The following is a 55,976-nucleotide window of genomic DNA, read 5'->3' as shown; positions in this document are numbered from 1 at the left end:
AAGCGCGTGCTCAAGGAGCTTGAAGCGGAGGGTCATCTGGAAAAGCGCAAGCGTAGCTATCAGGACCCGGACCGCCTGCCGCCGGTGAGCGTCCTGCAGGTGACCGGCCCGGATACAGATGGGGATTTGTTCGCAAAACCAATGGAGTGGCTGGGCGAGGGTGTGGAGCCTGTGGTGCTTGTGGTGCCCCGCGCCTCTGATCCTGCACTGGGGGCAGGGGACCGCATTCTCGCGCGCCTGACAGCCGTCAAAGGCGACACGCATCACTATGAGGCGCGGCTCATCCGCCGGATCGGTACCAATCCGCGCCGCGTTCTGGGTGTCTTTAGCAAGACGGCAGAGGGCGGGCGCATCCTGCCGGTCGACAAAGGGTCAGATAAGGAATGGCTGGTGGCGGCGGAGGCCACCCACGGGGCCAAGGACGGGGAGTTGGTCGAGGGCGAGCTGGCCGGACCCAAGGGGCGCATGGGGTTGCCGCGCGCGCGTATTGTATCGCGTCTGGGTGATCCATCGGCGGCCAAGGCCGTTTCGCTGATTGCAATCCACCAGCATGGGATACCAGACGCCTTTCCGGACGAGGTGATTGCCGAAGCGGATCGTGCCAAGCCAGTTGGTCTGAATGGGCGTGAGGATTTGCGGGACTTGCCGCTGATCACCATCGACCCGTCGGATGCGCGGGATCACGATGACGCCTGCTATGCCCATCCAGATGAGGACCCGGCAAACGACGGGGGCCACATCATCTGGGTCGCCATTGCGGATGTCGCGGCCTATGTTACGCCCGGGTCCGCGCTGGATATCGAAGCGCGCAAGCGCGGTAATTCCACGTATTTCCCGGATCGCGTGGTGCCCATGCTGCCGGATCGTCTGTCTGGTGATCTCTGCTCCCTGCACGAAGGGGTGCCGCGCGCCTGCATCGCCGTGCGCATGCAGCTGGACGCGAAGGGCAACAAACTGTCTCATAGCTTCCACCGCGGATTGATGCGGTCCCCGGCGTCTTTGCATTACGAGGAGGTTCAACAGGCTATCGACGGGCAACCCAATGACCGCTGTGGCCCCTTATTAGAGCCTGTTTTACAGCCGCTTTACGCCGCATATGCTGCTCTGGTCGACGCGCGAAAGCGGCGCCAACCGCTTGATCTGGATCTGCCGGAACGCCGGATTGAGCTGGACGATGACGGACAGGTGACGTCGGTGAATTTCAAGGACCGGCTGGATGGGCACCGCTTGATCGAGGAATTCATGGTGCTGGCCAATGTGGCGGCAGCGGAGACGCTGATCGCCAAGAAAGTGCCCCTGCTTTTTCGCGTGCATGAAGAACCCAGCCCGGAAAAGCTGGACGCGCTGCGCGAGACGGCGCAGGCCAGTGGCTATACGCTGGCCAAGGGGCAGGTGTTGAAGACGGCGCACCTCAACCGGTTGCTGAATGACGCGGCGGGCTCGGACGAGGCGGAACTGATCAACATGTCCACCCTGCGCTCCATGACGCAGGCTTACTACGGGCCGCAAAACCTGGGCCATTTCGGCCTCGCGCTGGGGCGATACGCACATTTCACCTCGCCCATTCGGCGCTATGCGGATCTGATCGTGCACCGGGCTCTGATCACTGCTCATGGCTGGGGCAAGGATGGTTTGCGGCCCGAAGACTACGAAAATCTGGACGCGACCGGCGAGCATATCTCGGACACGGAGCGGCGGTCGATGGTCGCGGAACGCGATACCACCGACCGTTACATGGCGTCTTATCTCAGCGAGCGTGTGGGTAATGAGTTCACTGGGCGGATCAGCGGGATCGCGCGGTTCGGCGTCTTTGTGAAGCTGGATGAAACCGGTGCTGACGGCCTGATCCCGATGCGCTCTATCGGGCGGGAATATTTTCACTACGACGCCGAAGCGGGCACCCTGATGGGATCGGACACCGGCATGATGATCAGTCTGGGGCAGCGGGTGACCGTGCGTCTGGCCGAGGCGGCGCCTGTCACTGGTGGCATTGCGCTGGAACTGCTGTCTCTGGAGGGCGACGCCATCCCGCAGGGTCGCCGCTCCCCCGCCGGGCGTTCGCCACGACGCCGCAGCGTCAAGGCAAAACGCAAGACGGACAAAACCAAGCGCAAGGTCAAACGCAGCCGCCGTTAGTGCAGCATTTCCTCGACACGTTCGACATAGCCCATCAGCACCGCGTTTTCCCTTATGCGGCTGGACATTGGCGTCTCGCCCGGACTGGAGAGGGCCGCGCTGAGCATGGGACCCACCGAGGCATCCGCAGCGGTTGGTGTATCGCCAAAGAGAAAGCGGTTTTGCCACAGCCGTGCAACTATCGCATCAAGATCAGGCTCTAACCGGGCCAAACGCTGCTCCGGCGTGAAGCGTCCCAACCCCTGCACCCGCATGGCCGACAGCAGGTTTTTGCGAATCTTGTTCGCCACCATGCCGCGGATCAACCTGGGGACGGAGGAAAAATAGGTCTCCCGCACCTCCGGCCAGGCGTCTTCATTTGCCCAGCGGTCCAGCACGATGTGAAAGTAAATATGCTCTTCCGCCATGCGGATGAAGGCGCGGGACGTCGCGCGGTCGATGTCCGACAGACCGGCATCGAACCGCGCGCCTTGCGATTCCAGATAAGCGCGGATCATGTCACTGTCCGCGATAAGTTGGTCTTCGGCCCGGATGACCGGCAGTTTCTGATGCGGCATCATGCGCGGGTCCAGCGTGTTTTCGCGTTTCCAGCGCTGTCCGGACAGGTTCAGCAGATGTGCCGCCTTGATGCAGAACGGGCTGCCGGAGAATTGGCCAAAGGCGGGCGGGTAGGTCAGCAATGTGATCATGGTACGCTCCTTTCATGTTGGACAAAGGTTATACGGACCTACTGCCAATTTCTGTCACTACTTGTGCTAGAGTAATCTCATGAGCCGCACACACCGCCTGTTCCAGATGATGCAAACCCTGCGCCGTCTGCCACCGCCCGTCACAGCAACCCAGCTTGCCGATGAGATGGAGATGTCCCCGCGCACGATCTACCGCGACATCGATGCGCTGCGCAGCATGGGCGCTGTGATCGATGGCGAAGCGGGCTTTGGTTATACGCTGATCGAGGATGCGGCGCTGCCCCCTTTAGGGTTCGAGGATGATGAGTTGGAGGCGCTGGTCCTGGGGCTGCGCGATGTGGCGGTCATTGGTGATCCGGCGCTGGCCAAGGCAGCGCGGTCTGCCCTTGCCAAGATCAAGGCGCGGGTGCCACCTCGACAGGCGCATCGGTTGCAGCATGCCGTGCTGGATGCGCACCGTTTCGTCAGCCTGCCCAAGATCGAGATCGACGTGGCCGCCTTGCGCACCGCCACCTGGGACGAGGTCAGCGTGTCCTTTGACTACCGCGACCGTAAAGGAGCAGATACCGTGCGACAGGTTGATCCGCTCGGTCTGGTCTATCTGGACAAGACAAATGTCTTATTGGCATGGTGCCATCTGCGCAAAGATTTCCGGACGTTCCGGTTGGACCGGATGCGTAAGCTCAAGCGGACGGATCACAGTTTTCGACCACGCCGCGTGCCGATGCTACGAGAGCATTTGGAAATTATCCGCTGTCAGGTCGAAGAAATGGCGAAGGACCGCATAACCAGCGATTGAATCCTTTCGAAATTGCCCGACTCGCGCTACACTTTTGAAAACAATAATGAGCAGCAGTAGGGCATATCATGCGGTTAAGATCGTTTTGCGCAGTTGCTTTGGCAACTGGATTGATGAGCACAAGCGTTGGTGCACTGGGCACCACGCAATCCTTGCGGCCGGTGTTGCGTCCCGCAGAGCAGCCGACGCGCGCGGCAGATCAGGTGACGGTTATCGCCTCTGCGCTTCGTCCCAAGCTGCGCCCTGAGGCTGTAGCACCGACCCCGACCCCGGCGACGCAGGTGGCGTCCAATCCCGGATTTGAGCGTTGGATCAGAAGCTTCGAAGGCCGCGCACGGGCGCAGGGCATCCGTGCCTCGACCCTGCAGGCGGCGTTTCGGGGCGTGCAATACGATCCCGATGTGATCCGCCGCGACCGCAATCAATCGGAATTCACCAAGACGATCTGGGAGTATCTCGACAGTGCTGCGTCAGACACCCGGATCCGGAATGGCAAGGCGGCTTTGCGGAAACACCGGCGTAAACTGGACGCCATCGAGGCGCGCTTTGGCGTCGAAAAAGAGGTTGTGGTTGCCGTTTGGGGGTTGGAGAGCGCCTATGGCGAATATCGTGGCAAGAACGATATCATCCAGTCGCTGGCCACGCTGGCCTATGATGGGCGGCGCGGCGCGTTTTTCGAAGAACAGCTGATTGCCGCGCTGAAGATCCTGCAGAACGGCGACACCAGCCCGCGCAACATGACCGGCAGTTGGGCCGGCGCGATGGGGCATACGCAATTCATCCCCACCTCTTACCTCGCTTACGCGGTGGATTTCACCGGAGACGGGCGGCGCGATATCTGGTCGGACGACCCCTCGGATGCGCTGGCGTCAACGGCGGCCTATCTCAAGCGGTTCGGCTGGATCAAAGGTCAGCCCTGGGGTGTGGAAGTGCAACTGCCGCGCGGGTTCAACTATGCCCAGGCCAGCCGCAAGATCACCAAGACGCCTGGGCAGTGGGCGCGGCTGGGTGTGGTCGATATGAGTGGTCGCACGGTGCCGAATTATGGCAAGGCGTCGATCCTGCTGCCTGCGGGCGGGCAGGGGGCGGCCTTTATGATCTTCAAGAATTTCAGTGTCATCGAGCGGTACAATACCGCGGATGCCTATGTGATTGGCGTTGGGCATCTCAGTGACCGGATCAAGGGCGGGCCGTCGATCAAGGCGAATTGGCCCCGTGGGGATCGGGCGCTGACCTTTGCGGAGCGCAAGGAAATGCAGCAGCGCCTGACACGGGCGGGGTTCAGCACGCAGGGGATCGACGGGCGGATCGGGCCAAAAACCATCGAGGCGGTGCGGGCCTATCAGCGCAGCCAGGGGCTGGTGCAGGACGGGTACGCCTCGCTGAGCCTGCTGAAACGGCTGCGGTAGAGCATGATCGTGGCGCGGGGCAGAACCCTGCGCCTCCGGCGGGCATATTTTTGGAACAATGAAGGCTGCGTGTTTTTCGGTCAGGCGGGAGACATGCCGCGCAGGCGTTCGGAGCGGCGGCGGAGCATTTCAACCACGGTCAGCAGGGCGATGGAGATGATCACGAGGATCGTGGCCACGGCGAGGATGGTCGGGCTGATCTGTTCGCGCAGGCCGGTGAACATCTGCCAGGGCAGCGTTTTCTGACCGGCTGAGCCGACGAAGAGGACGACCACAACTTCATCGAAGCTGGTGATGAAGGCAAAGAGTCCACCGGAGATCACGCCCGGCAGGATCAGCGGCATTTGCACGCGGAAAAAGGTTGTGACCGGCCCGGCGCCCATGTTGGCGGCTGCTCGCGTCAGCGAGTTGTCAAAGCCAACAAGCGTTGCGGTCACTGTGATGATCACAAAGGGAATGCCCAGGGCGGCGTGGGCCAGCACCACCCCCATGTAGGTGCCTTGCAGGCCGATGCGGCTGTAGAAGAAGTACATGCCGGCGGCCGAGATGATCAGGGGCACGATCATCGGGGAGATCAGGATCGCCATGATGGCGCGGCGGAAAGGCACGTGGGGCTGACTGAGCCCGATGGCCGCGAGGGTACCGAAGCTGACGGAGAGCAGGGTTGCCATGGGGGCGATCCGGACCGAGTTGGCAAGCGCGCCCTGCCAATCGGAGTTGGTGAAGAAGTCTTCGTAGTGTTTCAGCGAATAGCCTGCGGGGTCAAAACGCAGCATCTCAGGGGTGAAGGTGAAGAAATCCTCGGCATTGAAGCTGAGTGGCATCACCACGAGGATGGGGGTGATCAAAAAGACCAGGATCGCGCCGCAGATCACCCGGAATGTGTAGTGCCAGAGCACCTGACCGGGCGTGAGATAGGGGGCGACATAGGCGCGGTATCGGCCCTCAAAGAGCCAGAAGGTGAACCAGCCAAAGAACCACCCGAAGAGCAGCCCGATGATACCTGCGGCCAACCCGCCCATCAAAAACCCGGCCACGGCGAATAAGGCGGTCAGTGCCCACCGCCCCGGTGCCTCGGCCTTGATGATCTGGGTCAGCAGAAAGGCAATGGCACCCAGGAGGATGGCGCCGCCGATGATGCCGATCAGGGAACTGCCCTGTGCGGTGCCGACAAGGAGACCGGCCACCGCGCCCGCTGCGGCGACAACGGGCACATAGAATGACACGGGCGTGCGGGAGATGGGGGTTAATGCAGCCATGGTCAGCCTCCGAGCTTCACGTTATCGATGCCGACGATCCTGTCGTAGGCCCAGTAGAGGCCCAGCACGACCGCCAGCAGGATTGCCCCCAGTGCTGCTGCCAATCCCCAGTTCAGCGAGCTGGAGATATGATAGGCGATGCGGTTGGAGATAAAGGTACCGGTTGTCCCGCCCACGAGTTCCGGCGTGATGTAGTAACCGATGGAGAGGATGAAGACGAGGATCGAACCCGCGCCAATCCCCGGCACGGACTGTGGAAAATAGACGCGCCAGAAAGCAGTCCAGTTGGTGGCGCCTAAGGATTTCGCCGCACGCAGGTAGCTGGGCGGGATGGTCTTCATCACCGAGTAGAGGGGCAGGATCATGAAGGGCAGCAGGATATGGGTCATCGCGATGATCGTGCCGGTCTGATTGTTGATCAGCGCAAGGCGACTGTCATCGGCCACCACGCCCAGCCAGACGAGCGTATCGTTGATCACGCCTTGCTGTTGCAGCATGACTTTCCAGGCGGAGGTGCGCACCAGCAGCGATGTCCAGAACGGCAGCAACACGAGGATCATCAGCAGGTTCGCGGTACGCGCAGGCAGGTTGGCGAGGATCCAGGCCACCGGGTAGCCGAGCAATATGCAACTCCCGGTGATGACCAGCGACATGAACAGCGTGCGGATAAAGAGCTTGATGTAGAGTTGTTCGTTGTCAGGGCGCATCTCAGGCCCGTCGGGTGATTTTTTCATGTCCACAGCGTTGAGGAAATAGCCCGAGGTGAAATCCGGGCTGTAGGTCTGGATCGTCTGCCAGACGTCAATGCTGTGCCAATCCTTGTCGATCTCCTCAAACGCCGCCGGGTAGTCCACGTTTTCGAATGTGCCGACAGCGCCCATCGCCTGCAGCAGTTCGGCAGAGCCAGGACCGCCATATCCCGAGACGTCCGGTTCTTGCATCAGGTCGGTGTAGAGCGCGGAATAGACCAGCGCCCAGGGGTCTTCCTTGGCGAGGTTGTCTTCATCTTCATTCTGGACGAAATCGGCAAAGATTTCGAAGGTTGCCGCAGTTTGCGGCAGCAGGCTTTCGATCTCTTCGCGCGGCTCGAAGGCCGGCTGGCGGGCGTCTGATTTGTCATCCCACGCGGTCTGGTCAGCAAGCCAGCTGTCGCTGCCCATCAGCGCATTCCAGTTTTCGCTGTCCTTCCAGAAGCCATCGAGGTCTTCGAACTGGTCCTGATAGACCTCGCCCATATCCTCGACCTTACGGCCCGATTTGCGAAACAGCGATGATACGCCGGTCAATTCGTAATTCAGACGCGAGCCGAGACGGGTATGCAGCTTGCGTTCCTGTGCGATGAAAATATCTGTGTACAGCGCTTCGAAGACCTCGGATGAAGGCAGTTCACCGGCATCACCGTCCCAATCCGCCAGCAGTGTGGTCGTGCGCGGCAGGGTGTCGGAGACAATCTGGTTCTCCACCGAGCGGAACAGCATATCTGCGATCGGCGCGATAAAGGTCACCAGCACAAAGATCAGCAGCGGCGCGATCAGCATCAGCGCCCGCAGCTTCTGACGCCGCAGCGCCCGGTTGAGGCTGGATTTCAGCGTTGTGCCATCGGCGGCCATCATTGGGCCGGAATTTTGCGTCGCATCTGTCATTCAGGCACCTTCAACCACGATGATCGTGCTTTCTGCCGTGCGATGCCGGATTTTCATCACTTCCTGATAGGCGGGGTCGTTGTAGGCCGCCTTGGCCGCCTCATACGACGGGAATTCGATGACCACATGCCGCTCGTGGCTTTCACCTTCCATCACTTCCGATGGTCCGCCGCGGACGATGAAACGTCCTCCGAGCCCTTCCAGAATGGGCGTGTCCTTGATCACGTATTCCTTGTAGGCCTCTGGGTCGGTGACGGTGATATGGCCGATGATGTAGCCTTTGGGCATTGGTCTGTCCTTTTGATGTAGCAGGGGCCACTACGCGGCCCCTGCCTTGGATATCAGTCCCTAAGAAGGGTTATTGTGCCAGCCACGCTTGGAACTTCGCGTCGATGTCGTCGCGATAGTCAGCCCAGAACTCGTAGTTGTAGAGGAACGTGTTCTGCGCGTTGTTGGGATCGGTTGGCATATGGGGTGCCATGTCGATACCCAGATCCGCGTGGGTGGAAACCAGCGGTGCCGAAGACGCACGCGCCGGGCCATAGCTGATATACTTGGCCTGATCCGCCAGACGCTGCGTGTCTGTGGCGAAATAGATGTAGTCCAGCGCACGGGCCAGACGTTCCTCGCTCAGACCGGTTGGGATGATCCAGCCGTCCAGATCGAACACCTGCGCGTCCCAGAGCATGGCGACGGGCTGATTTTGCTCTTCGATCACCGAGAACAGACGACCGTTGTAGGTCGAGCCCATCACGACTTCGCCGTCTGCCAGCAGCTGTGGCGTGTCGGCACCGGCAGACCACCAGATCACGTCATCCTTGATGGTGGCCAGTTTGTCGAGCGCCTGTTGCTGGCCCTCGTCCGTTTCCAGCACGTCATAAACGTCGTCCTTGGCAACACCATCGCAGAGCAGAGCCCATTCCATGTTGTTGATCGGACGCTTTTCAAGCGAGCGCTTGCCGGGATAGGCATCTGTGTCGAAGATGGCGCAGACAGAGGTGGGCGGCGTGTCGCCAACCATATCCGTGCGGTAGCCGAAGGTTGTGGAATAGACGATCTGCGGGATAAAGCAGTCGGATACCAGCAGGTCACCGAAGTCATCCTCAGCAGAGGTGCCGTCAGGCGCGGCCGCGAGATGCTCGTCCGGGTCGATCTCCATTGCCAGACCCTCGTCGCACAGGCGGATGGCGTCGGCGGCAACCACGTCAACCACGTCCCATGTGACGTTGCCCGCCTCGTTCATCGCGCGCAGCTTGGCCACGGCTTCGGCAGAGGATTCATCGTTGATGATGTTGATGCCCGTCTTTTCCATATATGGATTGTGATAGGCCTGTTGCTGCGAGTTGGAGTAGGCACCACCCCAGCTGACAATCGTCATTTCATTGGCCATGTGGCCGTCAGCTGTGGCCATGCCGGCTGCAACTGTCAGCGCGGTAGATGCCAAAAGCGTCTTGGTCAGTTTCATTATAGTCTCCCAATTATATGCCCGTTTGGGTCTTGAGGCAGGTGGCAACGGGCTTGGCCTCCGCCTCTGTCAGATCGTGCCCGTTGCCCGGACACGACAGGTCGCACACGTCCGCCGTCAGGCGTCCAATGCGCGGCAATCCTGTGGCAGCCAGCCGATTTCGATCTGCTGACCGGGGGTGAGCCGCTCGACGTCGGGCGCGTTGCGGGTCTTGATGATGAACTCGTCGGTGCCCGCGACGCGCAGCCGCGTGCGAAAGATGTCGCCCATGTAGATGAATTCCAGCACTTCGGCTTTCAGCGTATGCGCGTCCTCGCTCAGGCGGTCCTTGTTGTACTCCACCCGCTCAGGGCGGATCGACACGCGTGTGCGCTCCCCCGCCGCCGCGACATTCACGGGCTGTGCGTCAATCAATTCACCGCTGTCCAACTCGATGAGCGCCGTCCCGCCCTTGATTTCCTTGACCCTGCCCTCAAGCGTGTTGTTCTCGCCGATGAACTGCGCCACGAAGCTGTTTTCGGGCTCTTCATAGAGCTTGTCGGGCGGGGCCAGCTGCTGAATGCGGCCATCGTCAAAGACGGCAACGCGGTCGGACATGGTCAGCGCTTCGGTCTGGTCGTGTGTCACATAGACGACGGTGATCCCCAGATCATGCGCCAGCTTGGTAATCTCGAACTGCAGGGTTTCCCGCAGTTGCTTGTCCAGAGCGCCCAGCGGTTCGTCCATCAGCACCAGTTCAGGTTCAAAAACCAGCGCGCGCGCCAGAGCGATCCGCTGCTGCTGGCCACCCGAAAGTTGCGAGGGGCGGCGTCCGGCAAAATCGCCCATCTGCACCATACCGAGCGCGCGGGTTACCTTTGCCTCGCGGTCCGACTTGCTCATCTTGCGCACTTCAAGCGGGAAGGAGAGGTTTTCGGCCACGGTCATATGCGGAAACAGCGCGTAGTTCTGAAACACCATACCGATGCCCCGCTTGTGCGGTGGTATGTTGTTGATCGACACCCCATCCAGACGAATATCGCCGTGGGTGGCGGTCTCAAATCCTGCCAGCATCATCAGACAGGTCGTCTTTCCGGACCCCGAGGGGCCAAGCATCGTCAGGAATTCACCTTTGGGCATCGAGAGGTTGAGGTCTTTGACAACGAGATTTTCGCCATCATAACTTTTTTGCACGCGCTCGAATTCGACGAACGCGTCTGCATTGCTAGTGTCGGCCAAGAGTGGCTCCCCATTGTGTCCGGCGGTTTTCCGCACTGATTGACGCAAATCTAACACGAAGCAACCGATCAGGTGCAAGCGCTTAACTGACAGCTAGCGGTATCATTCCTGATTCAAGGCGATTTGACTGAATGTTGCGCTGGTATTGCGCCGACGTACTGCAAATTTCTGCCATAGTGACAGAATTTCCGGCCAAGCCGCAGTGCAGCGAATCAAGTCAATGGTTTCAGGACGCCGATTTGAGCATGTCCTGTTCTTTCAATTGCGCATAGGTTTCGTCCAGCGCAACGCGCGCGCGCGTCATGAAAAAATCGATATCCTCGGGCTCGATGATCAACGGAGGCGAGATAATCATCCGGTCGCCGACATGGCGCATGACCAGGTTGTTCGCAAAACACCGCTCGCGGCACATGTACCCTACGGTCCCCGCGTCTCCCGCGAATTTCGCGCGGCTTTCCTTATGTGGGGTCAGGGGCAGCGATGCCATCATTCCCTTGATCGACAGCCCACCGACCAACGGGTGCTCGGCCAGCTTTTCCAGACCTGCCCTGAGCGCAGGCGCGCCAACGGTTCGAACACGTTCGATGATGTCTTCTTCTTGCAGAATGCGCAGGTTCTCCATCGCCACGGCGGCGGCGACCGGGTGGCCGGAATAGGTATAGCCGTGATTGAATTCGGTGGCACCGATCACCTCGGCGACCTCGTCACAGACGATCGATCCGCCGATGGGTTGGTAGCCGGAACTCAACCCCTTGGCGATGGTCATGATGTGCGGGCGGATGCCCATGGTCTGGCTGCCGAACCATTTGCCGGTGCGACCGAACCCACAGATCACTTCGTCGGCGATCAGAAGGATGTCGTAGGCGTCACAGATACGCTGGATTTCCGGCCAGTAGCTCTCGGGCGGGACGATGACCCCCCCTGCACCCTGGATCGGTTCGGCGATGAAGGCGGCAACCTTGTCCTCGCCGAGTTCCAGAATTTTGGCTTCCAGTTCCTGCGCGCGGGCCAGGCCGAACGCTTCGGGCGTCATATCACCGCCTTCAGCCCACCAGTCGGGTTGGTTGATGTGGTGGATACCGGGGATTGGCATGCCGCCCTGCGCGTGCATATAGCTCATGCCACCGAGCGACCCGGACCCGACAGACGATCCGTGGTAGGCATTCTTGCGGCTGATGATATGGCTCTTGCCGGGTTTGCCTTTCTCCGCCCAATAGGTGCGGACCATGCGAATGTTTGTGTCGTTTGCCTCTGATCCCGACCCGGCAAAGAACACATGGTTCAACCCCTCTGGTGCCAGCTTGGCGATTTCCTGCGCCAGGGCGATGGCTGGAACATGGGTCGTCATGAAGAACGTGTTGTAGTAGGGCAGTTCCATCATCTGGCGGGCCGCCACCTCGGCCATTTCCTTGCGCCCGTAGCCGATGTTTACACACCACAGACCGGCCATACCATCGAGGATCTGATTGCCTTCGCTATCCGTCAGATAAACGCCCTTTGCCCGCGTGATGACCCGCGCCCCTTTGTCCGCCAGCTCGTCATTCGTGGTGAAAGGATGCATGTGGTGTGCTGCATCCAGCGCCTGAAGCTCCGCCGTGGGCATGTGGTTGGTGATTGCGGACATGGGGCACCTGTCAGTTGGAAAGTGAGGCACGAGGCCTGTGCGCGCAGAATATGATCAAATTATGCAGAGTCAATCGAATCGCTTGGCCGGTGAGGCCGTATCGAGGGACGCCCGGATCTGCAGCATTCCCTGATGCACGTCCTCTGCCATGGCTGTCGCCGCCGCCTCCGCATCGCGGGCGCGCAAAGCCACCAGCAGGTCCGCGTGTTTGTCTGGCAGGTTCAGCGTTCCGTAACGGCCGCAGACAACGCGCAGCGACGGTGCAAAACGCAGCCACAACCGATCTACAGTGGCGCTCAGGATTGGGGCTTGCGCGAGCTCATAGAGTGTCGCGTGAAACTGGTAGTTGTGGGTCAGGTATCCTGGAATATCACCCTGTGAAATGGCAGTGTTCAGCGCATCGTCCTGCGCCTTGAGGCTGCTCAGATCCTCGTCCGTGACGCGCGCGGTGGCCAGTCGCGCCAGCTGTGGTTCCAGAGATTGCCGCATGAAATCAAGCTGTTCGATGCAGCTCTCCGTCAGTTCCGGGACAATCACACGTCGATTTCCCAGCATGCTCAACGCCCCGCCGGAGATCAGTCTGCGAATGGCTTCGCGCACCGGTGTCATCCCGGCGTCAAGATCGTCGACCAGACCCTGAATGGTCACGGCCTGCCCCGGTGCCAGATCGCCAAAGAGAATACGCGCGCGCAACTGCTCATAGACATGCTGATGGGCGGGCAGTTTTGCCGCGGTTGGTGGCGCGTCGGATGCCGGATTTCTAAGCACTTTTATGATCCGTCCCTCCTCCTGGTTCGCCGATAAGGTCTGATGTCTTGCACAGCCTGTGATCGCGTGAAAGCATAAAGCATCTTGCCGAATGGGGCAAAACTTGATCAAATTCACCGAAACCGGGGCAAACCCGGACGGTATCAACGGGAGTATGAAATGAAAAAGCTCATGCTGAGCAGCGCAGCCCTTGCGCTCTGCACGACGGCGACCTTTGCGGATGAAGTGCGGGTCTATAACTGGTCGGACTACATTGACGAAGCACTGCTTGAGAAGTTCGAAGCCGAGACCGGCATCGAGCTCATCTACGACGTTTTCGACAGCAACGAGGTATTGGAAACCAAGCTGCTGGCGGGTGGTTCGGGCTACGACGTGGTGGTGCCGACAGGCACCTTTCTTGCCCGTCAGATTCAGGCCGGCGTGTTCCAGCCGCTCGACAAGTCAAAACTGCCCAACATTGGCAATATGTGGGACGTGATCGAAGATCGGACAAAGCAGTACGATCCCGACAACGGATATTCGATCAACTACATGTGGGGCACCACGGGCCTTGGCGTGAATGTCGGCAAGGTGCAGGAAATACTGGGCGCGGACGCCCCCATTGCGTCGCTTGGCCTGATCTTTGATCCGGGCAACATGGAAAAGCTGGCCGCCTGTGGCGTGCATTTTCTGGACGCCCCGACCGAGATGATCCCCGCTGCGCTGACCTATGTGGGTGAAGACCCGGACGCCAAGGATGCCGAAGCGCTGGAGAAGGCCGAGGCGGCACTGACAGCCGTCCGCCCGTATATTCAGAAATTCCACAGTTCCGAATACATCAACGCGCTGGCAAATGGGGATATCTGCGTGGCGTTCGGCTGGTCGGGCGATATCCTTCAGGCACGCGACCGTGCCGCCGAGGCCGAGAACGGGGTTGAGATCGCCTATAGCGCTCCGAACGAAGGCGCGCTCATGTGGTTTGACCAGATGGCCATCCCTGCCGATGCGCCGAACCCGGAAGCTGCGCACACGTTCCTGAACTTTATCATGGACGCGCAGAACATGGCGGATGCGTCGAACTACGTCTACTACGCCAACGGCAACGCGGCCTCCAAGGAATTTCTGGTCGAAGACGTGATCGGCGACACAGCGATCTATCCCGATGAGGCGGCGCTGCAGAACCTCTATACGGTGACCACATGGGGCCCGCGCGAACAGCGCACCCTGACCCGGACATGGACCCGGATCAAATCGGGCACATGAGCCAGACAACCGGGCGCGGCAATCCTGCGCCCGGCCTTTTTCGGGAATGCGCCTTTGGCTGAAACAGTTTTTGCCCCTTGGGATGATCCCAACGAGAAACCGCTGATCCGGTTTCAGAATGTCACAAAACGCTTTGGCGAATTTGTCGCCATCGACGATCTGACACTCGACATCTTCGAAAAGGAGTTCTTTGCGCTGCTGGGCCCGTCTGGTTGTGGCAAGACCACGATGATGCGCATGCTCGCCGGGTTCGAGACAGTGAGCGAGGGCAGCATCGAACTGGCCGGGCAGGACATCGCCGCCGTGCCGCCGAACAAGCGCGCGGTGAACATGATGTTCCAGTCCTACGCGCTGTTTCCGCATCTCAGCGTCTATGAAAACATCGCCTTTGGTCTGCGGCGCGGCAACATGCCGAAACATGATCTCGACGCGCGGGTGACCGAGATGCTCAAGCTGACCCGGCTCGAGAAATTTGCCCGTCGCAAACCGCACCAGATTTCCGGGGGGCAGCGGCAGCGTGTCGCCTTGGCCCGCAGCCTTGCCAAGGCGCCCAAGCTTTTGTTGCTGGACGAACCGTTGGGCGCGCTGGACGCAAAACTGCGGCAGGCCACGCAGTTCGAACTGATGGACATTCAGGAAAAGACCGGCACCACCTTCGTGATCGTGACCCATGATCAGGAGGAGGCAATGACCGTCGCCAGCCGCGTGGCGGTCATGGACGAAGGCCGGGTGATGCAGGTGGCGACACCCGAGCGGATTTATGAAGCGCCGGAAAGCGTCTATGTCGCTGATTTCATTGGCGATGTGAATATCGTGGCTGGCCAGTCAACGCCAATGGGCGAGGGCCGCTATCACATCTCTTGGGCCGAGGGGCAACAGCCCCTGGTTGCTGCATCCGACCGTCCATTCAGCGACGGACAGTCGTGCCACTTGGCAGTACGGCCTGAAAAAATCGCAATCAGTGCCGAGCGGCCTGCGGATGTGGATAACGCCGTTCAGGGCACGGTGTTGGATATCGCCTATCTGGGCAATCTCAGCACCTACTACGTCGAGCTACCCGGCGGGCAGATCATCAAATCGCAAACCGCCAATACCCGCCGCATATCGCGTCGGAGCTTTACTTGGGAAGATACGGTTTGGGTGTCCTGGACGGCGACTGCGGGCGTGTTGTTGGCGCAATGAGCAGGCAGATGGACAGCGCAAGGGAGGGACAATGCAGAGATTTGCGCTGATCGCTATTCCCTATGCCTGGTTGCTGGCTCTTTTCCTGATCCCCTTCGTGATCGTCTTCAAGATTTCACTGTCCGATATCGCGCTGGCAATCCCACCGTACACACCGACGCTCAGCGACGGTGTCGGCCCTTTCTTTTCGGCTCTGGATTTCGAGAACTTCGCCTTTCTGGCGTCTGATGATCTCTATTGGAAAGCCTACGTCAGTTCGCTCCGTATCGCGGCGATTTCCACCATTCTGACGCTGCTGGTGGGGTATCCCATCGCCTATGCGATGGCGCGCGCGCCGGAAGAATGGCGCCCGACGCTGATGATGCTGGTGATCCTGCCGTTCTGGACGTCGTTCCTGATCCGGGTTTATGCGTGGATGGGCATCCTCAGTCAGGAAGGTTTCCTGAACCAGTTCCTGCTGTGGACCGGGCTGATCGACGCACCGCTGACCATCCTGAACACCACGACTGCCGTCTACATCGGCATCGTCTATACCTATGTGCCGTTCATGATCCTGCCGATCTTTGCCGCTCTCGACCGGCTGGACGGGTCCCTGATCGAAGCGGCTGAAGACCTCGGATGTTCACGGCTGCAGGCCTTCTGGCTGGTCACCATTCCCCTGTCGAAAAACGGGATCATCGCAGGCAGCTTCCTTGTCTTCATCCCCGCCCTGGGGGAATTCGTCATCCCGTCTTTGCTGGGGGGATCGGGTACTTTGATGATCGGCAAAGTGCTCTGGGAGGAATTCTTCAACAATCGTGATTGGCCCGTGGCCAGCGCGGTCGCCGTTATTCTGTTGCTGATCCTGATCATCCCCATCGTTCTGTTCCAGCGCAACCAGCAACGGCAGGCGGAGGAGGAGGCATGAACAGGCTCAGCTGGTTCAATGTCACGTCGCTGACGTTGGGGTTTGCCTTTCTCTACCTGCCGATGGTCATTCTGGTGATCTATTCGTTTAACGAAAGCAAACTGGTGACCGTCTGGGCGGGGTTCTCGACCAAGTGGTACGGCGAATTGCTCCAGAATGAAGCGTTTCTGGATGCCGCCTGGGTCACGATCAAGGTTGCTGTCTTGTCCTCCACCTTTGCCACCGTACTGGGAACGATGGCGGCCTATGTACTTGTGCGCGGAGGGCGGTTTCTGGGGCGCACTCTCTTTTCCGGGATGATCTATGCGCCGTTGGTGATGCCCGAGGTGATCACCGGGCTGTCGCTCTTGCTGCTCTTTATCGGCATCGGGTTGGATCGCGGTGTGCTGACCATCGTTCTCGCCCATACCACGTTCTCGATGTGCTATGTTTCGGTTGTGGTATCCTCGCGCCTGATGACTTTTGACCGATCTCTGGAAGAGGCGGCGCTTGACTTGGGGTGTTCCAGTTTCGATGCGTTCCGTCTGGTGACCCTGCCGATCATCGCGCCTGCGGTCATTTCCGGCTGGTTGCTGGCCTTCACGCTCAGCCTAGACGATCTGGTGATCGCCTCCTTCACCGCCGGCCCATCGGCCACCACGCTGCCGATCAAGATTTTCTCGGCGGTCAGGCTGGGTGTTTCGCCGGAAATAAATGCGCTGTCGACCATCATGATTGGGATTGTCACCGTGGGCGTGATCAGCGCATCGCTGATTTCCAAACGCAACAGCCTGCGCCAGCAGAGAGATGAGCAGGCTGCGGCGCGCACCGCATGACCCGCATCTTTTCAGACTATGCCTATGGGCCCGGCCCGCGCATGGGATGCTGGTGGGATGAAACCTGCGAGATACCAGATCGCCCCGCAGTGCAAGGACCCCTGACGGCTGAGGTCGCGATCATCGGCGCGGGGTTCACCGGCCTCTCTGCGGCGCTTCATCTGGCCAAGGCTGGTGTTGACGTCGTTGTGCTCGAGGCAGAATTTCCCGGTTGGGGCGCCTCCGGTCGGAACGGGGGCTTTTGCTGCTTGGGCGGAAGCATGCTGGATGATGCGGCCCTTGATGCGAGGTTTGGCACATCCGGACGCCTTGAGTTTCGCGCGGCTGAAAAGGCTTCCGTCGAGCTTGTGGCAGATCTGATCGACGCATTGGATCTGGGAGTGGACCGGCACTCCACGGGTGAAACCGAACTGGCGCATCGCCCCAAAGACATGGAAGACCTGCGCCAAAAAGCTGCCAGGACAGAAGAAAACTACGGCGTCTCATCGCAGTTGATCGAGAAAGCAGATCTTGCAGCGGCGGGCATGGGTGGTCCGTTTTTCGGAGCGCTGACCATTCCAATTGGTTTTGGTTTGAATCCGTTAAAGTACCTGACAGGTCTTGCCGATGCTGCAGTTGCATCAGGGGTGCGGATTTACCACCATAGCCCTGTTCGCCAGCTGCAGTCATCTGCGCGGCACTACCAACTTGAAACCGATTCAGGGTGCGTGACCGCCCGGCATGTGATCGTCGCAACCAACGGGTACGCGTCAGAACATCTGCCAAAGGAAATTGCCGGGCGCTATATGCCGGGGCAATCCAATGTCCTGGTGACACGGCCACTCAGCGATGCAGAGATCGCAGAACAAGGCTGGCATAGCGATCAGATGAGCTACGACACGCGCCACCTGCTGCACTATTTTAGACTGATGCCGAACCGGCGGTTTCTGTTTGGTATGCGCGGTGGTTTGATGACTGGACCGGCGGCCGAAAACCGTGCGAGGCATCGGATCAGGCGGGACTTTACGAGATTGTTCCCGGCTTGGGCGCAGGTCGAAGCAACCCATATGTGGTCTGGCATGGTCTGCCTCGCACGTAATCGTCTACCGTTTGTTGGCGAGCTCCGGCCTGAATCGGGGCTGTGGGCAGGTATGTGTTACCATGGGAATGGCATTGCAATGGGGACATTGAGTGGCTCAATCCTTGCAGAGCGTATCCTTGGCGAGGAACCGGAAGTTTATCCAGTGGCGATGCGAACCCCGTTGGCAAGATTTCCATTTGGTCGCGCAAGGCGGGTGATCATGCCTCCCGCTTACGCGGGCCTCATGCTGTCTGATCGGATGTAGCTTCCGCCGGCTCACGTAGGGCCGTAACGTCCTCCGCAGTGACTGTTGACCCGCCTTCAAGAATGAAGACCGTCGCTGCTCCCTGGCGTCGTGCCTCGGTGATCTTTGAGTATGTCTCAGCAGAGTTGACGCCGATTGTTTGGCCCGCCACGCGGCTTTCCACTTTGAAGCTGTAAAGCCCCGGCGGGAATTCCGTTCCATCATCAGCAATGCCCATCCATTCCACGGGGTCCGAACCGATGTCAATTTGCTTACGATGCACCTCTTCTCCGTCGGCATCATAAGCGACAAGGACAGCTTCATCTGCGCCTGCTTCAGACTTCGGAATCACGGTAACCGGTGATCCATCGAAGGAAACAGGAGCAGTTGTACGAGCCTCCATGCCAATCCAACCCGCAATCTGTGAAATGCTGCCCGCCGACATCTGTGCACTCAGCGCCTGCAGCAGATCGTTGGATAGAACCTGCTGCTCCACCATTGAGAACTGGGCCAGTTGCGCCGCATATTCAGATGAATCAATCGGTTCCAGCGGATCTTGATATCGGGCTTGTGCCGTGAGCATTTGCAGGAATGTCTCGAAATCCGAGGACAAGACAGCGTTGGACTGTTCACTTGCTGCCGCTGTCCGGGCTGCGTTTTGCGTTGCCTGAGTGCTTGTGACTTCCATATCGGTTCTCCTTAAAGCCGCAGATCCACCCCGGTCGACGGGGCCATAGTTATTGGAGTGGCGGGGTCCTCTTGCTGCTCACCCACAACCGAATTTGCGGGATTTGAAGCGCTCTCATCGCTGTTTGTTCCAGCATCTTGCTCGGATTGACCCTCATTGAAGGCGAAGTTGATACTCTCGTATCCAAGTGCCTGGAACTCGCGGCCAAGCAGATCAATATGCCGTCGCATCAAATCGAGCGTTTCGGGGCGTTCCGCAAGAACATGAACAGTTATGCCCCCCTCTGCCGTAGAAATGCTCAGCCGAACCCGGCCAAGTTCCTCTGGATTAAGGGAGAGTTCCACCGGCCGATCCGGTAAACGCTGCAGGATTTCGGTAATTTGACGACCAATCATGCCGGGTGTCTCTGGCCGGGACAGTGTCTGCGCAAGGGTGTTTGGCGCCACGCTCCGCGGATCCCAAGACGTTGGTGTATCCACATCTCCTATTGGAGGCATTGCGACATCAAGAGAGGACGTGTCGGACTGGGCCGTCAGTGGCATGATTGGGTGAGGTGCTGTCGGAACCTGTGTTGTCGCTATCGTTACAGACGGCTTGGCATTGGCGTTCTGCTGTACTGCAACGTCTTTCGGTGCGCGGTCTTTTTCTGCATCAACTTTTGAGCGTGCCTCTGCCCGTGGACCGATTGCCTCTATGTCCACTTTTCTTTGAGGAATGGATGTGGCGGGTGCTGTTGTTTCAAGCGCCTGCGCGGTTTTGGCAGAGGCTGTTGTCGGTGCAGAGCCATCAGCATCAGTTTGAATTGCAGTGACTTTCGGCACGCTGTTACTACCCGTCTCTGGGCCCGGCGTCACGTTTGCTTTCGTTGCTTGCAGGATCACAGGCTGCGTGCTCGCTTCTCTAGCCACAGGCGGTGCGGAAACAGTTGTTGGATCATTGGTCGCCGTTGACCTCTGTTCCGTGAAAACGCGCTGCGCAAAGACAAGCTCGCTTGTTGCTGCACCGCCCTTCTGCGCTCCTTTTTCTGCTGCGACCTTGTCTTCTGTTCCGGTTTTCGGCGACGGAACAGGCAGTTCCTCCTCCGGCAAAGTTTCCGCTTCGAAAGTCACAACAGGGTCCGCTTCTTCGGCCTCAGCCTCTCGCGATTTCTCACGCGCGGCGGCGTTCTCTTCTGGCGCGGGGCTTCTCGCTGTATCGTCTTCGCCTGCTGATTTTGCTTCCTTCTCGGCATCGGACGCATATGCCGATTCGAAATCGGGTTCCGATCGATCCCGATCATCTTTCACTTTCGGATCATCTGCGACACCTGACTTTTCAGTACGATTAGCCTTCGCAGATGGCTGTATAGATAGGATTTCAAGCACAAGCGCCTCCGGGACTTCTTCCACGTTCCGCGAGCTTTATGACGTTGGATAGTTACCGCATCTTTACCGATTTGGCGCATGGTTCAGAAAAATAGTTGCAATTGGAGACACCTGTCATGCCTGCAATACCCCCGGTTGGATCACAGCCGACGACCACGTCCCGTCAGGATCAGGCGCTGCGCGAAGTCGCGCAGAAACTGGAGGCCGGATTTCTTGCGGAAATGCTGAAATCAGCAGGTTTAGGCAAAACGAGCGATCATTTTGGCGGGGGTGCAGGTGAGGATCAATTCGGATCGTTTCTGCTGCAGGAACAAGCAATGCAGATGGTCAAGGCTGGCGGCATCGGCTTAAGCGAATCACTGTTTCACGCATTGAAGGAGAGACAAAATGACGGATGAACATTTCGAGGACGTGATCGACGCGTTGGATGACGTTCTGGAGGCCGAGCGTGCTGCGTTGCTGATAGGCGACCTAGATGAAATTGGCCGCTTGTTGGAGCGCAAAGAATCGCTGATCGACCAGCTTGCCGCTTTGGAAGAGGCAGATCGCGCGCCTTTGGAAGCCCTGAACGCGAAGGTCATGCGCAATCAGGCGCTCCTGGATAGCGCGCTGGAGGGTATTCGGACGGTCGCGCGCAGGCTCGCCGCGCTGAGGCGTGTTCGGAGCTCGCTCGAAACTTATGATGAAAAGGGTGAACGCCGCACAATCGACGTGACACCTGATGGCGCCGTTGAAAAGCGTGCCTGAGGTGGGATTTGAATAAAAACCGAATGACAGGGGCTGATCGACTTAAGCAGTCATTAGCCTTTGTCCGGGCATGTTGGCGATGCATCCGAGGTCGGGTGGCGCGTCGTCAGATATAGGCGATTGCATTGGTCAGAAAGACAGTTTCGTCCCCGCGTGAAGACGCCGGGGGCACAATCCACGCAAAGCGTGAATGATCAAAGGAACATGCTTATGTCGAGCATTCTTACCAACAACAGCGCTATGGTCGCGCTGCAGACCCTGAAATCCATCAATATGAACCTGGGCAAAGTCCAAAGCGAAATTTCCACAGGTAAGACAGTGGAAAGCGCCAAGGACAATGCTGCCGTTTGGGCGATCTCTAAAGTCATGTCTTCGGACGTCGCTGGCTTTGAAGCCATTTCCGACTCGCTGGCCTTGGGTCAGGCGACTGTCGGTGTTGCGCTGAACGCATCGGAAAGCATTACTGACCTGCTGACCGAAATCAAAGGCAAGATCGTCAACTCTCAGGAAGAGAACGTCGACCGCGCCAAGATCCAGACGGATATCGAAGCGCTGACCAACCAGATCGGTTCGATTGTTGGTGCCGCTCAGTTCAACGGTCTGAACCTGCTGAATGACGATGGCATTGCTCTGGAAGACCAGACATCCAACATCCTGTCTTCGCTTGACCGCGCCAGCGATGGTACGGTGACATCTGGTGAAATCAGCGTCAGCCGTTCCAACCTTGGGACCAATAATGCATCTCTCGATGCGACGGCTACCTTCGCTGCTGGCGGAGCAGCTGTCGGCGGTGCGGCTACCGCAAACCTTACTACCGTCGGGACCTCGGTCGTCAATCAAACCATGTTGGTTGCTGGCACTGGTATCACCGATCTCGCTGGTGCTGCATTCGAAGTACAAATCGCTGGTGCTGGTACCTATGCGGGCAGTGACTTTGACACCGGTGGCAGCATTGCTGCGGCGGAAATCGTTTATACCGCTCAAGAAGGTGATACCGCTGCTGATGTAGCTGCTGGTCTCGCAGCGGCGTATGCGGTCTACGCGTCTGCAAACGGTTTGGACACAGAGGCTCTCAACGTTGTCGCGAATGGTGACGATCTTGTTTGGACGGCGACTAACACAACCGCTGCCAACAACTACAGCATCAACGTAAACGTCGTTGACTCGGATGGCACCGGTGATGGTAACACACGCGCAGGTGCTCTGGCGGCGCTGAGCGGGATTGACGTGACAACGGATGACGGCGCCGAAAGCGCGCTGACTGCGATCGAGGGTCTGATCCAGACGTCGATCGATACGGCCGCCGAGCTGGGTTCCACAGGCAGCCGGATCGAAACGCAAGCTGACTTTGTTAGCAAGCTGACCGACCGTCTGACTTCGGGCATCGGCGCACTGGTGGACGCAGACATGGAAGCGGCCTCGGCCAAGCTTCAGGCGCTGCAGACACAGCAGCAGCTGGGTGTTCAGGCCCTGTCTATTGCCAACCAGGCACCGCAGACTCTCCTGTCGCTCTTCCGTTAAGCGATACCTCAGGGGCGCGGAGTTTCGCGCCCCTGAACCAAATTTCCAGTTTCCAATGAAGGTTGTATCGTGAACGCTTACGCACAAGCCCAGAGCGCATACGCGCCCGCAGCGGCTCCGACCAGAACGGCCCGCAGTGCAGAATATGAAGTCATCGCTCGCATTTCCCATCGCTTGAAAAAGGCGATTAGATCGGACGATTTTTCGTCTCTGGCAGAGGCATTGTACGAAAACAACAAACTTTGGACAGCGCTTGCCGTCGACGTAATGGACGAAAACAATCTTCTTCCAGATGAGTTGCGTGCCAAGATTGTATACTTGGCGGAGTTCACACGGCTGCACACCCAAAAAGTGCTCCGCAAACAAGAGACTGCTATCCCGTTGTTGGAGATAAATGCGATGATCCTGGGCGGTCTTAAGCAGGAAGGAGACGCGAAATGAGTGGCCTCGTCTTGAAGCTGAGCCCAAAAGAGCGTGTTTTGATAAACGGTGTCGTTATCGAGAATGGCGATCGTCGTAGCCGGCTTGCAATTATGACCCCTGGTGCAAACATTTTGAGATTGCGCGATGCAATCCACCCGGAAGATGCCAAAACGCCGGTAAAACGCGTATGCTTTGCGGTACAATTGGTTCTGTCCGGCGACAAGAGCCCGGAGGAGGCACATCTTCCATTGCTACGTCAAATTGAAGAGTTGAGCCAAGTCTTCACAGACTCCGATAGCCGCAATGTGTTGGCCGAAGCGACACGCGGTCTTGTTGAGAAGCAGCACTACCGGGCGCTAAAATCACTGCGTGCGTTGCTCCCACGTGAGGAGCGACTTTTGGCGGCAAGGATGAACTGATGTTTGCTCCCGTCATTCCTTCAGCAGGCCTAGCAGGCTGGCGCTTTCTCCAGAGAACCTACGATTCCCAATTGGAGAACTTCTCCAATTCCGCTCAGATTACACGGAACACAGATTACTTTCTGGAAAACATCGGTGATGTGAAGACCGCTGAGGACCTTACCTCTGATCGAAGACTTCTTGAAGTCGCACTTGGCGCATTCGGGATTCAGGATGACATTGAAAACCGCTTCTTTATCCAAAAAATCTTGGAGGAAGGAACGACGGCGAACGATTCATTGGCAAACAGATTTTCTGATAATCGTTACAAGGAGTTTTCCGAAGCTTTTGGTCTGGGGCCTGGTGAAGACCGGCAAATTAGCAAGAGTGGTTTTGCCGAAAGCATTGTCGCTCGGTTTCGCGAAAGCAGTTTCGAAGTTTCTGCTGGGCAGCAAAATGATTCGATGCGGGTTGCGCTTTATGCACAACGAGTTCTGGGCGAACTGGCGAGCCCACCACAGAAATCAGATGAGCGTATTGCCGCAGAAGTCGTGTCCGCAGCGGTGTCAGACTTTGCCTCTTCGGTTGCAGATGATGTGGAGTACTATCAGGACAACATAGGCTTGATTGAAAAACCTGATGACCTTCTGGATGATCCGAGACTTCTCAAAATGACACTTGGCGCATTTGGTCTGCAGGACGACTATGAGGCAATCGTTTCATTTGAGCCCAGCGCCGAAACACCAGTGAGTCCGGAGCGGGAAAAGATTAAAAATGTCTTGGAAGAAGGCAGCATCTCCGTTGTTGCATTTGCCAATGAATTGGACAACCCGGCCTATGCCGAACTCTCCCGTGCCTTTGGCTTTGGCATTGCAGAGGACTTTCAGGCGCGCCGAAGTGGGTTCTCGACACGGATCAGCGATCAGTACATTGAGCAGAACTTCGAATGGCCCAACGGCATAGCATATGACCAGCCGGTAAAAGTTGTGAATGGTGCGTTTGAACTGGAACCATTCAGATCAGACGATATGTCGAACGATGCTAAGTGGTTTACGATCATGGGCGAGCCGCCCCTTCGCAACCTTTTCGAAACAGCGTTTAACTTGCCAAGTGAAATTGGTCAAATTGACATCAACCAGCAGTTAACGGTTTTCAAAGAGCGCGCCCAGTCCATTTTTGGGAGCGATCAAGTAAACCAGTTCTCGGAACCTGAGGCGCTGGATGAGCTGATTACACAATATGTTGTCCGATCTCAGTTGTCTTCTTTCAACAGTGGTGCAACTTCAGCCTCATTAGCTTTGACACTTCTTCAATCGTAATCAGCAACTTCAAGCTGCGGATGTTGGCCTAACGCTTTGCCCCGCGCCTGCAGGTCCAGCGGGAACTCGCACGCGCCTGAGAATGAGTTCCAATTGGGTAAAGCTATTCTCTATGCTTTGTCTTTCAACTTTGGCCAAGAATCCGTCCAAGTCTGACCAAACTTGCATCGCAGCATCAATCTCAGGATCACTTCCCACGGAGTAAAGGCCGGCACGGATCATCATTGCATTGTTGTCGTACACAGACAGCAGATGTCGAGCCTTGGCGATGGAACTGTTTTGCTGATCAGTTGCTGCAGCTGGCAAGCTTCTTGATACGGACCTCAGGACGTCGATTGCTGGATAGCGACCACGTTCAGCAATGATCCGATCAAGGATGACATGGCCATCCAAAACGCCGCGCAAGATGTCGGCGATCGGTTCATCCATGTCTGAACCCGCCACAAGAACACTGAAAACGCCGGTAATATCACCCTGACTATTCTGCCCTGGTCCTGCGCGCTCGCAAAGGGACATAATTAAATGTGCGGTGGATGGCGGGAAACCACGTAAAACCGGCGCTTCTCCAGCCGCCACCGCAACTTCGCGGTGTGCTTCGGCAAACCGCGTGATGGAATCCGCCAGCAGTAAAACCGATTTTCCCTGATCGCGAAAATGCTCGGCCACCGACATTGCGGCCCAAGCGCATCGGCGTCTTATCAACGGCGATTGATCCGAGGTAGCGCAGACGACAATGGCCCGCTTTAAGCCTTCCTTGCCGAGAACTTCGTCGATGAAATGACGCAGTTCGCGCCCGCGTTCGCCAATCATGGCAATAACGACAATGTCAGCTGTCATATTTTGTGCCAGATGGCCCAAAAGGCTCGATTTCCCAACACCGGAACCAGCAAAGAGGCCGATTCGCTGACCGCGAACAATGGGAAGCATAGTGTTCAATCCTGCCATCCCAGTATTCAATCTCTCTCCCATGGCACGGCGTGCGCCCGGATCGGGTGGCGCGCGCCGCAGCGCACGTGCCGTAACCCCTCTCAACAATGGTTTGCCGTCCAGTGGGTTGCCAAATGGGTCGATTGTGCGACCTACCCAAGCGTTTGAAGGAGCGATTCCCCGCGCCTCAAGCAATGCTGCCCTATCTTGCAGTGCAACGCCTTCGGGCGCCTGATCAGGCAACAGTACCAGAAGGTCTCCGTCAAGCTGCAGCACTTCTCCAGATAACGGCTCGCCTTGGCGGTAGACGATAACGAGATCGCCAATGCGTGCTTTTCCAGCAAGACCGGCGACGTGGATCACCCCGCCCTCGACACGGACGACACGGCCAATGGCGCGTACCGGGTTCAATTCAGTGATCTGGGCAGTCAGCCCGTCGAAGGGAATTGGCTGGTTCATGGCAATCCTTTGGTATTCGCACACTCTTTCTAAAGGAATCAGAGTTAAGCCTTGATGAAACCGTTCGAGGGAGAAGCCCCGATGTTCAAAAATTTGGAAGTCTTCAAGATTTCACATGCAATGGCCGTACACGCGGGCCAGAAGCAGGCAGTTGCCGCACAGAATGTGGCCAACTCTGACACGCCTGAATACAAGGCACGTGACGTCGCACCCTTTGCAGAGACATACAAAAGTAATGCCTCTTTGGGCGATGCTGCTGGCCAACGAGCGACGCGTGCTCTTCACCTGAATGGTGCAGTGAGCGGGCAGAGCGTCGACCCAACAATTGATGAAAGTGCGATTGCCTCACCAAACGGTAATACCGTTTCGCTTGAAGGTGAGATGTTGAAATCGCTCGACGCCAAGCGACAACATGACCGGGCTCTTGCGATCTACAAGTCTTCTCTTGGCATTCTGCGCGCCACATTGAGTCGTCAGTAGGGAGAACGTATCATGAACGATTTTGCAAAGGCACTCAGTGTCACATCCAGCGGTTTGAAAGCCCAAGCAACACGTTTGCGCCACTTGGCGGAAAATATTTCCAATGCGGATACCCCTGGATATCGTCGAAAACTGGTCCCGTTTGAGACTTCTTTCAACGCAGGAAGTGGTGTCTCCATGGTTGAAACAGGACGTGTGCAACTGGACCGGTCAACGCTCGAGCGGGTGTATGACCCGGCGCATCCAATGGCGGGGGATGATGGTTACTTTGATAGTTCGAATGTCGACTTGATGATTGAACTTGGTGACGCGCGCGAAGCGCAGCGAAGCTACGAAGCAAACCTGAAAGTGTTTGAACAGACACGGAAAATGTCCAGCGGTTTGATGGACCTGCTGAGAAAGTAACTATGACTAAGACAGCCCGAATGGCTGTGTGACTTCAAGGAGATCCAGAATGGATATGAAAGCTGTATCGGCAATTCAAAGGTTTACAGACGCGCGATCTGTATCTGCGATTGAAAGCTACACGCAGGCCCGTCCTGCCACGGAGCCCTCGCCCGACGAAACGACCGTCGCGGAAGCTGCGACCAAGGTGGCAGTAGATTTCGCACAAACACTCGCTGAAAGCGAAGAGGTCGCCAAAACCTCAATGATCGGAGATGCCGATCCGCATGCGCTTGTTCAGGCGTTGGCCCAGACTGAGCTTGCGGTCGAGGCTGCAGTGACCGTCCGCAACAAAGTGGTAGAAGCCTACCAGGAAATTCTGCGGATGCCCGTCTAAGATGCTGGATGAAATCCTCTTCTTTGACACCTTGCGGCAGGGGTTGTGGATCGCGGTGATCATATCCATCCCGATCCTGACAGCCGCCCTTGTCACCGGCGTCTCGATTGGGTTGGTACAGGCGCTGACATCCATTCAGGAAATGACGTTGACCTTCGTGCCGAAACTCGCCGCGATCGTGATCGTCTTCTGGATTTCAATGGGATTCATGACGCAAACGCTCGTTTCGTTTTTCCACAATCGCATCATCCCGTTGATCATCGGAGGTTGACATGGACAACTCTGGCTACACCACTCTGACCCGCCAATCCGGTCTTATGCGCGAGATGCGAATTGTTGCGAACAATATCGCAAATGCAGCAACGACGGGCTACCGCCAGGAAGGTCTTGTCTTTTCAGAATACGTTCAATCGATAGATGGCGCCTCCAGTCTCTCAATGGGGCAAGGCAATGTGCGCCAGACATCTTTTCAGCAAGGAACTTTGACGCAGACCGGGGGAACGTTTGACTTTGCAATTGAAGGTGACGGTTTTTTCCTTGTTGAAACGCCGGCAGGGGAACGCCTGACCCGGTCCGGAGCTTTCTCGCCGAATGAACAAGGCGACCTTGTTACAATGGATGGCTACCGGGTGCTGGATGCCGGTGGTGCGCCTGTCTTTGTTCCACCGGGTGCGGCCGATATTGCCGTTTCCGCTGACGGCACGATTTCCAGCGAAGGAGATCCGATTGGGCAGATTGGCATGGTTCAACCGCTGAATTCTCGGGAAATGGTCCGCGAAGACGGGGTGATGTTCCGCGCCGACGAAGGATATGAACCTGCAGAAGGAGCGAGGGTTCTGCAGCGATTTGTCGAAAGCTCGAACGTCGACCCAGTTCTGCAAATTACTCGAATGATCGAAGTTCAGCGCGCCTATGAACTCGGCGCAAGCTTCCTTGAGGCCGAAGACGAACGTGTTCGTCAAGCCCTTCGGGCGATGTCTCAGTAAACCATATCAAAGCAGGAGATGCATTATGCGTGCCCTTAAGATTGCAGCTACCGGAATGAGCGCCCAGCAAATGCGGGTCGAGACGATTTCGAATAACCTCTCCAACATGAGCACAACCGGGTATAACGCCCGCCGTGCCGAGTTCGCCGATCTACATTATCAGCAACAGACACGGCCAGGAACAATCAGCGCCACAGACGGGACGGTCATGCCCACGGGCGTGCAGCTCGGCCTTGGTGTTCGCCCGGCGGCGGTCTCCGTGCAATTGCAGCAAGGCTCGCTGAGCCAGACGGGAGGTGATCTTGATTTGGCAATTGAGGGCAAAGGCTATCTTGAGGTGACACTGCCATCAGGTCTGACAGCATACACGCGAGATGGTGGGCTAAAGAGGACTGGTGAAGGTCTCATCGTGAATTCCGACGGATTCCCAGTCGAGCCACAGATCGTCATCCCGGATGATGCGCGCAGTATCTCGATCAACGCTTCGGGCGAGGTCTATGCCTACTTTGCAGATTCGCCGGACGCTCAGCTCCTGGGGCAGTTCAACATGACGGGCTTCACGAATGCAAAGGGCCTTGAAGCGCTTGGCGGCAATCTGTTCGCCGAAACCGAAGCATCTGGTCCGCCACTCGTTTCCACCCCAGGAGAAGATGGCTTGGGAACTGTGCGGCAGGGATATCTGGAAGATAGTTCCGTGGATGCTGTCCGAGAAATTACGGAGCTGATCGAAGCACAACGCGGTTACGAGATGAACGCGAAGGTTATCTCAGCCGCAGACCAGATGATGGGCGCAACGACGCAAATCCGATGATCCGTTTGCTGATTTCTCTGCTGGCCTTAAGCACGACGAGCCATGCCTTGGCCGACACTGTCGTCCCAACTCGAACCATTCGAGCCAACGCGATAATTACGGATGTCGACGTCGGAACTAGGGCAGGTCAAGTGGCCAACGGATTCGACCGCGTGACGGATGTAATTGGGCAAGAGGCAAGAACAACGCTGTATGCCGGTCGTCCCATTCTCATCGACGACATTGGTCCGCCTGCGTTGGTTGCACGCAATCAGATTGTTTCTATTCGATTTGAAGCGTCTGGTTTGATCATAACAACCGAAGGTCGGTCTCTTGAGCGCGGAGGCGTGGGGGATCGGGTACGGATCATGAATCTGACATCTCGCGCCACGCTTTTTGGGCAAGTTCAGCCTGATGGATCCGTAAAGGTCAAACAATAGAGGTACCTGATGACTCTTCAAAAATGCACTGCCATTGCTTTTGTAGCCCTTGTTGCTGCTTGCGGTCGGATGGACCACCTCGGTAAACCGCCGTCATTCACCTCTGCTCGGGCTACGACTGAGCATAACGCGATGATGTCACCAGGGTTGCCTTTGCGGTCAGATGCCAAGGGCCCGACGGAGCGTGCTTCGCTATGGTCCGGGGCCAGGCAATCTCTGTTGGGTGACCGGCGGGCGGTGCAACAAGGTGATATTTTAACGGTTGTTGTTGAAATCGATGAAGAAGCGGAAATCTCAAATGCGACAGATCGGTCCAGATCAGGGTCTGAAAGCCTGGGCATCCCGGGATTGTTCGGCCTGCCTCAACGCATTGATGAGCGTTTACCGGATGGGGCATCCACAGCGGAAGCGGTCTCAATCAACTCCAGTTCCTCTTCTTCCGGGGATGGATCTGTAAAGCGCAATGAGAAGTTGACCTTGCGTGTGGCGGCAACGGTCGTCGACGTCCTTCCAAACGGCGTTCTATCGATTTCCGGCAGTCAAGAACTCCGGGTGAATTTTGAAATGCGTGAACTGCTGGTCACTGGATATGTGCGCCCAGAAGATATTTCACGTCAGAACGAGATTACATATGATAAAATCGCCACCGCGCGCGTGTCCTACGGTGGACGTGGTCAAATCACCGACGTTCAACAGCCGCGGCTGGGTCAGCAAGTCCTCGATGGCATTCTGCCCTTCTAAAAGGAATTGGATATGAAAAAGCTGCTCCCGATTATCATGTTGTTGGTGGGTTCCGGGGCTGGCGTTGGCGCGGGGATCTTTCTGCGGCCAGCACCTACCGAAGAGGAAATGGCTGCGCAGGCAGGAGGCGTCGAGGCATCGGAGGAAGAGGATGCTGAAAAAGCTCAAGGCGATCACGAAGACAAACCGCATGGGAAAGACGGTGAACCTTCAGATGGTATGGAATATGTGCGATTACCAAATCAGTTCGTCGTCCCATTAGTCGATAATGAACGCATCTCCGCAATGGTTGTTATGGCGCTAAGTGTCGAAGTTGCGACGGGTTACGGAGAAGATGTGTTCGAGAAAGAGCCAAAACTTCGCGACGGATTTCTAAGAGTCCTCTTCGACCATGCAAGCATCGGGGGGTTCGACGGTGCCTTCATTAATAATGAAAACCTTGATGTCGTAAGACGCAAGCTCAAGGCAGTCGCTCAAAATGTTATGGGCCAGGACGTCGCTAATGATGTGCTAATTTTTGAAATTGCGCGTCAGGATTATTAATTGCTATCGCGAGCCACCTGAGCTCTTTGACTGATATCGTAAACCAATCAACCCGCAGCTTGCTCTGCGGGTTGTTTCGTTCAAAGCTCAAACCTCTGCAAGCGAATGTACGGCTCGTCGTGTACTGTGACGCTTCTAAAGATCGCTCCGGTTGACGGACGGCAACGTCGTTTCGATTGCCTTTTCTAACTCTCTATTTCTGCGCTTGCGTCTTTCATCTTCGCTGACTTCTTGCAGTAGTCCTTCTGAAGCAAGAACCTTACCATAAGCTTGCCGTACTTGGCGGACATGCTGATCCTTTTCCGCAAGAACGAGAGCAAGCTTCATGTTCAACGATGTTTTTGCCTTTCCCAGCCAAGCTTTCCAAATGACATCCGCGCCAATAGATCGCATGCTTGGGTCACTGTGTGTGTTAGAAGCTCTAGCCTGCTCGTCCAACTGGTGAAGATCTGCACGTATGGCGTTTTCTCTCTGCACCAGGCTTTGGAACAGTTGTTGCCTCGCCTTGTACTTAGCGTCGGCCAAAGCGTGTAGTCTGTGAAGATCTTCCCGCTTCATTAGACTCGTCCTTTTACCCGACGGCGCATAGATTCAGCAAATCGAATCGCGGCTGCAACTGCTTGGTAGTGCTCAGGCGCGATTTGATCGCCAATTTCAGTAGTCGCATGCAGAGCGCGTGCGGTTGGTGGGTCACTGTGAATGGGAATACTGTTTTCTGCGGCTACTTCACGGATGTTAAGAGCCATTTCGTCGATACCTTTGGCGATACAAACTGGCGCTTGACCAGGCTTTCTTTCCCATTTTAGCGCAACAGCATAGTGGGTTGGGTTTACGATGATCACATCGGCTTTGGGTACTTCGGCCATCATCTGTGCACCAGCAATCGTCTGTGCGCGCTGGCGGCGCTCTTGTTTCATATGAGGGTCGCCTTCATTGTTCTTGGTCTCGTCCATGATCTCCTTCCGAGACATCATGTTTTTTCGCAGATGTTCGAAGTGTTGCCAGATGGCATCGATGACACCGATGATGCTTGAAACGACTACGACCACAAAAAGAAACGACAGGCATATTTCGGCGAGCAAAGCTACAACGATACGTGGATTGGTCTGCAGTACAGAAACCATTTCGTCTAAACGGGCGTTAATGAAAAGAGCTAGGCAGGCTGAGTAGATCAACAGCTTTGCAAAGCTGACGGTAAACTGAAAAAGCCCCCGTCTGCCGAACTTGTTTTTGGCATTGGAAATAAGGGATATATTCGAAAGCTTGGGCGCGATCTTCACTGGTGCAAAGACAATCCCTTTTGTTGCAAAAAGACAGAGCAGAACGGCCAAGGCTGGCAGGCCGAATATAGGAGACATTGACCAAAGGATACTGCGCAGAATCCCTTCGGTTGGCGCTGCTGATGCTCCAGAAAAGAACAGCGTTGCGAGCTGTGCCGGTTGATCAATCAATACCATCATTGCGGTGCCGAGATGATTTAGGCCACTGGCACCCGCAGAGACGAACGCCAACAAAAGGCCCGCATAAGCGCAAGCGGTCAAAATTTCGGTGGATCTGGCGATTTCACCTTTTTTGCGCGCGTCCAACAGTTTCTGCGGAGTCGCATCATATGTCTTATCGCCCTGATCCGTTTGATCGCTCATGGTACGGCAGCAAACGGATTGGCCAGAAATCTGTCCATGGCTTGCACCCAAACCGAAAGGATCAAGGGAGATGACACCAGCAGCAGGAACAACCCGCCAGCCGTAATTACCGGTGCGCCGACGAAAGCAACCATCAGTTGTGGCATAGCCTTGTTGATTGCCCCTAAAGCGGCGTTGTAGAGAACGGAAAGGATGATGAACGGAGCTGCCAAAGTGAAGGCCAAAGTGAATGCACGGGCAACCTGTGCAACACCCCATTCAGACAAAACGGATCCCGCTGTAAACTGTCCCATCGGCATGAAGTCATAAGACAGGATGATGAGTTCCGCTGCCTTGACGTGGAGACCGGTCATTACCGCAAGCGCCAGCCCTCCAATGATCAAAACATAGCCCATTGCCGGCATCGGATCGACACCAGCTCCGCCAAAAACTTGCGATAGCGACGTCGCGTTTGCTGCAATAGTTCCGGCAGTTTGAAGAGCCAGAATGAATAGCCGGATTCCAATACCAAGTGCCAAACCGGCAGCGATTTCGGTCAAGATAATGAGAGTAGTATCCCCGAAGTTCACGGGTATTGGAATTGCAGCAACGGCTGGTGTCACGATGAGCGTAAACGCGAGCGCTAAAACCAGTTTGATACGTGCGGGCACTGTTTGTTCACCGAAGGCTGGTAGCATTGATGTGATGGCGGCAACGCGCAAAAACACGGCAAAACCATGCCAAAGAGACTCGCTCAATAGGGGCAAAAGCTGTGCCAGCCCGATCATGCCGCCACGACACCTACAAGCGATGGACGTGCGTCCAGGCCAATTTCTTCAAATGACAGAACCGGGTTGCTGATCCCCTTTGCGCGCATCACCGTGCGCAAAAAACGACGCCGTCGCGTATTGGTAACGACGGCCGCATTAATACCATTTTGGCTTGCCGCCTGCAGTTTTTCGGACATGTTTTCTGCAAGTTGATTGAAAATGTCTGGAGGAAGGGCAATATCGAGACCTCGATCCGCTTCGACTTGATACGTGTTGAACGTATCTTCCCATTCCGGAGCGAGTTGCACGAGTGGCAGTGTGCCATCTTCGCGTTTCATTTCCGCTACAAGCTGGAAACCCAGACGTTGGCGCACGTGTTCACAGATCGCTTCAGGCTGTGCATTTTGAGCGCGCGCTTCTGCTGTTGCTTCGAGAATAAGTGGAAGATTTCTGATCGAAACCTGTTCATCGAGCAGAAGGCGCAGTACTGCATGCAGCACATCGATCGGAACCTTGTCGGGAATCATTTCATCAAGAAGCTTACGGTTTGCGTCGGCTCGGGTCGGATCAGACACATTAGTCATCTCTTGCAGGAGGCGTCTCAATGCTTTCAGGGACAACAGCCGGCTGAAGTTCTGTTTCACAGTTTCAAGAAGATGAGTTGCAAGAATCTCAGCTGGTGTCACTAATGTCAGACCATCCAATGCAGCCTGCTCTTGATCTCTTGTGCTAATCCACCTTGCGGGAGCACCGTATACAGGTTCGGTTGTATCGTTACCCCCGGGCAACGAAGAGGCTCCCTCCGGGACTAGTGCAAGTATCTGATCTGGATTCAATTCTGCCCGAGCCTGCTCGACGCCCTGAATTCTGATCACATATGTCCCCACTGGCAGCGTCGCGTTATCCGTCAATCGAATTTCTGGAAGGATAAGACCATAAACAGATGCAACATGAGTTCGCATATTGGAAATTCGTGCGTCCAAACCTGTCCCTGGATCGAGCACCATGTTGACTAAATCAGGCGCGAACTCTACGTGGACGTCATCGAGTTCGAGGATGTCACCAAGTGGTTTTTCCTTCGGCAGTTCCGCTTCTACTGCCGCCAAGTCAGTCGAAGCTGATTTGGCTTTTCTCTTGCGATTGAGCCAGTAGGCAACAGCTCCCAATATCGCCCCTCCAAAAATAAAGGGTGCAAAAGGTAATCCCGGGAACAACGCGAACAGAACCATAAGACCAGAGACGGTTGCTAGCGCCGCAGGATGTTTCCCCAATTGGCTGAAGACCGCCAAATCTGTGGCACCTTGTGCGCCACCCCGTGCCAACAACAGGGCCGAAGCGATTGAAATGACAACGGCCGGGATTTGAGACACGAGTCCATCACCGACCGTAAGGATTGCGTATGTTTCAAAGGCTTGGCCAAGTGGCATGCCGTGAACCGCTATGCCCATGATAAGGCCGGCAACAAGGTTTAGTAGCGTAATCAAAAGCCCGGCGACGGCATCGCCTTTTACAAATTTGGAGGCGCCGTCCAGGGATCCAAAAAAGGTCGTTTCCTGTTGTTCTCTCTCTCGTCTCTCTCTTGCCTCCGCGTGCGTAATAGCACCCGCCGACATATCGCTGTCGATGGCAAGTTGTTTACCGGGCATACCGTCCAGTGCAAAGCGTGCGCCGACCTCAGCCATTCTGGTTGCACCTTTGGTAATCACCATGAAGTTTACGATCAGCAGAACGCAAAAGACGACGAGGCCAAGAAATACACTACCGCCCATTACAAATTGCGCAAATCCTTCAATTACGTCACCAGCGGCGTCTGTACCTGTATGCCCCTCACCGATAATCAGTTTGGTCGACGAAACATTGAGTGAAAGGCGCAGCATGAGTGATGCGAGAAGGATTGTTGGGAACGCCGAGAAATCCAACGGTCGTTCGATAAACAAGGTCACCGTAAAAATTAGAATTGCCAATGCAAAAGAGGCGGCCAGACCTACGTCTAGCACCCAGGCAGGCATCGGCAGGATCATCATAACAATCACGGCCATTAGGGCAACGGCAAGCATGATTGTTGGATTGAATAGGGCTTTGGTTGTTAGGTTTTGCAAGGTTATATCTCCCCGGAGCGTCTTATCAGAGCGGCCCGCGAAGTTGCATCGCTTAGCGGCACCAATGATCCGAGACTGGGTTGTGAATTTGAATGCTGTAGCAGGGGAAACCGATTTTCCTCTGAAGATGCTCTTGGCGATGTGTTGATTTCATTGTTCGACATATCGGCGTGTATTTTGGAGAACCGTCTCTTGTATCGTGTTGCGTGTTTCCGAGTCCGGGAATGATATGCTCCAACAGCGCGTGTCCAATCGCCTTTCTCTGCATGTAACTCGCTTAAAAACTTTGCTGCATATCTTGCATTTTCTTGAGGATCAAACATCTCCCTTACCGATGCAAAAGCATGCCCGTGCCAGCGATAGTTCAATTGAAAGCAACCAATATCGACATTTGTCAGACCGTTCCTGATGCGGCTCTGCGCGTGGGTAGTTGCAGAGCCCCTGGTTTCAAACCAGAAACCCTGACCCGCTACGTTCAGTGCCCACGGCCAGGGTTCGAGGGCGCCGCTTCTTGAGCGCCCAGTCTCTGTTCTGGTCACAGCTTTCAAAATAGAAAGAGGGACGTCGTACTCTTGGGAAGCAACCGCTGCAGCATGATCACAGATTTCAGAGGTTCTTGCATAAACCGCTTCCCCTGAATTTGAAGAAATAGTCAACACAGCGAGAATGGTCTTCTTGAACCTGGCTGACGTACGGTTGTTCGGCATTCTACACCCCTATTTGACCGCATACTGCGGTACCAAAAGCGTAGCGTTTCGAGGTTTATTTTAAGTAACTAAGCTGGCATATTTCTCAAATAGCAAAAAAACAGCTACGGAGAGACGGGGAACTGTTCCAGCATTGCTTCCAGTGTTTCTCGAGCTGTCGTGCTTTGTTCGACAGCAACGCTGGATGATGCTATCATCCCGTCTTCTGTTTCGATGTATTCAACCGGCTGCTTTGCCAACGAACTTACAGCGCTCAATAGTGGAGTATCCTGTGGCATCAAGTCAGCCCAGTTGTTAGCGAGCCATGCCGATCGTAAAGCTTCATCTGGTGTGTTGGTTGCTTGAAACAACTCTAACGCAGATTGATTGTCCCCCAATGCAAGCAGCGCTTTAGCACGAAGTTTGTCTACTTGTTCACCCTCAACGTCTTCAAGAATAGGCACGGCCAACTCGGGAGACCCTAACATAAGCAACACCTCCGCATGAACTAATTTAACTTCTCTTGATTGATTGTCCTCTCTAATCTCAGACAAAATTCTGTTCGCTTCCTCTGCAAAGCCTAATGTAAGCAATCTTTTAGCGGTTTTTTGTATTGAGCGAGGTATCATAGCCCCCGGGGAAGCAGGGAATTTTGTGTAGAAACTTTCGAGAAACGTAATGTCGTCTGCGCGTTCAGATAGAGCTATGAACGTATGAGATAGTAGCTCCGCGATCAGAGCGTCATCTGATGCGATGATTGGGTCGGCCAGCGCCTCAAATGCTTTGGAAAACTGCATTGAGTATGAAGAAGCAATGACATGGGCGCGTATAAGGCTCTGAGCAATTGGATCGTTTCGCCGTTCAAAAGCGTAAGTTTCAATTAACAGTGCGATGTCTGCAGGTATATCTTCCTCTTCTGCCAATCGATTCTCGACAAAAGCGATCAAGGCTTCTGGAGTTTCTATAGCGTTTCCCTCGATTACATCCTTGAGTAACTCATCCGCCTTCTCAGAGTTCCCTGTTTTTCTTGCAATCTTTGCCTTTGCGATACCTGCATCAGGCTGTGGGGCGTCGCCACTCAGCTCGATGTTTCTCAAAGCGATTGATGCCGATTCCAAATCGCCCTGTTCAGAAAATCTGGAGCTTAGCGCTGGCGCTAAGAACTCTTTTAGGTGATACGGCAGCTTGGCAAGTGCTCGGAGTGCGGCATTTGCATTGACAACTTTTCCGTCTGGAAGCTCCTTGGCTGCCAAAATACCCCAAAGTGCAAGATCTGAATCACAGTCTGAAAACTGATGAATAAAACGTGGATTTCGTGCGAATCCATAGTCCATAACATCCGCCAAATCCATCAGCTCTGGATTTGTAGCTACCACTTCATCGGAAAGTCGCAGTACTTGCTTTGCTTCTGCACCAAAGCCAAAATACAAGTAGACGCGAGCTAGTTTTTTTACTTTATCCGGATCCAATCGATCAATTTCAGTATAGAGTGTGTCTCTTAGTGCGGCCACTTGAATTCCAAAGGGCTTGTCATTTCCCCAACTAGAAAGATCCACACCACTTGGGTTGGGACAAACCTGGCCTGACGTCATTAGGTCACTTATTGCTTCGGATACTGGAACATCTCTGGCGCTTGTGATCCGCATGTTACCAGTGCTAGGGATCGCTGTAGCCACCTCTTGTTCTGAAGAGTCGAATATCTCTTGATCTTGTGGGCTAAGTGATTGTTGCTCGAATACCTGTAAATCCGGTGTCACCGGCTCGAGAATACCGCGCGATGTGGCATCTCCGATACCACGCATTAGTTGTTGCCTCGTTTGGTCAATCAAAGCTGTTTGTAAATCTGGACTACTCGTATAATCAGCAGGTGCATCCGGTGTAATTATTCTCTGATCGTTGTCTTCAGGCGCATCAAATTCAGACCAGAGTAGATCTCCGAAGTTGAATCTAGATGCAGGTTGGGCCGAAATAAACTGCGAAGCCTGTCGAGCTTCGAGAGGTGGCAGAGCCGGCCCATCCAGAATATCCACAACTAGAAATTCGTTTCGCTCTACAAATGTATTGAGCTCGCATTGGCATGAAAGCTCCAACTCTAGCCGCGACGGGTAGTCACGTACACCTGTCAAAAGGTTACGTGGGATGACATCGAATACTCGACTGGTGTCAAAGCCTTCTTGATGATCAGAGACAGTGATGGTTTTTAAGCCGCGTGATTCAGTAACTTGCCATTGGACACCCGCCGGTAGTCGCATTACCAATCGGGTGAAGCCATTGTGATCGCCCGAACGGACAACAATTGGATTGGCAGATGCCATGGTTGCAAAAGCTATCAAGAGCAAGCTCGTCAACCCAGCTAGTCTGATCATGCGGCACCCTGTTTGACCGATTTGAGCGCTTCTTCAAGCTCCGAGAAACTTGGGCGGCAGTGCGATGGCGTGTTTTGGCGACCGACTTCTATGCAGATATTGGTTGCGTGCGCGTGGAGATTTGCGACGAGAACTTCTCTGATTAACTGATAGAAGTGACTATCTTCTTCGGTCACAGTCTTTACTTTTGCGGCAAAGGGCCCAACGAATCCGTACGCAAGAAAGACACCCAAAAATGTTCCAACCAACGCGCCACCGATGAGTTTGCCGAGCACCTCTGGCGGTTGGTCGATGGAACCCATGGTTTTGATGATACCCAGAACAGCCGCAACAATCCCCAAGGCCGGTAGGCCATCAGCCACCGTTTGCAAGGCATGACTGGAATGAAGAGCATGATGCATGTTCGCTTCCATGCGTTTTTCGAGCACTTCTTCGACTTGGTGTGGGTCATCGTAGTTCATTGAGGCCGATCTCATAGTATCGCAGATCAAGGCAATAGCTTCCCGGTCTTTCAGAACTTTCGGATACTTCGAAAAAATCGAGGATTCATCTGGCGCTTCGATATGCTCTTCAATAGCGACAGGATTCTGTCGGGCTAGCCGAATAAGCTCGAATAGGAGGCACAGAAGATCCTTGTAATCTTCGTGCGCCCATTTTGGGCCTTTGAAAACACGGCCCATGTCCCGGGCCGTTTGCTTGATGGCTGACATGTCATTACTAATGAGAAAGGCGCCAAGCGCAGCTCCGCCGATCATTGTCATCTCAAAAGGGAGCGCTTTGAAAATGATACCCATCTTGCCGCCGGCGGCAAGATAGCCACCGAACACCATGACAAAAATAACTACAATGCCGATGATTCCGATCATTTCGATCCCCAATACTTATCGAGCGCCAGTGTCGCAAAAGGAAGTTAAGAAAGCCTCTGCGTGGTCAGCCTTTTGGCACGTCAGCGTTCCGGCCGGCGAGAATGACACTGATTGAATAAGCCACTTGGGGAGAGAGCCCTGCCATTATGCCTGCCGCTGAGTTCGGACGCATACGTCCGAGAAATCCTGCGGCAAAGGCTGGCTCCATTTCCTCGAACAATGCAGCAGCATCCTTTGGCTTCATATTCTCGTAGACTGACGTGAGGCGCGCCAAATCATCTTCTGCTGCCGTATTCGCCAAGGCTAACAATTCCCTCAGTGAGTCTTCGGCCTGTTGCAGATTGCTCAGTCGACGTTCGATTTGCTCGTCGGCCACGGACAAGGCTTTCATGCGCATATCTATTTGGTTTTCACGCTCAGCCAGGCGCGTTTCGCGTTCTTGAAACGCTCGAAGCATTTTCGACATCTGCTCCTTATCTTCCTGGGAAGACATTTCTTTTTTCTGAGTTGTTGCCTCCGGCTCCTTGATGGTGGCCAGAGGATTTTCGGTTGCAACAGCTTGTCCCGCCTCCGTCCCGACGCGTAGTATGGCTGATCCCAGCAACAATCCTGCGATCAATAGGACGGAGCCACGCCCGTTTCGTCCTGTAAAAAAACTTACCGATCTCATTGATGTGTCTCCGCTGTTCGATGGCGTACGAACATTGGCTCGCTCACCGATTGCGTTGCAGCTGGCGTTGGCTGTGGCGCAGGTGCGGGAGCGGGGGCGCGGGCGGGCGGAGCATCCGGTACATCATGCAGCGACGCCATTTGAAGCTCCAGTTTGCGCGACATGTTCTCCGCACGTTGTGTCAAATCCGTGAGAGTCTGTGCAGAAGTCGCAGCCGTCGATTGTGCGGCCGACAAGGTTTTTGTGAGATCATCGACTTGCGCAGATAAAACTGCAACGGCGCCGCCCACGCCTTTCTCAAGATCGTTGAATCTATTCAAGCGACGCCCGAGCACCAAGCAATATAGTCCGGCACCGAGCGCTCCAGCAGCAAGTAAAATATCCGCAATCATTTCCATGTCACCCTCCTTAATTCAGTACAAATTCCATGATGAGAAGATCATTGACGCGCCCCGGCCCCGCGACTACTTGAACCCGTCTCAGCATTTGTGCGCGCAAACGCGTCAATGCGGATGGATCCTGGATATCGCTGACCTCGATCGCGCGCAGATAGCTGTTCAATACATCGATAACGCGTGGCAGAACGCCCTCGACTTCCGATGTGTAGTCATATGCCACTTCCAGCTCCGCCCGAAATTTTAGGTGCTTTTGCGCGCTGTTTGGTGGAAGCGATACGGTGATCGGTTCAATGGGCACAAATGCAACGGCTGGCGCCTCGTCCATCTTGGGCTTTTCAACCTCTGCTTCGACCGATTCGCCATTCAAAATCAAACCGCTCCAAGTCGCGTAGAAGCCACCACCACCGCCGGCCAAAAGGAAAACAAGCCCTAGAATTAAAGGCATTTTCGATGATTTTGGCTCAATCTCAGTTTCAACAGGTTCTTCGTCAGCCATGATAATCCCATATTCGGTTACGAAAATGGTTATAGACGCGATTGCACTAACCGATTGTTAAGCCAGATCGTTCATTGCTGTTGTCATCGCTGAACAGAACGTTCGGCTTGACGGAGGCGATTGTGCAGCAACTACTAAATGCGTGGACGGGGTTGGATTTACGCCGTCAGATCATCGTGATTGTCGCAACTGGGGCCATGTTTTTCGCGATTATCGCGATGTCCAGAATGGCATCAGCCCCAACAATGACGTTGCTATATGCGGGCTTGGAAAACGGTGCCGCCGGTGACGTCGTGCGCGCGCTGGAGCAGCGCGGCGCGGCCTTCGAAGTCCGCGGAGGATCAATTTTTGTCTCCTCGAAAGACCGGGATCAGTTGCGCATGACTCTAGCGAGCGAAGGATTGCCAGCAAATTCCAGCCGTGGTTATGAGCTTCTGGATACTTTATCCGGCTTTGGTACCACATCGCAGATGTTCGACGCGGCGTACTGGCGTGCAAAAGAAGGCGAACTCGCACGTACGATTGTTTCCAGCCCTCATATTGCGTTAGCGCGGGTTCATATTGCGAGCACAGGGTCAAACCCGTTTCAGCGGGGTGTCACACCAAAAGCATCTGTTTCAGTCACGCCAAACGGAGCAGCAATAACGCCGCAACAGGCCAAGGCGGTTCGGTTTCTTGTGTCGTCGGCGGTTGCTGGGCTTGCCTCGGAAGACGTTGCGGTCATTGATGCGAATGGCTCTTTGATTGGCACAACTGATGAGGTTACGCCCGCCGGTGCGGACGACAAAGCCCAGCTTTTGCGCGATAGAGTGCAGCGATTGCTGGAAGCACGTGTGGGATTCGGGAACGCGGTTGTCGAAGTGAGCGTTGATACCGTCACCGAAAGCGAAGCCATTCGTGAACGAATTTTCGATCCAGAAAGCCGCGTTGCAATCAGTACGGACACCGAAGAGCGTAGTAATACATCGAACGAAGCCGGTGGTGGTAATGTAACCGTTGCATCGAATCTGCCGGATGAAGAAGGTGGAAACGGCGAAAACTCATCTTCACAAAACAGCGAATCCCGAGAGCGCGTTAACTACGAGGTATCTGAAACCGAGCGAGAGATCGTTCGAGCACCGGGCGCGATTAAACGCCTCACTGTCGCTGTTCTCGTCAATGAAGCAGCGATCGTGGCTGAGGATGGGGCTCAGACCTTTGCGCCAAGAGAAGCAGAAGAGTTGGATGCTCTGAGAGATTTGGTCGCCTCGGCAGTCGGCTTTGACGAGGCCCGCGGCGATATTATCACGATCAAGTCAATGGCACTGCAAAGCGTGGCACCACAAGGAACCACTGCAGGCACGTCTCTGATGGATGGTGTCAATCTTGATTTGATGTCCGCAATCCAGATGGCCGTTCTTGCATTGGTCACACTCATTCTAGGACTATTCGTTGTACGACCACTGCTTAGCAAACCCGCGCTGCCATTGGAGCAGGACGTGCCGGCGCTACCTCCAGGCGAGAATCAGAGTATCGATGAGCCCGGTTTGACAGGAGAGCTCGCATCTGACGATTTCGAGCTGCCTGAGTTGCCGATCATCTCTGGCTTTGACGGGGGTCAGCCAGGCGAACTTCCTGATCTCCAGTTAGGCGGAAATATGTCTGAAGATCCTGTTGACCGGCTCAGAGCCATGATTGGTGAAAGACAAGAAGAAACAGTCGAGATCCTGAGGAGTTGGCTTGAAGATAAAGAGGAGAGTGCCTGATGTCTCTGTCACATAGGTACCGCAACTTCGGCGGCCCAAAAGTAAGCGATGAACCGCAAGAAGGTACACGCGCCGAGCTTACTGAAGATCAACAATTGCAGTCTTTTGAAAAAGGATACCAGGCTGGATGGGATGACGCTGTTAAGGCGCAGGCGGATTCGGTGGCAAAAATTAGTGCTGAGTTCGGTCAAAACCTGCAAGATATGTCATTCACGTATCATGAAGCTCTTTCCAAGCTCACTGTGTCGATGGAGCCAGTATTGACTGAAATCGTGGACAAGCTCCTGCCAGGTGTGATGCATGAGGCATTGGGTGCACACGTAGTGACACAATTGACCGAGATGATCAGTGAGCAACCAAATCAGCCTATCGAAATTGTGGTTGCGCCTTCCCAGGTAGAAAGGATCCAAGAGCTTGCTGACGGCAAGCTCAGCGATCCGTTCGAGATTGTGACTGAGCAATCGCTCGGCGACGGACAAGCATATGTGCGTATTGGATCCGTTGAGCACAGTATTGATCTGGACTCTGTACTCGCGGGCGTGAGCGACGCCATGGCTGCGTTTTTCCATGAAGCTGAGCAGGAGAAAGAAAATGGATGAAGCCCCCGCAGCGCGTGGCGCAACTAGTGAAGCAACTAATCCCTTTACGTCAGTTCCGATTGAAGTGACGGTGTGTGTCGGCAAAGCGCGTCCATTAATTCGGGAGTTAGTGGCACTTGGAGAGAATGCGGTGCTGCCGCTGGACAAATCCGTGGATGATCCCGTTGAACTGTACGTCGGTGATCGGCTAATCGCGCGCGGCATGCTGGAAGAGAAGGAAGGCGATCAGAATGGGCAGCTTGTTGTAAGGTTAACCGAAGTGGTTGACTTGCAGTCAGGTCACTAGTTCTTTATGCGTCAATGTCTTTTTCTGCTTCCATCACTCATTTTTATCGCTCTGCTGCCAGAACAGGTGAGCGCACAGGACTTGTCGATTTCGTTGGGCGATGACGGCTCAATCAGCGCACGTACCATTCAGCTTTTTGCCCTTATTACAGTTCTGAGTTTGGCGCCAGGCATTGCAATAATGGTTACTTGCTTCCCTTTTCTAGTGACCGTTCTGTCCATCTTGCGACAAGCCATCGGATTGCAGCAATCTCCACCGAATATGTTGATAGTGAGTTTGGCCCTCTTTTTGACTTATTTCATAATGGAGCCTGTTTTCACTCAAGCCTGGACAAATGGAATTGCTCCGCTGACCGAAGAACTGATTGATATCGAAACAGCGTTTGTGCGTACGCTTGAACCATTTCGGATATTTATGGCTGGTCGTCTGGACCCTGATACGTTTTACGCAATGGCGGAGCTGAGACCGGATACAATAGATGCAACGCCAACTCCGGAAGCACCATTATCGGTATTGGTTCCAAGTTTTTTACTGTCGGAAATTTCACGTGCATTCCAAATTGGATTTCTGATTTTTCTTCCATTTTTGATAATTGATCTCGTTGTGGCGGCGGTACTGATGTCCATGGGTATGATGATGGTGCCGCCAGTTATCGTTTCCCTTCCTTTCAAATTGGCATTCTTCGTCATCGCGGACGGATGGAGCCTGATCGCTGGGAGCTTGGTTCGTAGTTATTTCTAAACATAGCGATTTGCCATGCCTTGCATACTTCTTTGACTGTATTAGTTTGAAACTAACTAGCGCAAAGTGTTTACGCTAAAATCGAGTTCAGTTTTAATCGCTCGATATCGATTTTGTTGGTAGGAATGAGCGTAGTGCGGAATGATACAGGTATTGCCACAGGTATGGTATTACTTCATATATTTTGAAGATAACAAAGTGAGGCAAGGCTTGAGTGCTGCCTATGTGGGATTCTTTCGCATGTTTCGAGATTGATCAGATTTCCATATTGACAGCCCGATTTGCGCTGGTTCACTTTGCAACACCCTTAGACGAGAATTGACCGACTTTCGAGTCTTGGGCAATTTAATTTCCGGAAGCTGAGAGCAGTATTCGTGTTAAACTGCTATGCTGGTAGCGTCGACTACCTTTAGTCTTTCAGAGTTTTATTGGCCATTGTTCGTAGTGAACCAGATCCTAGCGAGCTATCTGTAACGGTCTGTACCTACCTATGAGTGGCTAGTTGTATTCACAGTCTTATGACTCTTCACTGAATAAAAATTTTGATTTTGGAACAGGATTTTTGACGTAGATTGCAGTCTTTTTTCCGCGTATACGAGTCGCCTCTGGGTGCTTCAAAGCGTCTTGTTATCGTACAATGAACTCTGCGTGCAGTGCGCCGGCAGCCTTGATACTCTTCAAGATGTCGATCATATCTCTTGGAGCAATTCCCAACGCATTTAAGCCTGCAATTACTTCCGATAGGGACGTTCCGCTCGGAATTTCTGCAAGGCCAATACCTGGCTCTTCGTCAATTTCGGCGTTTGTTCTTGGAACGATTACTGTTTCACCATCAGCAAATGGGTTCGGTTGGATTGCAATTGGTGCCTCTTCGATACGCAGGGTCAAATTTCCCTGCGAAACGGCAACACGCGAAATCCGCACGTCTTCACCCATCACGATTGTCCCTGACCGTTGATCAACTACCACACGTGCCTTGCGCTCCGGTTGCACTGAAATGTTTTCGACACGACTCAATGCATGAGCGACCGAAGCCATTTGAGTTTGTGGAATATCAAGACTGACTGTGCCCGAGTCCAACATGAAAGCTACAGGTCTGCCAAAGTCTGAGTTAATTGCCTGTTCTATGCGTGCGGCGGTAGTGAAATCTGCGTCTCTCAGTGCGAGCCGAAGGTTGGTGAGGGTTGAGAGATCAAACTCGATTTCCCTTTCCACCCGGGCGCCCGAGGGGATCACACCCGCTGTAGGAACGCCTTGTGTAACAGTGGCTCCATCGCCTTCGGCGACAGCACCTCCAGCGATTATTGTCCCTTGTGCGACAGCGTAAATCTGGCCATCGGCCGCATTCAGCGGGGTCATTATGAGTGTACCTCCTAGCAAACTGTCTGCGTCCCCAATTGCGGATACTGTTACGTCGATTTGGCTTCCACCCCGCGCAAATGGAGGTAGTGCTGCGGTTACCAACACAGCTGCAACGTTCTGAGGTCGAAACTGTTCACCAGCCACGTTCACACCAAGACGTTCCAGAATATTGGACATGATCTCCTCGGTGAAAGGAGCATTTCGCAAACCGTCACCAGTGCCATTCAGGCCAACGACCAAACCATACCCAACAAGGTCATTACCGCGCACACCGTCAAATTCAACCAAGTCTTTGATGCGAACCGGACCAGCATGTGCCGTCTGGAAAACGGCGACTAGAGCGATCAATACTGCAAATATAATTCTCATAGGAAATTCACCAAGGAAAGCTGTGAGCTGCGGACAGTGATCGAATAGAGGCTTTGTAAATGAAACTGCACGCTTTCCAACTCGGTCGCCGTTTCAAACGGATCGGCGGCAAGTAAGGCGTTGCGTGCGAATTCCATACTCGTCTCTTCGGCTTGATTCCTTGCAGAAATCATCGCGATGCGCTCTTCTGTGAAGCCAATACGTGATCTCAGGCTGGTCAATTCATCCTGATTGGACTGTAAGCCAATGCCGGTCAGCCCGAACAACTCTGATTGCTCTGGAACGTCTAGAGCAAGTAAAGGGTCATCAGCGAGGGCAGAGATCGTCGTGTGCATTAAAACATTTTTGATGGCGTCTTCATTCGCACGAACATCAAGCGTCACGCGCTCGGTATCTGACAAAACGAAAGGGGCCAAAGCTGTGTTCGATCCTGAGTACGCGGTTGCATCGAATCCAGCCGGGTCTGCAAACCAGGTCTCTGCAGCAGCAATGATGTCTTCTGGTGTGGTTTGCCCCGCAACGACCGCACGAACCTGTGCAATCAAGGCGTCAGCATCCGGCAGCGGCGTGCTGTCAGTCGCCGTTCCTGCAAATAGGCTTCGTCCTGCGATATCGCCATTCAGTGAGTTGATCATGCCCTGCAATTGCGCGCGCGCGTTCTCCGATGGATTTCCAGAGGTAGCACCGATCGGACCTCCGCTCGCCAGAAGAAGATCTATTCCGAGGTCGCTGCCAGAGTCCTGAACCCGCTCAAGTGCGGACTGCATTGCGCCGGTGAAGTACGTGGCCTCCGTGTTTGCCACGGAGTAGCCGTCCAGCACTTCCAGTGATCTTTCCAAACCGGTCAAGTAGTTGTGATTGCCGGATAAAACCTGCCTGATATCTGCTACCTTCCCGCTGGACATTTCGTCTGTCAGGCGTGTTATCTCCTGCCGGAGTTCGACGCTGCGGCGCTGAAGCATGAAGGATTGCGCCAAATCACCCAATGAAGTCGATTTCATCTTTATAGCCTCAGAATTGTTTGCATCATTTCATCTGCCGCTTCGATCATACGCGCGTTCGCGGCGTAGGTCTGTTCGACCAAAAGCAGCTTTTGCAGTTCCTGATCCGTATCAACCCCCTCCGCGAGAACCAGTTGCGTCAACTCGTTAAATTGGGTCGAAGTAAAGGTTTGGGTCTGTTCGGCCTGTGCTCTGTCGGCCCCCAGTTGAGATGTCAGTGTCGACGCGAGATTGATTGCAGAAAACGCGCCGCTGCCGAAGTCACCAGAGGCAGGAACACGTCGGGCAGTCAGTGTTTCGGACAAAGCTTGCAGCAGACGGGAGTCGCCGACGTCGCCCTGTACCGCAGCATTTATCCCATCGCGCAGTCGCCAGGATTCGCCGCCTTGTCGATCGTCAATTGCAGCGTTGATAGACAGGCGTTCTGAAATTCCGACTTCATTCACAGGATCAAATGCGATGCCAGAGTCCGTGAAAATCCCTGCATCTCCAACTGCCAATGTGGGATCGACAGCTGGATCCTGGAACCGTTCTATAAGATCTCGGGTCAAAGCATCCAGTTGAGTCTGGGCTTCGACGCCAAGCTCGTCCCTGATTTCGAATTGAGCGCCCAAGGAGCCGCCGCCCAAGGCACCGCGCGCACTATCCGTTTGTACCGGATATCCATTTACGGTCAGGCCGGACAACATGCCGCCGCCAAGCGTCATGTAAGGTGTAACTTGGTTGACGGCGCTAAATTCAATCTCAGCGACTCCGCCGTCAAGTAGGATGGCCCCCCCAGTGGAATAGAGTGCGATTTGCCCGTTCTCTCTTGGGACTTGTCGCACTGGCACCATTGCGCTGATCTCATCAACCAACGCCTGACGATTGTCCTGAAGTGCGGAGGTGTCGCCACCAAGGGCCGCTGTTTTTGTAATCTGACGATTTAACTCCTGGACACTGTTCAAGGAGGAATTGAGTTTCTTTACTTGGAAGTCGATGCTGCGATCCGCGTCACTGCGTGCTTCCTGAATGTCGCGCGAAGCGGACGAAATGAGGGTTGCGAGGTCGCGGGCGGCATTGACGGATGCATCGAGTCGCTCCGGTGCATCCGGTCGACTTGTCGCGGTTACAAGGCTGCTTTCGAACTGGGCAATGCGCGCGGAAAGTGAATTAGGATCGTCCGGAATGCCAAGAAAATCCTCGTAACTTTTCAGGAATTGCGTTCGGTCGCTGGCATTGTTGAACGCTGCCTCTGCGAGCCCGCGGTCCACCAAGAGGGCCGGATTCACGTTGCGTGTTATGCCATCGATCCGTACGCCGCCCAGCTGCGAAGATGTCAGGTCTACGGAGCGAACCCCGTAGCCCGGCGTCATTGCATTGGCGATGTTTGCCGAGATCGTTTGCGAATTGCGCCCCGCGGCGCGCAATCCGGTCATGGCATTTGTTAACGCAGACGAGATTGTCATATCAGGCCCTCTCTCTTGTTCTATTCACCAAACCAGGTCAGGTTTACCGCTTGATGTTGGTTGTTTCCTGCAACATTTCGTCAACCGTCTGGATCACTTTGGCGCTCGACGAATAGGCGCGCTGCGTCTTGATCATATCGGTCAGCTCGCCCGCCACGTCCGTCTTCGATTCTTCGCGTGCAAAAGACACGATATCGCCTGTTGGACCGTCACCTGAATCCCACAGGAAGAAGGAGCCACTTTCACGGGAAGGCAAATAGGTTTGATTGTCAAAAGCCTGCAGCCCGTTGGGGTTTGGAACATTGATCAGGGGGACTTGATACACGACGCGAATTTCACCTGTGTCGAAATTGGCGCGTACAAATCCGTTTGCGTCAACGTCCAGACCGATGAAGTTCCCGATTGCCGAACCGTCCTTGGTCACAGAAATCGGCGCAAAGTTATACGACAGCTGAGAAAGCCCCTCAGTGTCGCCAATAGCGCCGATATCAACTGAAATTGGACCAGCAGCTACGTTTACGCTGATCAGGCCCGTCGCCGGATCGTACACCGGGCTCGGACCTGCTGGTGTCACTGTAGCGATCGGTGTTACCGTTGCCAGTGTCCCACCGCCAGTACGTGCGTCCGTAAAGGTCATGGTGTAGCGACCAATCTCATCTCCGCCTTGTGCGGAATCCGTCATGACCATTGTCCACTCATTGGTGGCCGGGTCGCCTGCTGCCGCTGGTGGCGTTGGCTCAAACGAGATGCCAATGCTTTGCGACGTGCCCAGGTTGTCGAAGTATTCGACTGACAGTTGTTCGGTGAGCGCGGGTGCGCCGAATTCGGTTTCGGTCGCCGGTAGGTTGATGCCCAGGCTCATGTTAAGTGTTGGATTTCCCGCCAACTGGCCGGTGTTGATGCGAATGGGTTCAAGCCCGTCAGCAGTATCGCGCGGGTAAGCCGGTATCGATCCATCGGCAGCTGCCGGCCAACCCATCAGAACAAGGCCGGACTGGGAGGTCAGGTAGCCCTCTGCGTCAGTTCTGAAAGATCCCGTGGTTGCCAGAAACATCGGTGCGTCAGTGCCTGCTGTCTGCACCTGGGCAGCTTGGGCAACGGGTAGCATCCCGCCACCGCGAACTGCGAGATCTGTCGGGTTGGAGGTACCTAAAAGGGTGCCGTTTTCACCGATGAGTCGTTGGGTATTGGCGCGCACACCGCCCGCTGCATAGGAGCCGCCACCAGAGGACAGAACCATGGATTCGAAATCCGTTTGCACGCGCTTGTAGCCAAAGGTGGATGCGTTCGAGATATTGTCCGAGATGGACGCTAACCTTTGCGCATTGGTTCTCAACCCTGCAACACCTGCGTTGAGCGATGAAGAAATTGTCATGGGCACGCCTTTCTGATGTGATCATCCATTGACCACTCAGATAGACACCCCGACTTAACACCGCGCTAACAGATAAAATGCGCCCTATTTAGGCCACAATTTACCGCAGGAGTACAATTTCCACCCTGTCATTGCGCGTGGCCATCGGATTGCGATGCACCGGCTCTCTGTCAGCATGGCCGGTTACGCGCTGCATTCGCTCTGCTGACAGACCATTTTGCTGCAACATCAGACGTGTTCGCGTGGCACGGGCGGCGGAGTTATCCCACACCGGGTTGTCCGCCAGAACAATCGGACCAGCACGTACGTGGCCACCAATCGCCACATCATTTGTAACACTTTGACCGATGCTGGCCACCATTTCGACAAGCGTTTCCATGAGCGGTGTGGGGCGATCTGTGCCTTCAACAAACAAGGGCAATCCGTCGAGCGCAAAGAGTTCAATGACCAGGCCTTCGTCCGTGATGCGTGTCACGATGTGCTTGAGCGCGTTCTCCATCACGGTGCTTTCCCCGCCTCGCGCAGTCAGTTCTTCAACGACTTTCTCCAACTCTTCGTCGGTCATGTCGCGCGCACCGCCTTCATCGCTGGTGCCGGATTCGCCGCGAGACTGCTGTTGCTGGGCCGCATAATGGGTGGTCGCACCCAGACCGTTCTGCGGCAGGGTTTCCTCCGAGAAAATGCTCTCACCGCCAAAGGATCCGTCCCCGCCACCGGAAACGCGATTGATCGGAATGGTCGGCGAGAAGTAATCCGCCAACCCCTGCCGTTGTTGTTCTGTCGTCGCATTCAACAGCCACATCATCATGAAAAAAGCCATCATCGCCGTGACGAAGTCCGCATAAGCGACCTTCCAGGCGCCACCATGGTGGCCGCCGGCGATAATCTTCTTCCGTTTGATGATGACTGGTGCCAGATTGCTCTGCGCAGCCATATCTCACCACTCTCATATTCACCCGACAGCAGGGATAGCGCAAAAGGTGTTTCCACCTCCTTAATGCGAACCTGATTTTCTGCCTTGTCACCAGGACGGGAGCGCTGCCAGATGTCGATCAGGGAGACCACGATGTCCGACTCCGTCACAGACAGCACTTATTCATGGGTCAGGCTTTTGCTGACCCTTGCGATTGCCATGATCGCCAATGTGGGGATGTGGGCGATCATCGTGATCATGCCAGCGGTCGAGGCGGAATTCGCTGCGGGCCGGGCGGAAGCTTCCATGCCCTACACACTGACAATGATCGGTTTTGCTGTTGGAAACTTTGCCATAGGCAAGGCGGTTGACCGGTTCGGGGTGACGGCGTCGCTGGTGGCGGCCGCCATTGGTATCGCTGCGGGATTTGGCCTTGCAACGCTGAGCCAGTCGATCGTGATGCTGTCGCTGGTGCAACTGCTTGTCGGCTTTGCCTCTGCCGTCGGTTTTGGCCCACTGATCGCAGACATCTCCCATTGGTTCGTGCGTCGTCGTGGTATTGCGGTCGCTCTTGTCGCCAGTGGTAACTACCTGTCCGGGGCAATCTGGCCGATGGTTCTGGCAGGTATGCTGGAGGAAACCGGCTGGCGCAGCGTGTACCTGTTCATGGCAGTGGTCACGCTGGCAGGCGTTATCCCCCTGTCGATGGCACTGCGCCGCCGCCTGCCACAGGAGGCGCAGGTGGCAGCACAGGCAAAATCACTGCAGAATTCCAGCTCCGCCGGGTTGTCGCCGCGCGCCCTGCAATACCTGCTTGGATTGGCAGGCATCGGTTGCTGCGTGGCCATGTCGATGCCGCAGGTGCATATCGTTTCTTATTGCGTCGATCTTGGGTATGGCCCGGCCGTCGGTGCCGAGATGCTGGCCCTGATGCTGTTGGGCGGGGTCGGATCGCGCATCGTATCCGGTCTGATCGCTGACCGTCTGGGGGGAGTCAAAACGCTGCTGATCGGGTCGGCCCTGCAATGTCTGGCATTATTTTTGTACCTGCCGTCCGGCGGATTGGTGTCGCTCTACTTGGTCAGCCTGATATTCGGGCTCAGCCAGGGCGGCATTGTCCCCAGCTATGCCCTGATCGTGCGGGAATACATGCCCGCACGCGAGGCAGGTGCGCGGGTGGGGTTCGTGATGATGGCGACGATTCTCGGAATGGCGTTGGGCGGATGGATGTCCGGCTGGATTTACGATGTCAGCGGCTCCTATCAACTGGCGTTCATCAACGGCATTCTCTGGAACGGTCTGAACATCGTGATCATGCTCTGGCTGCTGTCGCGCAGCAGGCCACGGCGGCCAACGGCAGTCCCCGCCTAGCGCGCAGAGGACCTGCGCGTTTTGGCCAGTGCAATCTGCTTTTGCCGCTCGCGAAACCGGTCCTTGTCTGCCTCGGAGGTCTCATCCACGCAGTTGTGACAGCTCACACCGGCTTCATATTCCGGGCGATCCCTGTCCTGCGGCAGAATGGGGCGCCTGCAGCCATGGCACAGCATGTGTGGACCCTCACGCAACCCGTGCTCCACGCTGACTCGGTTGTCGAACACGAAGCAGGCACCGTTCCACTTGGTGTCTTCTTCCGGCACCTCTTCGAGGTACTTCAGGATGCCACCTTTCAGGTGATAGACGTCTTCGACGCCCTGCCCCAACAGGTAGTTGGTCGATTTCTCGCAGCGGATGCCGCCGGTGCAGAACATCGCGACCTTCTTGTTGTGAAAGCGCTGCTTGTTCGCCTCCCACCATGCAGGAAAATCACCGAAACTCTCTGTCTGAGGATCGACAGCTCCTTCAAACGTGCCGATGGCCACCTCGTAATCGTTGCGCGTATCGATGACTGCAACGTCCGGTTCCGAGATCAAAGCATTCCAGTCCTGCGGATCGACATAATGCCCGACACGTGCACGCGGATCGACATCCGGCTGCCCCATGGTGACAATCTCGCGCTTCAGACGCACTTTCATCTTGCCGAAAGGCGCGTGGTCACTGACTGCCGCTTTCCATTCCAGATCGGCACAACCCGGCAGAGTGCGCAGATGGGCGATCACCGCGTCGATCCCGGCGCGCGGTCCTGCAATCGTGCCGTTGACCCCCTCTTGGGCCAATAACAGCGTGCCCTGAACGTCCTGATCAATGCAAAGCGCGAGCAGGTCCGGCTTGAGGATGGCAGGGTCTTCAAACCTGGTGAAGTGATAGAGAGCGGCGATGGTATACATGGCCGCCCAGATAGGCCCTGTGCGCAGAGCAGGCAAGAGCAGAGTAGGATTGCGCAACCAAGCGCATCTGGGCACTTGCCATTGACGCCCCGAACGCCGACGCTTACGCACAGCATGAAAAGTAGAGAGGTGCGCATGGCCCATGCTCTGATCGTGATTGATGTGCAAAAGGACTTCTGTCCCGAGGGCGCGCTGGCGGTGCCGGAGGGCGACGCAATTGTTGGTCCGGTCAACGCGTTGATGACCGACGCCGAAGCGGTAATCCTCACACAAGACTGGCATCCGGCGGGGCATTCCTCCTTTGCCTCGTCACACGTGGGAAAATCGCCCTACGATTTGATCGACATGCCTTACGGCCCGCAGGTGCTCTGGCCGGATCACTGCATTCAGGGCAGCCTCGGCGCCCAGTTCCACCGCGAACTGCATGTGGACCGGGCAGATCTGATCATACGCAAGGGCTACAACCCGGCTATCGACAGTTACTCCGCCTTTTTCGAGAACGATCACGTCACACCCACCGGCCTTGAAGGCTACCTGCGCACGCGCGGCATCGATAGCCTGCTGATGGTGGGCCTGGCGTTGGACTTCTGCGTGAACTTCTCGGCTGTGGATGCCGCGAAGCTGGGGTTCGGCGTCACGGTGCGCACCGACCTTTGCCGGGCAATCGATCTCGATGGGTCGCTGGCCGCAGCGCAGGATGGCATGCGCGCCGCTGGTGTGGTGTTGGAGGCAGGCCATGGTTGATATCGCAAGGCGGGTCTGGAACCACAAGTGGAAGATCGACCCCATCGTGCGGTCGCTGATCGACACCGATTTCTACAAGTTGCTGATGTGCCAGTCGGTGTTTCGCAACAAACCGGGCACCCGCGTTACCTTCAGCCTGATCAATCGCTCCACACATGTACCGCTGGCCGACCTGATCGATGAGGGCGAGCTGCGCGAACAGCTCGACCACATTCGCTCGCTCTCGCTGTCGCGCGGGGAAAGCACCTGGCTGCGCGGCAATACCTTCTATGGCAAGCGCCAGATGTTCCGCCCCGATTTCATGGAGTGGTTCGAGCAGCTGCGCCTGCCGCCCTATCACCTCGAACGCAAGGGTGACCAATACGAGCTGACCTTTGAAGGCAGCTGGCCCGAGGTGATGCTGTGGGAAATCCCGGCCCTCGCCGTTCTGATGGAACTGCGCGGGCGCGCGGTGCTGAACCGCATGGGCAAGTTTGAGCTGCAAGTGCTCTATGCCCGCGCCATGACCCGCGTCTGGGAAAAAATCGAGGCGCTGCGCGACATCCCGGACCTGTCGATTGCTGATTTCGGTACTCGGCGGCGGCACAGCTACCTTTGGCAGGACTGGTGCGTGCAGGCGATGCAGGAGGGGCTGGGGTCCGCGTTCACGGGCACATCCAATTGCAAGATCGCCATGAATCGCGAACTGGAGGCGATTGGCACCAACGCGCACGAGTTGCCCATGGTCTATGCGGCTCTGGCCGAATCAGACGCAGAGCTTGCCCAGTCTCCCTATGACGTGCTCTCCGACTGGCACGAGGAGCACGAGGGCAATCTGCGTATCATCCTGCCCGATACCTTCGGCACCAAGGGTTTTCTGGACAAGGCACCTGACTGGCTGGCCGGGTGGACAGGTATCCGGATCGACAGTGGCGACCCGGCCAAGGCGGCCGAGATCGCCATCGATTGGTGGCGCGCGCGGGGGGAAGATCCGACAGCCAAGCGGATCATTTTCAGCGATGGGCTGGATGTAGACAAAATCCGCTCGCTGCATGGTCAGTTTTCGGGCCGTACAAATGTGTCCTTCGGCTGGGGAACGCTGCTGACCAATGATTTTCGCCACCTTGTCCCGGACGACCGGCTGGCACCCTTTTCGCTTGTCTGTAAGGCTGTCGCAGCCAATGGGACGCCTACGGTCAAGCTCTCCGACAACCCGAACAAGGCCATGGGACCGGCATCTGAGCTCGACCGCTACAAACGTGTGTTTGGCGTCGGCGATCAGGTCGCGCAGGATGTTATCGTCTGACGGGGCACGCAATGATTGATACGCACACCACCCATGACGCTGCCGAAGATGCCCGCAACCGGGACATCAAGATTTTCATAAACGGCGATCTTGTGCACCGTGATGAGGCAAAGGTTTCCGTCTATGACAGCGGCTTTCTCCTCGGGGACGGGATGTGGGAAGGTATGCGGCTCTACAACGGGACATGGGCGTTTTTTGACGAGCACATGGACCGGTTCTTTGCCTCCTGCAAAGCGGTGTCGCTCGATGTCGGCACGGACCGTGCCGGTATTCTTGAGGCGCTGACGCGCACGGCCGAGGCAAACGGGATGGTCACGGATGTGCATTGCCGTCTGATGTTGACACGCGGCGTGAAGGTGAAACCCTTTCAACACCCCTCGCTCAGCCGCAGCGGTCCCACCTTCGTGATCATCATGGAGCACTCCAGGCCCGTTGACAGCCTGCAATCCAAGGGCATCCGCCTTGCCTCCGTGCCGCAGGTGAGGGGGCTGCCCACCTCGCAGGACCCGAAACTCAACAGCCATTCCAAGCTGAACTGCGTCATCGCCTGCCTGCAAGCCGAAGAGGCGGGCGCGGACGAGGCGTTGATGCTGGACCCGCATGGGTTCGTGAACACGACGAACGCCTGCAATTTCTTCATCGTCCGCAAGGGCGCGGTTTGGACGTCGACAGGGGACTACTGCATGAACGGCGTCACCCGGCAAAAGGTGATCGACCTCTGCCGTGCCAATGACATTCCTGTCTTCGAAAAGAACTTCTCGCTTTATGAAGCCTACGGTGCGGATGAGGCATTTTTGACCGGCA

The 55,976-nt window shown here is 55.6% G+C and carries 58 protein-coding genes (2 of these 58 cut by a window edge); 31 read left to right on the top strand and 27 right to left on the bottom strand.

What is annotated here, in order from left to right; translation table 11 throughout:
* Positions 1–2,136, top strand: the 3' portion of a protein-coding gene (gene rnr / locus Q1A07_RS08720) for a ribonuclease R (RefSeq protein ID WP_299779840.1). The gene continues 120 nt to the left of window position 1, outside the view; the window shows 2,136 of its 2,256 coding nt (coding positions 121–2,256); its start codon lies off the left edge, out of view; the stop codon is at positions 2,134–2,136.
* Here the strand turns inward: rnr and Q1A07_RS08715 are convergent.
* Positions 2,133–2,825 (bottom strand): glutathione S-transferase family protein, encoded by a 693-nt coding sequence (locus Q1A07_RS08715; protein ID WP_299779838.1) that lies wholly within the window; start codon positions 2,823–2,825, stop codon positions 2,133–2,135. The two genes, rnr and Q1A07_RS08715, sit on opposite strands and share 4 nt — an antisense overlap.
* 79 nt (positions 2,826–2,904) lie before the next feature.
* On the opposite strand from Q1A07_RS08715, the gene Q1A07_RS08710 reads away from it, so the two are divergent.
* Positions 2,905–3,624 carry a YafY family protein gene (locus Q1A07_RS08710; protein ID WP_299779836.1) on the top strand — a complete coding sequence of 240 codons (720 nt, stop codon included), beginning with the start codon at positions 2,905–2,907 and terminating at the stop codon, positions 3,622–3,624.
* A 113-nt stretch (positions 3,625–3,737) separates the two neighbouring features.
* Positions 3,738–5,033, top strand: coding sequence for a lytic murein transglycosylase (locus tag Q1A07_RS08705; protein ID WP_299779834.1), 1,296 nt, complete (start codon positions 3,738–3,740; stop codon positions 5,031–5,033).
* An 80-nt stretch (positions 5,034–5,113) separates the two neighbouring features.
* Here the strand turns inward: Q1A07_RS08705 and Q1A07_RS08700 are convergent, their stop codons facing one another.
* The 7 genes from Q1A07_RS08700 to Q1A07_RS08670 all read right to left on the bottom strand — a co-directional run bounded on the left by Q1A07_RS08700 (position 5,114) and on the right by Q1A07_RS08670 (position 13,010).
* Positions 5,114–6,292, bottom strand: coding sequence for an ABC transporter permease (locus Q1A07_RS08700; protein ID WP_299779832.1), 1,179 nt, complete (start codon positions 6,290–6,292; stop codon positions 5,114–5,116).
* Positions 6,293–6,294: 2 nt separating this feature from the next.
* Positions 6,295–7,935, bottom strand: coding sequence for an ABC transporter permease (locus Q1A07_RS08695; RefSeq protein WP_299779830.1), 1,641 nt, complete (start codon positions 7,933–7,935; stop codon positions 6,295–6,297).
* Positions 7,936–8,223, bottom strand: a complete 288-nt coding sequence (locus Q1A07_RS08690) for a DUF1330 domain-containing protein (protein WP_299779828.1) — start codon at positions 8,221–8,223, stop codon at positions 7,936–7,938. It abuts the gene before it with no gap.
* A gap of 70 nt (positions 8,224–8,293) precedes the next feature.
* Positions 8,294–9,400: an extracellular solute-binding protein gene (locus Q1A07_RS08685; RefSeq protein WP_299779826.1), complete on the bottom strand. Its 1,107-nt coding sequence runs from the start codon at positions 9,398–9,400 to the stop codon at positions 8,294–8,296.
* Between the two features lie 117 nt (positions 9,401–9,517).
* Positions 9,518–10,618, bottom strand: a complete 1,101-nt coding sequence (locus Q1A07_RS08680; protein WP_299779824.1) for an ABC transporter ATP-binding protein — start codon at positions 10,616–10,618, stop codon at positions 9,518–9,520.
* 226 nt (positions 10,619–10,844) lie between these two features.
* Complete coding sequence (locus Q1A07_RS08675) at positions 10,845–12,242, bottom strand: aspartate aminotransferase family protein (protein WP_299779822.1); 1,398 nt, start codon at positions 12,240–12,242, stop codon at positions 10,845–10,847.
* A 69-nt stretch (positions 12,243–12,311) separates the two neighbouring features.
* Positions 12,312–13,010 carry a GntR family transcriptional regulator gene (locus Q1A07_RS08670; RefSeq protein WP_299779820.1) on the bottom strand — a complete coding sequence of 233 codons (699 nt, stop codon included), beginning with the start codon at positions 13,008–13,010 and terminating at the stop codon, positions 12,312–12,314.
* 159 nt (positions 13,011–13,169) lie between these two features.
* Between Q1A07_RS08670 and Q1A07_RS08665 the strand changes: the two genes are divergently transcribed.
* Genes Q1A07_RS08665 through Q1A07_RS08645 form a run of 5 tightly spaced genes read left to right on the top strand, consistent with a single transcriptional unit; the run spans position 13,170 to position 18,481 of the window.
* Complete coding sequence (locus Q1A07_RS08665) at positions 13,170–14,252, top strand: polyamine ABC transporter substrate-binding protein (protein WP_299779818.1); 1,083 nt, start codon at positions 13,170–13,172, stop codon at positions 14,250–14,252.
* A 54-nt stretch (positions 14,253–14,306) separates the two neighbouring features.
* A complete protein-coding gene (locus tag Q1A07_RS08660) occupies positions 14,307–15,434 on the top strand; it encodes an ABC transporter ATP-binding protein (RefSeq protein WP_299779816.1) in 1,128 nt (375 codons plus the stop codon).
* A 31-nt stretch (positions 15,435–15,465) separates the two neighbouring features.
* Complete coding sequence (locus tag Q1A07_RS08655; protein ID WP_299779814.1) at positions 15,466–16,341, top strand: ABC transporter permease subunit; 876 nt, start codon at positions 15,466–15,468, stop codon at positions 16,339–16,341.
* The gene (locus tag Q1A07_RS08650) at positions 16,338–17,156 is read left to right on the top strand and encodes an ABC transporter permease (protein ID WP_299779812.1); all 819 of its coding nucleotides are present in this window, start codon (positions 16,338–16,340) and stop codon (positions 17,154–17,156) included. Before Q1A07_RS08655 ends, Q1A07_RS08650 begins: the two co-directional genes overlap by 4 nt.
* Positions 17,153–18,481 carry an FAD-binding oxidoreductase gene (locus tag Q1A07_RS08645; RefSeq protein ID WP_299779810.1) on the top strand — a complete coding sequence of 443 codons (1,329 nt, stop codon included), beginning with the start codon at positions 17,153–17,155 and terminating at the stop codon, positions 18,479–18,481. Before Q1A07_RS08650 ends, Q1A07_RS08645 begins: the two co-directional genes overlap by 4 nt.
* On the opposite strand, the gene Q1A07_RS08640 is transcribed toward Q1A07_RS08645, so the two are convergent.
* Together Q1A07_RS08640 and Q1A07_RS08635 are read right to left on the bottom strand one after the other, a co-directional pair.
* A complete protein-coding gene (locus tag Q1A07_RS08640; RefSeq protein WP_299779808.1) occupies positions 18,459–19,148 on the bottom strand; it encodes a flagellar hook capping FlgD N-terminal domain-containing protein in 690 nt (229 codons plus the stop codon). The genes Q1A07_RS08645 and Q1A07_RS08640 overlap by 23 nt on opposite strands.
* A gap of 11 nt (positions 19,149–19,159) precedes the next feature.
* Positions 19,160–20,512: a flagellar hook-length control protein FliK gene (locus tag Q1A07_RS08635; protein ID WP_299779806.1), complete on the bottom strand. Its 1,353-nt coding sequence runs from the start codon at positions 20,510–20,512 to the stop codon at positions 19,160–19,162.
* A 116-nt stretch (positions 20,513–20,628) separates the two neighbouring features.
* Between Q1A07_RS08635 and Q1A07_RS08630 the strand changes: the two genes are divergently transcribed.
* The 6 genes from Q1A07_RS08630 to Q1A07_RS08605 all read left to right on the top strand — a co-directional run bounded on the left by Q1A07_RS08630 (position 20,629) and on the right by Q1A07_RS08605 (position 24,920).
* Entirely contained in the window at positions 20,629–20,910 is a 282-nt protein-coding gene (locus tag Q1A07_RS08630; RefSeq protein ID WP_299781380.1) for a rod-binding protein, read from the top strand.
* A complete protein-coding gene (gene flgN / locus Q1A07_RS08625; protein WP_299779804.1) occupies positions 20,900–21,259 on the top strand; it encodes a flagellar export chaperone FlgN in 360 nt (119 codons plus the stop codon). Before Q1A07_RS08630 ends, flgN begins: the two co-directional genes overlap by 11 nt.
* 153 nt (positions 21,260–21,412) lie before the next feature.
* Positions 21,413–22,780 (top strand): flagellin, encoded by a 1,368-nt coding sequence (locus Q1A07_RS08620; protein ID WP_366944057.1) that lies wholly within the window; start codon positions 21,413–21,415, stop codon positions 22,778–22,780.
* Between the two features lie 69 nt (positions 22,781–22,849).
* Positions 22,850–23,221 carry a flagellar biosynthesis regulator FlaF gene (gene flaF, locus Q1A07_RS08615; protein WP_299779802.1) on the top strand — a complete coding sequence of 124 codons (372 nt, stop codon included), beginning with the start codon at positions 22,850–22,852 and terminating at the stop codon, positions 23,219–23,221.
* Entirely contained in the window at positions 23,218–23,622 is a 405-nt protein-coding gene (flbT, locus tag Q1A07_RS08610) for a flagellar biosynthesis repressor FlbT (RefSeq protein WP_299779800.1), read from the top strand. Before flaF ends, flbT begins: the two co-directional genes overlap by 4 nt.
* The gene (locus tag Q1A07_RS08605) at positions 23,622–24,920 is read left to right on the top strand and encodes a DUF1217 domain-containing protein (RefSeq protein ID WP_299779798.1); all 1,299 of its coding nucleotides are present in this window, start codon (positions 23,622–23,624) and stop codon (positions 24,918–24,920) included. The genes flbT and Q1A07_RS08605 overlap by 1 nt, the downstream gene beginning before the upstream one ends.
* A gap of 9 nt (positions 24,921–24,929) precedes the next feature.
* On the opposite strand, the gene Q1A07_RS08600 is transcribed toward Q1A07_RS08605, so the two are convergent.
* Positions 24,930–26,306: a FliI/YscN family ATPase gene (locus Q1A07_RS08600; RefSeq protein WP_299779796.1), complete on the bottom strand. Its 1,377-nt coding sequence runs from the start codon at positions 26,304–26,306 to the stop codon at positions 24,930–24,932.
* 81 nt (positions 26,307–26,387) lie between these two features.
* On the opposite strand from Q1A07_RS08600, the gene Q1A07_RS08595 reads away from it, so the two are divergent.
* From Q1A07_RS08595 to Q1A07_RS08555, 9 genes are read left to right on the top strand one after another with little or no spacing between them, the layout of a single operon-like run.
* Positions 26,388–26,786, top strand: a complete 399-nt coding sequence (locus Q1A07_RS08595; RefSeq protein ID WP_299779795.1) for a FlgB family protein — start codon at positions 26,388–26,390, stop codon at positions 26,784–26,786.
* 12 nt (positions 26,787–26,798) lie between these two features.
* Entirely contained in the window at positions 26,799–27,191 is a 393-nt protein-coding gene (flgC, locus tag Q1A07_RS08590) for a flagellar basal body rod protein FlgC (protein ID WP_299779793.1), read from the top strand.
* A 49-nt stretch (positions 27,192–27,240) separates the two neighbouring features.
* Positions 27,241–27,567, top strand: a complete 327-nt coding sequence (gene fliE, locus Q1A07_RS08585) for a flagellar hook-basal body complex protein FliE (RefSeq protein ID WP_299779791.1) — start codon at positions 27,241–27,243, stop codon at positions 27,565–27,567.
* A 1-nt stretch (position 27,568) separates the two neighbouring features.
* The gene (locus tag Q1A07_RS08580; RefSeq protein WP_299779789.1) at positions 27,569–27,838 is read left to right on the top strand and encodes a flagellar biosynthetic protein FliQ; all 270 of its coding nucleotides are present in this window, start codon (positions 27,569–27,571) and stop codon (positions 27,836–27,838) included.
* Position 27,839: 1 nt separating this feature from the next.
* On the top strand, positions 27,840–28,553 hold the full coding sequence (locus Q1A07_RS08575; protein ID WP_299779787.1) for a flagellar hook-basal body complex protein: 714 nt from the start codon (positions 27,840–27,842) through the stop codon (positions 28,551–28,553).
* A 25-nt stretch (positions 28,554–28,578) separates the two neighbouring features.
* A complete protein-coding gene (flgG, locus tag Q1A07_RS08570; protein ID WP_299779785.1) occupies positions 28,579–29,364 on the top strand; it encodes a flagellar basal-body rod protein FlgG in 786 nt (261 codons plus the stop codon).
* Positions 29,361–29,783 carry a flagellar basal body P-ring formation chaperone FlgA gene (gene flgA / locus Q1A07_RS08565; RefSeq protein WP_299779783.1) on the top strand — a complete coding sequence of 141 codons (423 nt, stop codon included), beginning with the start codon at positions 29,361–29,363 and terminating at the stop codon, positions 29,781–29,783. The genes flgG and flgA overlap by 4 nt, the downstream gene beginning before the upstream one ends.
* A gap of 9 nt (positions 29,784–29,792) precedes the next feature.
* Positions 29,793–30,524: a flagellar basal body L-ring protein FlgH gene (flgH, locus tag Q1A07_RS08560; protein ID WP_299779781.1), complete on the top strand. Its 732-nt coding sequence runs from the start codon at positions 29,793–29,795 to the stop codon at positions 30,522–30,524.
* Positions 30,525–30,536: 12 nt separating this feature from the next.
* On the top strand, positions 30,537–31,067 hold the full coding sequence (locus Q1A07_RS08555; RefSeq protein ID WP_299779779.1) for a flagellar basal body-associated protein FliL: 531 nt from the start codon (positions 30,537–30,539) through the stop codon (positions 31,065–31,067).
* 135 nt (positions 31,068–31,202) lie between these two features.
* Here the strand turns inward: Q1A07_RS08555 and Q1A07_RS08550 are convergent, their stop codons facing one another.
* The 10 genes from Q1A07_RS08550 to Q1A07_RS08510 all read right to left on the bottom strand — a co-directional run bounded on the left by Q1A07_RS08550 (position 31,203) and on the right by Q1A07_RS08510 (position 41,040).
* Positions 31,203–31,625 carry a hypothetical protein gene (locus Q1A07_RS08550; protein WP_299779777.1) on the bottom strand — a complete coding sequence of 141 codons (423 nt, stop codon included), beginning with the start codon at positions 31,623–31,625 and terminating at the stop codon, positions 31,203–31,205.
* Positions 31,625–32,710, bottom strand: coding sequence for a flagellar type III secretion system protein FlhB (locus Q1A07_RS08545; RefSeq protein WP_299779775.1), 1,086 nt, complete (start codon positions 32,708–32,710; stop codon positions 31,625–31,627). The genes Q1A07_RS08550 and Q1A07_RS08545 overlap by 1 nt, the downstream gene beginning before the upstream one ends.
* Entirely contained in the window at positions 32,707–33,477 is a 771-nt protein-coding gene (locus Q1A07_RS08540) for a flagellar biosynthetic protein FliR (protein ID WP_299779774.1), read from the bottom strand. Before Q1A07_RS08540 ends, Q1A07_RS08545 begins: the two co-directional genes overlap by 4 nt.
* Entirely contained in the window at positions 33,474–35,558 is a 2,085-nt protein-coding gene (flhA, locus tag Q1A07_RS08535; protein ID WP_299779772.1) for a flagellar biosynthesis protein FlhA, read from the bottom strand. Before flhA ends, Q1A07_RS08540 begins: the two co-directional genes overlap by 4 nt.
* A 2-nt stretch (positions 35,559–35,560) precedes the next feature.
* Positions 35,561–36,265 (bottom strand): transglycosylase SLT domain-containing protein, encoded by a 705-nt coding sequence (locus Q1A07_RS21920; protein ID WP_366944054.1) that lies wholly within the window; start codon positions 36,263–36,265, stop codon positions 35,561–35,563.
* A 104-nt stretch (positions 36,266–36,369) separates the two neighbouring features.
* Complete coding sequence (locus Q1A07_RS08530; protein WP_299779770.1) at positions 36,370–38,610, bottom strand: hypothetical protein; 2,241 nt, start codon at positions 38,608–38,610, stop codon at positions 36,370–36,372.
* The gene (gene motA / locus Q1A07_RS08525) at positions 38,607–39,476 is read right to left on the bottom strand and encodes a flagellar motor stator protein MotA (RefSeq protein ID WP_299779768.1); all 870 of its coding nucleotides are present in this window, start codon (positions 39,474–39,476) and stop codon (positions 38,607–38,609) included. Before motA ends, Q1A07_RS08530 begins: the two co-directional genes overlap by 4 nt.
* A gap of 64 nt (positions 39,477–39,540) precedes the next feature.
* On the bottom strand, positions 39,541–40,146 hold the full coding sequence (locus Q1A07_RS08520; RefSeq protein ID WP_299779767.1) for a hypothetical protein: 606 nt from the start codon (positions 40,144–40,146) through the stop codon (positions 39,541–39,543).
* Positions 40,143–40,544 carry a hypothetical protein gene (locus Q1A07_RS08515; RefSeq protein WP_299779766.1) on the bottom strand — a complete coding sequence of 134 codons (402 nt, stop codon included), beginning with the start codon at positions 40,542–40,544 and terminating at the stop codon, positions 40,143–40,145. Before Q1A07_RS08515 ends, Q1A07_RS08520 begins: the two co-directional genes overlap by 4 nt.
* Positions 40,545–40,554: 10 nt before the next feature.
* A complete protein-coding gene (locus Q1A07_RS08510; protein WP_299779765.1) occupies positions 40,555–41,040 on the bottom strand; it encodes a flagellar basal body-associated FliL family protein in 486 nt (161 codons plus the stop codon).
* Between the two features lie 122 nt (positions 41,041–41,162).
* On the opposite strand from Q1A07_RS08510, the gene fliF reads away from it, so the two are divergent.
* From fliF to fliP, 4 genes are read left to right on the top strand one after another with little or no spacing between them, the layout of a single operon-like run.
* Positions 41,163–42,785 carry a flagellar basal-body MS-ring/collar protein FliF gene (gene fliF / locus Q1A07_RS08505; RefSeq protein WP_299781376.1) on the top strand — a complete coding sequence of 541 codons (1,623 nt, stop codon included), beginning with the start codon at positions 41,163–41,165 and terminating at the stop codon, positions 42,783–42,785.
* Positions 42,785–43,384 carry an ABC transporter ATP-binding protein gene (locus tag Q1A07_RS08500; RefSeq protein WP_299779764.1) on the top strand — a complete coding sequence of 200 codons (600 nt, stop codon included), beginning with the start codon at positions 42,785–42,787 and terminating at the stop codon, positions 43,382–43,384. Before fliF ends, Q1A07_RS08500 begins: the two co-directional genes overlap by 1 nt.
* Positions 43,377–43,670 carry a FliM/FliN family flagellar motor C-terminal domain-containing protein gene (locus Q1A07_RS08495; protein ID WP_299779763.1) on the top strand — a complete coding sequence of 98 codons (294 nt, stop codon included), beginning with the start codon at positions 43,377–43,379 and terminating at the stop codon, positions 43,668–43,670. The genes Q1A07_RS08500 and Q1A07_RS08495 overlap by 8 nt, the downstream gene beginning before the upstream one ends.
* Before the next feature lie 6 nt (positions 43,671–43,676).
* Positions 43,677–44,411, top strand: a complete 735-nt coding sequence (gene fliP / locus Q1A07_RS08490) for a flagellar type III secretion system pore protein FliP (RefSeq protein ID WP_299779762.1) — start codon at positions 43,677–43,679, stop codon at positions 44,409–44,411.
* Between the two features lie 627 nt (positions 44,412–45,038).
* Here the strand turns inward: fliP and Q1A07_RS08485 are convergent.
* The 5 genes from Q1A07_RS08485 to Q1A07_RS08465 form a co-directional block, all read right to left on the bottom strand.
* The gene (locus Q1A07_RS08485; protein WP_299779761.1) at positions 45,039–46,142 is read right to left on the bottom strand and encodes a flagellar basal body P-ring protein FlgI; all 1,104 of its coding nucleotides are present in this window, start codon (positions 46,140–46,142) and stop codon (positions 45,039–45,041) included.
* A complete protein-coding gene (locus Q1A07_RS08480) occupies positions 46,139–47,143 on the bottom strand; it encodes a flagellin (RefSeq protein WP_299779760.1) in 1,005 nt (334 codons plus the stop codon). The genes Q1A07_RS08485 and Q1A07_RS08480 overlap by 4 nt, the downstream gene beginning before the upstream one ends.
* A gap of 2 nt (positions 47,144–47,145) precedes the next feature.
* Positions 47,146–48,591, bottom strand: a complete 1,446-nt coding sequence (gene flgK / locus Q1A07_RS08475; protein ID WP_299779759.1) for a flagellar hook-associated protein FlgK — start codon at positions 48,589–48,591, stop codon at positions 47,146–47,148.
* A 43-nt stretch (positions 48,592–48,634) separates the two neighbouring features.
* Positions 48,635–49,966, bottom strand: a complete 1,332-nt coding sequence (locus Q1A07_RS08470) for a flagellar hook protein FlgE (RefSeq protein ID WP_299779757.1) — start codon at positions 49,964–49,966, stop codon at positions 48,635–48,637.
* 100 nt (positions 49,967–50,066) lie between these two features.
* On the bottom strand, positions 50,067–50,900 hold the full coding sequence (locus Q1A07_RS08465; RefSeq protein WP_299779755.1) for a flagellar motor protein MotB: 834 nt from the start codon (positions 50,898–50,900) through the stop codon (positions 50,067–50,069).
* 132 nt (positions 50,901–51,032) lie between these two features.
* Here Q1A07_RS08465 and Q1A07_RS08460 point away from each other — a divergent pair, with 132 nt between their 5' ends.
* The gene (locus tag Q1A07_RS08460; protein ID WP_299779753.1) at positions 51,033–52,250 is read left to right on the top strand and encodes an MFS transporter; all 1,218 of its coding nucleotides are present in this window, start codon (positions 51,033–51,035) and stop codon (positions 52,248–52,250) included.
* Here Q1A07_RS08460 and Q1A07_RS08455 read toward each other — a convergent pair.
* Complete coding sequence (locus Q1A07_RS08455; RefSeq protein WP_299779751.1) at positions 52,247–53,143, bottom strand: rhodanese-related sulfurtransferase; 897 nt, start codon at positions 53,141–53,143, stop codon at positions 52,247–52,249. The genes Q1A07_RS08460 and Q1A07_RS08455 overlap by 4 nt on opposite strands.
* Before the next feature lie 135 nt (positions 53,144–53,278).
* Between Q1A07_RS08455 and pncA the strand changes: the two genes are divergently transcribed.
* The 3 genes in view from pncA to Q1A07_RS08440 are tightly spaced (at most 11 nt apart) and all read left to right on the top strand, a layout consistent with a single transcriptional unit that may run on beyond the window.
* The gene (pncA, locus tag Q1A07_RS08450) at positions 53,279–53,887 is read left to right on the top strand and encodes a bifunctional nicotinamidase/pyrazinamidase (RefSeq protein WP_299781374.1); all 609 of its coding nucleotides are present in this window, start codon (positions 53,279–53,281) and stop codon (positions 53,885–53,887) included.
* A complete protein-coding gene (pncB, locus tag Q1A07_RS08445) occupies positions 53,880–55,172 on the top strand; it encodes a nicotinate phosphoribosyltransferase (RefSeq protein ID WP_299779749.1) in 1,293 nt (430 codons plus the stop codon). Before pncA ends, pncB begins: the two co-directional genes overlap by 8 nt.
* A gap of 11 nt (positions 55,173–55,183) precedes the next feature.
* On the top strand, positions 55,184–55,976 hold the 5' portion of the coding sequence (locus Q1A07_RS08440; protein ID WP_299779747.1) for an aminotransferase class IV. 122 nt of this gene lie beyond the right edge of the window; 793 of the gene's 915 nt are visible here — the first part of the coding sequence; the start codon lies at positions 55,184–55,186; its stop codon lies off the right edge, out of view.

The organism is uncultured Roseobacter sp. (genome assembly GCF_947492555.1).
Classification (GTDB): domain Bacteria; phylum Pseudomonadota; class Alphaproteobacteria; order Rhodobacterales; family Rhodobacteraceae; genus Roseobacter.
Note: the sequence above shows the minus strand (reverse complement) of the source record. Positions and strands in the feature narration are given on the sequence as shown.

Coding starts and splice junctions, on each gene's coding strand:
- Q1A07_RS08715 (WP_299779838.1), bottom strand. CDS start 2,825: ATGATCACATTGCTGACCTACCCGCCCGCCTTTGGCCAATTCTCCGGC.
- flgA (WP_299779783.1), top strand. CDS start 29,361: ATGATCCGTTTGCTGATTTCTCTGCTGGCCTTAAGCACGACGAGCCAT.
- Q1A07_RS08485 (WP_299779761.1), bottom strand. CDS start 46,142: ATGAGAATTATATTTGCAGTATTGATCGCTCTAGTCGCCGTTTTCCAG.
- Q1A07_RS08575 (WP_299779787.1), top strand. CDS start 27,840: ATGGACAACTCTGGCTACACCACTCTGACCCGCCAATCCGGTCTTATG.
- Q1A07_RS21920 (WP_366944054.1), bottom strand. CDS start 36,265: ATGCCGAACAACCGTACGTCAGCCAGGTTCAAGAAGACCATTCTCGCT.
- pncA (WP_299781374.1), top strand. CDS start 53,279: ATGGCCCATGCTCTGATCGTGATTGATGTGCAAAAGGACTTCTGTCCC.
- Q1A07_RS08545 (WP_299779775.1), bottom strand. CDS start 32,710: ATGAGCGATCAAACGGATCAGGGCGATAAGACATATGATGCGACTCCG.
- Q1A07_RS08665 (WP_299779818.1), top strand. CDS start 13,170: ATGAAAAAGCTCATGCTGAGCAGCGCAGCCCTTGCGCTCTGCACGACG.
- flgN (WP_299779804.1), top strand. CDS start 20,900: ATGACGGATGAACATTTCGAGGACGTGATCGACGCGTTGGATGACGTT.
- flgH (WP_299779781.1), top strand. CDS start 29,793: ATGACTCTTCAAAAATGCACTGCCATTGCTTTTGTAGCCCTTGTTGCT.
- Q1A07_RS08640 (WP_299779808.1), bottom strand. CDS start 19,148: ATGGAAGTCACAAGCACTCAGGCAACGCAAAACGCAGCCCGGACAGCG.
- Q1A07_RS08530 (WP_299779770.1), bottom strand. CDS start 38,610: ATGATCAGACTAGCTGGGTTGACGAGCTTGCTCTTGATAGCTTTTGCA.
- Q1A07_RS08695 (WP_299779830.1), bottom strand. CDS start 7,935: ATGACAGATGCGACGCAAAATTCCGGCCCAATGATGGCCGCCGATGGC.
- Q1A07_RS08675 (WP_299779822.1), bottom strand. CDS start 12,242: ATGTCCGCAATCACCAACCACATGCCCACGGCGGAGCTTCAGGCGCTG.
- Q1A07_RS08700 (WP_299779832.1), bottom strand. CDS start 6,292: ATGGCTGCATTAACCCCCATCTCCCGCACGCCCGTGTCATTCTATGTG.
- fliP (WP_299779762.1), top strand. CDS start 43,677: ATGCGTCAATGTCTTTTTCTGCTTCCATCACTCATTTTTATCGCTCTG.
- Q1A07_RS08555 (WP_299779779.1), top strand. CDS start 30,537: ATGAAAAAGCTGCTCCCGATTATCATGTTGTTGGTGGGTTCCGGGGCT.
- Q1A07_RS08630 (WP_299781380.1), top strand. CDS start 20,629: ATGCCTGCAATACCCCCGGTTGGATCACAGCCGACGACCACGTCCCGT.
- flbT (WP_299779800.1), top strand. CDS start 23,218: ATGAGTGGCCTCGTCTTGAAGCTGAGCCCAAAAGAGCGTGTTTTGATA.
- Q1A07_RS08500 (WP_299779764.1), top strand. CDS start 42,785: ATGTCTCTGTCACATAGGTACCGCAACTTCGGCGGCCCAAAAGTAAGC.
- Q1A07_RS08650 (WP_299779812.1), top strand. CDS start 16,338: ATGAACAGGCTCAGCTGGTTCAATGTCACGTCGCTGACGTTGGGGTTT.
- Q1A07_RS08515 (WP_299779766.1), bottom strand. CDS start 40,544: ATGGAAATGATTGCGGATATTTTACTTGCTGCTGGAGCGCTCGGTGCC.
- Q1A07_RS08705 (WP_299779834.1), top strand. CDS start 3,738: ATGAGCACAAGCGTTGGTGCACTGGGCACCACGCAATCCTTGCGGCCG.
- Q1A07_RS08685 (WP_299779826.1), bottom strand. CDS start 9,400: ATGAAACTGACCAAGACGCTTTTGGCATCTACCGCGCTGACAGTTGCA.
- flgK (WP_299779759.1), bottom strand. CDS start 48,591: ATGACAATCTCGTCTGCGTTAACAAATGCCATGACCGGATTGCGCGCC.
- Q1A07_RS08540 (WP_299779774.1), bottom strand. CDS start 33,477: ATGATCGGGCTGGCACAGCTTTTGCCCCTATTGAGCGAGTCTCTTTGG.
- Q1A07_RS08710 (WP_299779836.1), top strand. CDS start 2,905: ATGAGCCGCACACACCGCCTGTTCCAGATGATGCAAACCCTGCGCCGT.
- Q1A07_RS08470 (WP_299779757.1), bottom strand. CDS start 49,966: ATGACAATTTCTTCATCGCTCAACGCAGGTGTTGCAGGGTTGAGAACC.
- fliE (WP_299779791.1), top strand. CDS start 27,241: ATGGATATGAAAGCTGTATCGGCAATTCAAAGGTTTACAGACGCGCGA.
- Q1A07_RS08495 (WP_299779763.1), top strand. CDS start 43,377: ATGGATGAAGCCCCCGCAGCGCGTGGCGCAACTAGTGAAGCAACTAAT.
- flgG (WP_299779785.1), top strand. CDS start 28,579: ATGCGTGCCCTTAAGATTGCAGCTACCGGAATGAGCGCCCAGCAAATG.
- Q1A07_RS08605 (WP_299779798.1), top strand. CDS start 23,622: ATGTTTGCTCCCGTCATTCCTTCAGCAGGCCTAGCAGGCTGGCGCTTT.
- flgC (WP_299779793.1), top strand. CDS start 26,799: ATGAACGATTTTGCAAAGGCACTCAGTGTCACATCCAGCGGTTTGAAA.
- Q1A07_RS08460 (WP_299779753.1), top strand. CDS start 51,033: ATGTCCGACTCCGTCACAGACAGCACTTATTCATGGGTCAGGCTTTTG.
- Q1A07_RS08690 (WP_299779828.1), bottom strand. CDS start 8,223: ATGCCCAAAGGCTACATCATCGGCCATATCACCGTCACCGACCCAGAG.
- Q1A07_RS08465 (WP_299779755.1), bottom strand. CDS start 50,900: ATGGCTGCGCAGAGCAATCTGGCACCAGTCATCATCAAACGGAAGAAG.
- Q1A07_RS08600 (WP_299779796.1), bottom strand. CDS start 26,306: ATGAACCAGCCAATTCCCTTCGACGGGCTGACTGCCCAGATCACTGAA.
- Q1A07_RS08580 (WP_299779789.1), top strand. CDS start 27,569: ATGCTGGATGAAATCCTCTTCTTTGACACCTTGCGGCAGGGGTTGTGG.
- Q1A07_RS08550 (WP_299779777.1), bottom strand. CDS start 31,625: ATGAAGCGGGAAGATCTTCACAGACTACACGCTTTGGCCGACGCTAAG.
- Q1A07_RS08595 (WP_299779795.1), top strand. CDS start 26,388: ATGTTCAAAAATTTGGAAGTCTTCAAGATTTCACATGCAATGGCCGTA.
- Q1A07_RS08520 (WP_299779767.1), bottom strand. CDS start 40,146: ATGAGATCGGTAAGTTTTTTTACAGGACGAAACGGGCGTGGCTCCGTC.
- Q1A07_RS08655 (WP_299779814.1), top strand. CDS start 15,466: ATGCAGAGATTTGCGCTGATCGCTATTCCCTATGCCTGGTTGCTGGCT.
- motA (WP_299779768.1), bottom strand. CDS start 39,476: ATGATCGGAATCATCGGCATTGTAGTTATTTTTGTCATGGTGTTCGGT.
- Q1A07_RS08480 (WP_299779760.1), bottom strand. CDS start 47,143: ATGAAATCGACTTCATTGGGTGATTTGGCGCAATCCTTCATGCTTCAG.
- Q1A07_RS08510 (WP_299779765.1), bottom strand. CDS start 41,040: ATGGCTGACGAAGAACCTGTTGAAACTGAGATTGAGCCAAAATCATCG.
- pncB (WP_299779749.1), top strand. CDS start 53,880: ATGGTTGATATCGCAAGGCGGGTCTGGAACCACAAGTGGAAGATCGAC.
- Q1A07_RS08645 (WP_299779810.1), top strand. CDS start 17,153: ATGACCCGCATCTTTTCAGACTATGCCTATGGGCCCGGCCCGCGCATG.
- Q1A07_RS08455 (WP_299779751.1), bottom strand. CDS start 53,143: ATGTATACCATCGCCGCTCTCTATCACTTCACCAGGTTTGAAGACCCT.